At 37.1% G+C, this 57,671-nt stretch carries 52 protein-coding genes, 2 tRNA genes and 1 CRISPR repeat array (2 of these 55 running past the window's edge); of the genes, 23 read left to right on the forward strand and 31 right to left on the reverse strand.

Translation table 11 applies throughout. From position 1 onward, the window contains the following. Positions 1-847: the 5' portion of a methyl coenzyme M reductase system, component A2 gene (atwA, locus tag QEN48_RS02180; protein ID WP_280108777.1), read on the reverse strand. Its footprint begins 746 nt before the window's first position; only the first 847 of its 1,593 coding nucleotides appear in the window; its start codon is at positions 845-847; its stop codon lies off the left edge, out of view. A gap of 523 nt (positions 848-1,370) precedes the next feature. Here atwA and QEN48_RS02185 point away from each other — a divergent pair. The 3 genes from QEN48_RS02185 to thsA all read left to right on the forward strand — a co-directional run bounded on the left by QEN48_RS02185 (position 1,371) and on the right by thsA (position 5,320). Beyond that, positions 1,371-2,435 (forward strand): AMP-binding protein, encoded by a 1,065-nt coding sequence (locus QEN48_RS02185; protein WP_280108778.1) that lies wholly within the window; start codon positions 1,371-1,373, stop codon positions 2,433-2,435. A gap of 110 nt (positions 2,436-2,545) precedes the next feature. Next, positions 2,546-3,466, forward strand: a complete 921-nt coding sequence (locus tag QEN48_RS02190) for a transcriptional regulator (protein ID WP_280108779.1) — start codon at positions 2,546-2,548, stop codon at positions 3,464-3,466. A 189-nt stretch (positions 3,467-3,655) separates the two neighbouring features. After that, on the forward strand, positions 3,656-5,320 hold the full coding sequence (gene thsA / locus QEN48_RS02195; RefSeq protein WP_280108780.1) for a thermosome subunit alpha: 1,665 nt from the start codon (positions 3,656-3,658) through the stop codon (positions 5,318-5,320). Positions 5,321-5,721: 401 nt separating this feature from the next. Here the strand turns inward: thsA and mmp11 are convergent, their stop codons facing one another. The 8 genes from mmp11 to QEN48_RS02235 form a co-directional block, all read right to left on the reverse strand. Continuing rightward, on the reverse strand, positions 5,722-6,672 hold the full coding sequence (gene mmp11 / locus QEN48_RS02200; protein ID WP_280108781.1) for a methanogenesis marker protein 11: 951 nt from the start codon (positions 6,670-6,672) through the stop codon (positions 5,722-5,724). A 1-nt stretch (position 6,673) separates the two neighbouring features. Then, a complete protein-coding gene (locus tag QEN48_RS02205) occupies positions 6,674-7,729 on the reverse strand; it encodes a radical SAM protein (protein ID WP_280108782.1) in 1,056 nt (351 codons plus the stop codon). Positions 7,730-7,986: 257 nt separating this feature from the next. Further along, the gene (thiL, locus tag QEN48_RS02210; RefSeq protein WP_280108783.1) at positions 7,987-8,934 is read right to left on the reverse strand and encodes a thiamine-phosphate kinase; all 948 of its coding nucleotides are present in this window, start codon (positions 8,932-8,934) and stop codon (positions 7,987-7,989) included. 7 nt (positions 8,935-8,941) lie between these two features. Then, positions 8,942-10,249 carry an aspartate--tRNA(Asn) ligase gene (aspS, locus tag QEN48_RS02215; protein WP_280109090.1) on the reverse strand — a complete coding sequence of 436 codons (1,308 nt, stop codon included), beginning with the start codon at positions 10,247-10,249 and terminating at the stop codon, positions 8,942-8,944. An 11-nt stretch (positions 10,250-10,260) separates the two neighbouring features. Next, positions 10,261-11,544, reverse strand: coding sequence for a histidinol dehydrogenase (hisD, locus tag QEN48_RS02220; RefSeq protein WP_280108784.1), 1,284 nt, complete (start codon positions 11,542-11,544; stop codon positions 10,261-10,263). Then, positions 11,531-12,274: a phosphopantothenate/pantothenate synthetase gene (locus tag QEN48_RS02225; RefSeq protein WP_347985123.1), complete on the reverse strand. Its 744-nt coding sequence runs from the start codon at positions 12,272-12,274 to the stop codon at positions 11,531-11,533. Before QEN48_RS02225 ends, hisD begins: the two co-directional genes overlap by 14 nt. An 80-nt stretch (positions 12,275-12,354) precedes the next feature. Then, the gene (locus QEN48_RS02230; protein WP_280108786.1) at positions 12,355-13,119 is read right to left on the reverse strand and encodes an S-adenosyl-l-methionine hydroxide adenosyltransferase family protein; all 765 of its coding nucleotides are present in this window, start codon (positions 13,117-13,119) and stop codon (positions 12,355-12,357) included. 895 nt (positions 13,120-14,014) lie between these two features. Beyond that, positions 14,015-14,512: a hypothetical protein gene (locus QEN48_RS02235; protein ID WP_280108787.1), complete on the reverse strand. Its 498-nt coding sequence runs from the start codon at positions 14,510-14,512 to the stop codon at positions 14,015-14,017. 379 nt (positions 14,513-14,891) lie between these two features. Between QEN48_RS02235 and QEN48_RS02240 the strand changes: the two genes are divergently transcribed. The 4 genes from QEN48_RS02240 to QEN48_RS02255 all read left to right on the forward strand — a co-directional run bounded on the left by QEN48_RS02240 (position 14,892) and on the right by QEN48_RS02255 (position 16,697). Continuing rightward, a tRNA-Glu gene (locus QEN48_RS02240) sits at positions 14,892-14,966 on the forward strand. A gap of 309 nt (positions 14,967-15,275) precedes the next feature. Next, positions 15,276-15,617 carry a CrcB family protein gene (locus QEN48_RS02245; protein ID WP_280108788.1) on the forward strand — a complete coding sequence of 114 codons (342 nt, stop codon included), beginning with the start codon at positions 15,276-15,278 and terminating at the stop codon, positions 15,615-15,617. Continuing rightward, positions 15,617-15,964 carry a CrcB family protein gene (locus QEN48_RS02250; RefSeq protein ID WP_280108789.1) on the forward strand — a complete coding sequence of 116 codons (348 nt, stop codon included), beginning with the start codon at positions 15,617-15,619 and terminating at the stop codon, positions 15,962-15,964. Before QEN48_RS02245 ends, QEN48_RS02250 begins: the two co-directional genes overlap by 1 nt. Before the next feature lie 292 nt (positions 15,965-16,256). Beyond that, on the forward strand, positions 16,257-16,697 hold the full coding sequence (locus QEN48_RS02255; protein ID WP_280108790.1) for a hypothetical protein: 441 nt from the start codon (positions 16,257-16,259) through the stop codon (positions 16,695-16,697). Positions 16,698-16,728: 31 nt separating this feature from the next. Here QEN48_RS02255 and ala read toward each other — a convergent pair whose 3' ends face one another. Genes ala through QEN48_RS07960 form a run of 4 tightly spaced genes read right to left on the reverse strand, consistent with a single transcriptional unit; the run spans position 16,729 to position 20,192 of the window. Then, positions 16,729-17,715, reverse strand: a complete 987-nt coding sequence (gene ala / locus QEN48_RS02260) for an alanine dehydrogenase (protein ID WP_280108791.1) — start codon at positions 17,713-17,715, stop codon at positions 16,729-16,731. Positions 17,716-17,763: 48 nt separating this feature from the next. After that, positions 17,764-19,275 (reverse strand): cobyric acid synthase, encoded by a 1,512-nt coding sequence (locus QEN48_RS02265; RefSeq protein WP_280108792.1) that lies wholly within the window; start codon positions 19,273-19,275, stop codon positions 17,764-17,766. A gap of 45 nt (positions 19,276-19,320) precedes the next feature. Next, a complete protein-coding gene (locus QEN48_RS02270) occupies positions 19,321-20,049 on the reverse strand; it encodes a geranylgeranylglyceryl/heptaprenylglyceryl phosphate synthase (protein ID WP_280108793.1) in 729 nt (242 codons plus the stop codon). After that, positions 20,046-20,192 carry a 50S ribosomal protein L40e gene (locus QEN48_RS07960; RefSeq protein WP_347985119.1) on the reverse strand — a complete coding sequence of 49 codons (147 nt, stop codon included), beginning with the start codon at positions 20,190-20,192 and terminating at the stop codon, positions 20,046-20,048. Before QEN48_RS07960 ends, QEN48_RS02270 begins: the two co-directional genes overlap by 4 nt. A gap of 207 nt (positions 20,193-20,399) precedes the next feature. Here QEN48_RS07960 and QEN48_RS02275 point away from each other — a divergent pair, with 207 nt between their 5' ends. Then, complete coding sequence (locus QEN48_RS02275; RefSeq protein WP_280108794.1) at positions 20,400-21,353, forward strand: P1 family peptidase; 954 nt, start codon at positions 20,400-20,402, stop codon at positions 21,351-21,353. A 459-nt stretch (positions 21,354-21,812) separates the two neighbouring features. Here the strand turns inward: QEN48_RS02275 and QEN48_RS02280 are convergent, their stop codons facing one another. The 7 genes from QEN48_RS02280 to QEN48_RS02310 all read right to left on the reverse strand — a co-directional run bounded on the left by QEN48_RS02280 (position 21,813) and on the right by QEN48_RS02310 (position 28,284). After that, the gene (locus tag QEN48_RS02280; protein ID WP_280108795.1) at positions 21,813-22,625 is read right to left on the reverse strand and encodes an ABC transporter permease; all 813 of its coding nucleotides are present in this window, start codon (positions 22,623-22,625) and stop codon (positions 21,813-21,815) included. 130 nt (positions 22,626-22,755) lie between these two features. Beyond that, complete coding sequence (locus QEN48_RS02285; protein WP_280108796.1) at positions 22,756-23,688, reverse strand: ATP-binding cassette domain-containing protein; 933 nt, start codon at positions 23,686-23,688, stop codon at positions 22,756-22,758. A 54-nt stretch (positions 23,689-23,742) separates the two neighbouring features. Further along, positions 23,743-24,399, reverse strand: a complete 657-nt coding sequence (locus QEN48_RS02290) for an HAD family hydrolase (protein WP_280108797.1) — start codon at positions 24,397-24,399, stop codon at positions 23,743-23,745. Between the two features lie 127 nt (positions 24,400-24,526). Continuing rightward, positions 24,527-25,528, reverse strand: coding sequence for a polyprenyl synthetase family protein (locus tag QEN48_RS02295; RefSeq protein WP_280108798.1), 1,002 nt, complete (start codon positions 25,526-25,528; stop codon positions 24,527-24,529). 435 nt (positions 25,529-25,963) lie between these two features. Further along, complete coding sequence (locus QEN48_RS02300) at positions 25,964-26,476, reverse strand: Hsp20/alpha crystallin family protein (RefSeq protein WP_280108799.1); 513 nt, start codon at positions 26,474-26,476, stop codon at positions 25,964-25,966. A 120-nt stretch (positions 26,477-26,596) separates the two neighbouring features. Further along, positions 26,597-27,025, reverse strand: a complete 429-nt coding sequence (locus tag QEN48_RS02305) for an Hsp20/alpha crystallin family protein (RefSeq protein ID WP_280108800.1) — start codon at positions 27,023-27,025, stop codon at positions 26,597-26,599. Positions 27,026-27,321: 296 nt separating this feature from the next. Beyond that, the gene (locus QEN48_RS02310) at positions 27,322-28,284 is read right to left on the reverse strand and encodes a nucleoside recognition domain-containing protein (protein WP_280108801.1); all 963 of its coding nucleotides are present in this window, start codon (positions 28,282-28,284) and stop codon (positions 27,322-27,324) included. Positions 28,285-28,426: 142 nt separating this feature from the next. Between QEN48_RS02310 and QEN48_RS02315 the strand changes: the two genes are divergently transcribed. From QEN48_RS02315 to QEN48_RS02330, 4 genes are all read left to right on the forward strand, one after another. Next, positions 28,427-28,759 (forward strand): hypothetical protein, encoded by a 333-nt coding sequence (locus QEN48_RS02315; RefSeq protein ID WP_280108802.1) that lies wholly within the window; start codon positions 28,427-28,429, stop codon positions 28,757-28,759. A gap of 65 nt (positions 28,760-28,824) precedes the next feature. Next, positions 28,825-30,102 (forward strand): malic enzyme-like NAD(P)-binding protein, encoded by a 1,278-nt coding sequence (locus QEN48_RS02320; protein ID WP_280108803.1) that lies wholly within the window; start codon positions 28,825-28,827, stop codon positions 30,100-30,102. A 47-nt stretch (positions 30,103-30,149) separates the two neighbouring features. Further along, positions 30,150-31,382 (forward strand): phosphoglycerate kinase, encoded by a 1,233-nt coding sequence (gene pgk, locus QEN48_RS02325; RefSeq protein ID WP_280108804.1) that lies wholly within the window; start codon positions 30,150-30,152, stop codon positions 31,380-31,382. A 15-nt stretch (positions 31,383-31,397) separates the two neighbouring features. After that, positions 31,398-31,496, forward strand: a tRNA-Thr gene (locus QEN48_RS02330). Positions 31,497-31,555: 59 nt separating this feature from the next. Here QEN48_RS02330 and QEN48_RS02335 read toward each other — a convergent pair. Next, positions 31,556-31,852: a hypothetical protein gene (locus tag QEN48_RS02335; RefSeq protein ID WP_280108805.1), complete on the reverse strand. Its 297-nt coding sequence runs from the start codon at positions 31,850-31,852 to the stop codon at positions 31,556-31,558. Positions 31,853-32,114: 262 nt separating this feature from the next. Then, complete coding sequence (locus QEN48_RS02340) at positions 32,115-32,867, reverse strand: hypothetical protein (RefSeq protein WP_280108806.1); 753 nt, start codon at positions 32,865-32,867, stop codon at positions 32,115-32,117. Positions 32,868-33,037: 170 nt separating this feature from the next. On the opposite strand from QEN48_RS02340, the gene QEN48_RS02345 reads away from it, so the two are divergent. Beyond that, complete coding sequence (locus QEN48_RS02345; protein ID WP_280108072.1) at positions 33,038-33,169, forward strand: hypothetical protein; 132 nt, start codon at positions 33,038-33,040, stop codon at positions 33,167-33,169. A gap of 738 nt (positions 33,170-33,907) precedes the next feature. Then, positions 33,908-36,727 carry a PAS domain S-box protein gene (locus tag QEN48_RS02350; protein WP_280108807.1) on the forward strand — a complete coding sequence of 940 codons (2,820 nt, stop codon included), beginning with the start codon at positions 33,908-33,910 and terminating at the stop codon, positions 36,725-36,727. Positions 36,728-37,067: 340 nt separating this feature from the next. Here QEN48_RS02350 and QEN48_RS02355 read toward each other — a convergent pair whose 3' ends face one another. From QEN48_RS02355 to QEN48_RS02385, 7 genes are all read right to left on the reverse strand, one after another. After that, positions 37,068-38,228 carry an AAA family ATPase gene (locus tag QEN48_RS02355; RefSeq protein ID WP_280108808.1) on the reverse strand — a complete coding sequence of 387 codons (1,161 nt, stop codon included), beginning with the start codon at positions 38,226-38,228 and terminating at the stop codon, positions 37,068-37,070. Then, positions 38,212-38,967 (reverse strand): hypothetical protein, encoded by a 756-nt coding sequence (locus QEN48_RS02360; RefSeq protein ID WP_280108809.1) that lies wholly within the window; start codon positions 38,965-38,967, stop codon positions 38,212-38,214. Before QEN48_RS02360 ends, QEN48_RS02355 begins: the two co-directional genes overlap by 17 nt. A 127-nt stretch (positions 38,968-39,094) precedes the next feature. Continuing rightward, complete coding sequence (locus QEN48_RS02365; protein WP_280108810.1) at positions 39,095-39,352, reverse strand: hypothetical protein; 258 nt, start codon at positions 39,350-39,352, stop codon at positions 39,095-39,097. A 9-nt stretch (positions 39,353-39,361) separates the two neighbouring features. After that, on the reverse strand, positions 39,362-39,859 hold the full coding sequence (locus QEN48_RS02370) for a hypothetical protein (protein WP_280108811.1): 498 nt from the start codon (positions 39,857-39,859) through the stop codon (positions 39,362-39,364). Between the two features lie 45 nt (positions 39,860-39,904). Next, entirely contained in the window at positions 39,905-41,518 is a 1,614-nt protein-coding gene (locus QEN48_RS02375; RefSeq protein ID WP_280108812.1) for a hypothetical protein, read from the reverse strand. Between the two features lies 1 nt (position 41,519). After that, complete coding sequence (locus QEN48_RS02380) at positions 41,520-42,110, reverse strand: hypothetical protein (protein WP_280108813.1); 591 nt, start codon at positions 42,108-42,110, stop codon at positions 41,520-41,522. 4 nt (positions 42,111-42,114) lie between these two features. After that, entirely contained in the window at positions 42,115-42,483 is a 369-nt protein-coding gene (locus QEN48_RS02385) for a hypothetical protein (RefSeq protein ID WP_280108814.1), read from the reverse strand. A gap of 468 nt (positions 42,484-42,951) precedes the next feature. On the opposite strand from QEN48_RS02385, the gene cas6 reads away from it, so the two are divergent. The 8 genes from cas6 to cas2 are packed head-to-tail and all read left to right on the forward strand — an operon-like array spanning position 42,952 to position 52,089. Then, positions 42,952-43,800 carry a CRISPR system precrRNA processing endoribonuclease RAMP protein Cas6 gene (cas6, locus tag QEN48_RS02390; RefSeq protein WP_280108815.1) on the forward strand — a complete coding sequence of 283 codons (849 nt, stop codon included), beginning with the start codon at positions 42,952-42,954 and terminating at the stop codon, positions 43,798-43,800. 3 nt (positions 43,801-43,803) lie between these two features. Then, on the forward strand, positions 43,804-46,605 hold the full coding sequence (gene cas10d / locus QEN48_RS02395; RefSeq protein WP_280108816.1) for a type I-D CRISPR-associated protein Cas10d/Csc3: 2,802 nt from the start codon (positions 43,804-43,806) through the stop codon (positions 46,603-46,605). A gap of 21 nt (positions 46,606-46,626) precedes the next feature. Then, positions 46,627-47,547, forward strand: a complete 921-nt coding sequence (gene cas7d, locus QEN48_RS02400; RefSeq protein WP_280108817.1) for a type I-D CRISPR-associated protein Cas7/Csc2 — start codon at positions 46,627-46,629, stop codon at positions 47,545-47,547. Positions 47,548-47,549: 2 nt separating this feature from the next. After that, on the forward strand, positions 47,550-48,245 hold the full coding sequence (gene cas5d, locus QEN48_RS02405; protein ID WP_280108818.1) for a type I-D CRISPR-associated protein Cas5/Csc1: 696 nt from the start codon (positions 47,550-47,552) through the stop codon (positions 48,243-48,245). After that, positions 48,242-50,290 carry a type I-D CRISPR-associated helicase Cas3' gene (cas3, locus tag QEN48_RS02410; protein WP_280108819.1) on the forward strand — a complete coding sequence of 683 codons (2,049 nt, stop codon included), beginning with the start codon at positions 48,242-48,244 and terminating at the stop codon, positions 50,288-50,290. The genes cas5d and cas3 overlap by 4 nt, the downstream gene beginning before the upstream one ends. Continuing rightward, positions 50,262-50,822: a CRISPR-associated protein Cas4 gene (cas4, locus tag QEN48_RS02415; protein WP_280108820.1), complete on the forward strand. Its 561-nt coding sequence runs from the start codon at positions 50,262-50,264 to the stop codon at positions 50,820-50,822. Before cas3 ends, cas4 begins: the two co-directional genes overlap by 29 nt. Next, on the forward strand, positions 50,823-51,821 hold the full coding sequence (gene cas1, locus QEN48_RS02420; RefSeq protein ID WP_347985120.1) for a CRISPR-associated endonuclease Cas1: 999 nt from the start codon (positions 50,823-50,825) through the stop codon (positions 51,819-51,821). Between the two features lies 1 nt (position 51,822). After that, a complete protein-coding gene (gene cas2, locus QEN48_RS02425) occupies positions 51,823-52,089 on the forward strand; it encodes a CRISPR-associated endonuclease Cas2 (RefSeq protein WP_280108822.1) in 267 nt (88 codons plus the stop codon). 119 nt (positions 52,090-52,208) lie between these two features. Further along, positions 52,209-54,729: direct repeats of the CRISPR family, unit length 37 nt; unit sequence CTCTAAACACCTTAGAAAATCCAAAAGGAATTGAAAC. A 291-nt stretch (positions 54,730-55,020) separates the two neighbouring features. Here the strand turns inward: cas2 and QEN48_RS02430 are convergent. Then, on the reverse strand, positions 55,021-55,476 hold the full coding sequence (locus QEN48_RS02430; RefSeq protein ID WP_280108823.1) for a hypothetical protein: 456 nt from the start codon (positions 55,474-55,476) through the stop codon (positions 55,021-55,023). A 678-nt stretch (positions 55,477-56,154) separates the two neighbouring features. Next, entirely contained in the window at positions 56,155-56,709 is a 555-nt protein-coding gene (locus QEN48_RS02435) for a tyrosine-type recombinase/integrase (RefSeq protein WP_280108824.1), read from the reverse strand. Between the two features lie 602 nt (positions 56,710-57,311). Here QEN48_RS02435 and QEN48_RS02440 point away from each other — a divergent pair. Continuing rightward, positions 57,312-57,671, forward strand: the 5' portion of a protein-coding gene (locus QEN48_RS02440) for a PAS domain S-box protein (protein ID WP_280108825.1). The gene runs 2,142 nt beyond the window's last position; the window shows 360 of its 2,502 coding nt (coding positions 1-360); it begins with the start codon at positions 57,312-57,314; the stop codon falls past the right edge of the window.

Below are 57,671 nucleotides of genomic sequence, written 5' to 3' on the forward strand. Positions count from 1 at the left end.
CTATAGTGTCTTCGAAATCTACTTCTTTTGGAGCTGTAGGGCCTTGGATTTTAATGAACTCTTCTGTTATCTCTTCAGGAGAGCCTTCTTTAACTAATTCACCTGATTCGAGCCAGGCACCTCTGTCACTGATGTCTCGGATTACATCGGGCCAGTGAGATGCAGTTATAACTGTTAGACCTTCTCTATCTGCTTTATAACTAAGCATGTTGTGAACCGTGTCTGCACTTTTTGGGTCAAGTGTTCCTGTGGGCTCGTCGGCTAAAAGCAACATCGGTTTTTTAGCTAGTTGTCTAGCTAGAACAACACGTTGTTTTTCACCACCACTGAGATCTCTAGCGATATGGGTGGTTCGATGGGTCATATCGACTTTTTCAAGCAGATTCATAGCAAACTCAGCTTTCTCTGATTTTGTCATATATGGGTCGTTGATTGCTTCAAGCACGTTCTCAATCGTTGATTTGTCTCCGAAAAGTGAGAAACTCCGTTGTAGCATTATAGCGATTCGAGACCTAATCGCCCTAAATAGATCTCTGTTAGCGTTCCAGTAATCCACATCTTGCTGCTCCATTTCTTCTTGACATCTAGGACAGGTTGAGGACGACCCTGCAGGCTCGACCCACATACATTCAGGACAGACTAATAGATTAAAGATAATCTGCCCTTCCTGGGGTTTATATTCGGTACTACCTCTAATTGCATGCATCAATACTGATTTTCCAGCACCGCTTTTACCCATGAGGCCGTATATTTCACCCTTACCAATCGATAAGTTAACATTGTTTAATGCGGTAACATCGTCAAATCGCTTAGTGAGATTTTTGACCCTAATAAATTCGTCCGACATAAGTCTCAGAACCCTTTAATTAAAAACGCTTCAACTAAGTATTAAATCGTTTGTTTACTTATGACTTTTTGGTATAAAATAGATATTTCAAAACCCTATACCTCTATTAATGATTTACCTTAAATCAGTAGTACAGTATCTGTTTTAGACTATTTTAATCCGGTAGATATTTCTAACTGGATTAAGGGTAGTCACTATTTTCTCTATATTAATCTATGGTTAACTCTAGGACCTATGGCCGAATTTATTTTTGTTTTATTGATTGGTTTTTGTTTTGTTGTGAACTACTTTGGGGTTAAGCCCTGAGATAATCTCCCTCTACCGCCTGTAGATATCTATGTGTTTTTGAATTGAATTAGGGTTTTAGGTTTTTTTGTGTATGGTGGATAATATTTTTTTAGTGCAATATTTCTATACATTTAGGTGGGTAATTATATTGTGTGTTTGTTTTGGTTAAGGTAAGGTTGTTTTGTGGTTTGCGGTTTTTTTAAAGTTCTCTGGTGGTTTTGTTGAGGTTTTGTATATGGAATTGGAAAAATTTGTGAAAAATAATGTTTATAGGCGGAGTGAAGGTTTGGGGTTGAGAGGGTCGTCGGTTGGTCGGGGTGAGATAGATAGGTATAAGGAGTTTATGGTTTTTGAGAACTTGAAGTATGCTTTTGATAACTCTAGGTTTTATCGTGAGTTGTTTAATGAGGAGGGGGTTGTTCCTGGTGAGGTTGGTAGTTTGGTTGAGTTTAGGGAGAGGGTGCCGTTAACTTCTATTGATGATGTTATTGGAAGTCATTATCGTTTTATGGCGGTAACTCGGAATGATATATTTCGTGGGTTTACTGATGGTGGTAAGAGGGTTTTGTATACTAAGGAAGAGCTTAAACACTTGGTTATGTCTATATCGGCTGGTTTGGAGACTGTTGGTTTGAATAAGGATGATCGTTTATTGATTACTTTTCCGAAAGAGACTGAGTGGGGCTGTCCTTTTTTAGTTAAGATGGCTGCTGAGGAAAGTGATTGCACGGTAAAACATACTGATCATTTGACGGCTGAAAAACAGATTGAAGAGATGAATGAGTTTCAGCCTACGGCAGTTATAGGGTCTCATCCATATCTATATACTTTGGCTAAAACTATCGATCGAATGGATGGTCTTGATTTAGGTGAGGTGGATATTGAGAGGATGGTGATGTCAAGGGGGTGTGTTTACTATCCTTTTAATGAAGAGATACGTAGTGAGGTTGAGAGGATTTATGGCTGTGATGTGTATGACCATTATGGGACTACTGAAACGGGTTTTGCTGTTGCTATTGAGTGTCCTGAGAAAGATGGCCTTCATATAAATGAGGGTGATTTTTATGCAGAGGTAATAGATCCTGATACTTTGGAGCCATTGCCTTATGGAGAGGAGGGGGAGTTGGTTATAACTACGTTGAATAGGGAGGGAATGCCGATGATTAGGTATCGTACGGGGGATATTACTTCTATAGAAAAGAACCAGCATGGATGTGGTTCTATATTGATGAGGTTGGATGGTATAAATGGAGAGGTGGGAAGTAAGTATTCTTCGTCGCAGGGAATGCCGTTGTTCTAACTTAAAACCGGTTTGATAGAGATTTTTATTTTAAATCGATTTAGAATTTAATGTTTGGTTTTAGGGGTTTAAGAAGATTATTTACCTTTTGAGGTATTATATAGTATATAATGACTCAAGCTCTGAAGGATGAGGTTGTAGCCATCTTGAAAGAGGGTGGCTATAAGGTTTCTGATGAATGTAATGTGTATCCTAAGAGCTTTGATTTTGTTGCTAAGAATGGTGAACAGATATTTGTTTTAAAGTTGCTTGTTGACATCAATAGCCTTAGAGAGGATGTTGCGTTCAGGCTTGTTGAGATATCACGTCTTTTTATGGCCACCCCTATTGTTGTTGGCCTTAAAAATAGGGGAGACCCTATGAATCGTGGGGTTGTTTACAATAGGTATGGGGTTAAGGCTGTTTCTCCTGAAACTCTTTATGACTATGTTGTTGAGGATGTTCCCTTTGTAGTTTATTCTGCTCCTGGCGGTAATTATGCTAAGATAAATAGTGAGCGTTTGAGAAGAGCTAGGGTTGAGAAAGGAATTTCTCAGGGAGAGTTGGCTTCAAAACTCGGTGTTTCGAGAAGTGCTATCCGTAAGTATGAGGAGGGTGGTGATGTAAACCTCGATGTAGCTATGAGGATTGAGGAGGTATTTGATATTCCTTTGTTTGAAAAGGTTGATATCTCTCCAGATGAAGATGTTGAGATTGGTCTTGATAAGATAGAAAACCCTGTTTTAGGTTTGCTTTCTTCTCTCGGAATGATGGTGTTACCTACTGATCGAGCGCCGTTTAATGCTCTTTCAAGAACCGAACGGCAGGCTTATTTAACTGGTATAGAGTCTTATAATGAAAGGCTTAAGAAGAAGGCTAGTATCATTAGTAGTGTTTCTGGAACCATTGATTATGGTTGTTTTATGGTTGTGAAGGAGACTAAAAAGGATAGGTCGAATATTGAGGATGCTCCTATAGTTTTTGAGCAAGAGATAAGTGATTTCGAGTCTGTTGAGGACCTTCTTGGGTTGATTGATGATAGATGTCCTTAAGACGGTTTTTTAATCAATTTATTCTTGATTTAGGGGTTTTTAAACACTTTTTGTTTTTTTAGTTATAGGTGTGGATGAAACAAAAAATACCGAAACATTTTTATAGTACAACATTCCATTAAATGTTAGAATAAATTCAAGCCATCACAAAACTCTCTAAAGAGCACGTGAATGGAGGTAATTTAAAATATGTCTATGAGACAACCAGTTTTTATACTTAGTGAAGATACAAAGAGAACAAGAGGAAAAGACGCTCAAGAAAACAACATAAACGCAGCCAAAGCCGTAGCAAGCGCAGTCCGAACAACACTCGGACCAAAAGGCATGGACAAAATGCTCGTCGACACACTAGGAGACGTAATAATCACCAACGACGGAGTAACCATACTAAAAGAAATGGACATCGAACACCCAGCAGCCAAAATGGTCGTAGAAGTCGCAAAAACACAAGAAGACGAAGTAGGCGACGGAACAACAACAGCAGTCGTAATAGCAGGCGAACTACTAAAACAATCACAAGAACTACTAGAACAAGACGTACACCCAACAATAATAGCATCAGGACTAAGACAAGCATCAGCAAAATGCCAACAAATACTTGAAGAAGACATCGCAATCGACGTATCAGTAGACGACGAAGAAATACTAATGAAAGTCGGAGAAACAGCAATGACAGGCAAAGGAGCCGAAACCGCAAGAGACACCCTACGAGAACTAGTCGTAAAAGCAATAACATCAGTCGCAGATAAAACAGAAGACGGATACCAAGTCGACGTAGAAAACGTAAAAGTACAGAAAAAAGTTGGTGGACGTGCACAAGACACCCAACTTGTCGACGGCATGATAATAGATAAAGAAAAAGTCCATCCAGGAATGCCAGACTCAGTAGAAAACGCAAAAATCGCATTAATCAGCGCACCAATCGAACACAAAGAAACAGAAGTCGACGCAGAAATACAAATCACAAACCCAGACCAACTACAACAATTCCTCGACGAAGAAGAAAAAATGCTCAAAAAACTAGTCAACAAAATCAAAGAAAGCGGAGCAAACGTAGTATTCTGCCAAAAAGGAATAGACGACATGGCACAACACTACCTAGCAAAAGAAGGAATACTAGCCGTAAGAAGAGCCAAAAAATCAGACCTCAAAAAACTAGCCCGAGCAACAGGCGGAAACGTCGTATCCAACATCGACGAAATAGAACCATCCGACCTAGGACAAGCCGGAAACGTAAAAGAAAACAAAATATCAGGCGAAAGCATGCTCTTCGTAACAGAATGCAAAAACCCAAAAGCCGTCTCACTACTAGTAAGAGGAGGAACCGAACACGTAGTAGACGAAGTAGAAAGAGCACTAGAAGACGCATTAAAAGTAGTCGCAGTAGCTGTTGAAGATGGTAAGGTTGTTGCTGGTGGAGGTGCTCCTGAAGTTGAGTTGGCTCACAGGCTACGTGAGTATGCTGCATCTGTTGGAGGAAGAGAACAACTAGCAGTAGAAGCCTTCGCAAACGCACTGGAAATCGTACCAAGAACACTAGCAGAAAACGCAGGACTCGACCCAATCGACGCATTAGTCGACCTAAGAAGCAAACACGAAGCAGGAGAAAAAGCCGCAGGCCTCAACGTATTCGACGGCGAGGTAATTGATATGTGGGAAGCTGGAGTCGTAGAGCCATTGAGAGTTAAAACACAAGCAGTAGACTCCGCCTCAGAAGCAGCCGTAATGATCCTAAGAATCGACGACGTAATCTCCGGAGGAAGCGGAAGCTCCGGAGACGAACCCGACATGCCAGGCGGCGGCGGAATGCCCGGCGGCATGGGCGGAATGGGCGGAATGGGCGGAATGATGTAAAACCCAAAACCCAAAAAACAATAAATGAATAAGGTCCTTATCGGACCTATTAACTCCTTTTTTTCCTTCTCTTTTTTTCAAAAAAACCAAAAAAACAAAAAATAGATTTAAAGCAATTTAATTTTTCCCTAAACCCATAAATAACTAATAAACCCATAAATAACTAAATCCCTAATTCTAGATACTTAATTCCAAGAAATTAAAGAACTAAAAAAACTTAAAAACTTTGTTTTTAAGACGTAAAGAAAGCTAGGGGAAATTTGTGAAGTGCCTCGGGGTCAAGCCCTAAGGCACTCTGCTTGATTTCTCTGGTTTCTCTGTAGAGAAAAGAACCTAAGAATACTTCAAGAATTATCTTGATTCAGGGTTAAGGCCTCTCCCCTTTAGGGAGGGGGAGGATGTTATTTCCCTACTTTTGCTGCTTCGTCTGGGTCGTTTGAAAGCCCGATTGCTGCTAGTGCTCCGATTTTACCTTGTTCGCCTGTTACGGAGATTAGGTCTATGTCTGCTTTTTTGGCTATTTCTTCTGCTTCATCTATCTCTACCATCTGGTTTTTGGCTTTTTCTGTGTATTGTTTAACTATTTCTGGTATAGCTATTTTGTCGTGTACGGCTATTGCTGTGTCGTCAGAGGAGGTATGTTGTTTGAATTGGTTTATAACTTCTTCTATAAACTCTTCTTTCATTCCTGGTTCTACTGCAAAGGTTATTGAGATGCTTACTCCGTTTTGTGTTCTGTATGGGTTTTTAGTGTATAGTTGAACGATTGTGTGGTTTAAGTAGTGTGCCCATTCTAATTCGTCTAGTATGCAGCCGATTTCGTTTGAAAGTGCCCATGTTGCACCTGCTTCATCTGTATCGGTGTCATCGATGCCTATTGTTATTTTTTCGTATTTTGGTACAACTATTGAGGCTTTACCTAATTTGCCTCCACCTCCTTGTTGATGTACTTCAACTCTGTTTACGCCTTTTGCGAGCCCTCTGCACATTGCAACTGCTACTCCAGCTCCTGCAAGGCCTGCATACCCGACTTTGATTTCATCTCCCTCTATTTTTGCTGATTCTATTCCTGCTGCAGCTATTCCTGGGGTTAGGTCTAATTCACCTTCTCCTAAACCAACGGTGAAAACGTTTCTGGCTCCTTCTCTACGTGCTTCTTTAACTAATGTACCGGTTTGTTGGTAGTGTCTGACCTCCCAAGCTGCTCCTCCGTAACATGTGCCTCTTGCGTGGTCTTCAACAATCTCTACTAAACCGTTTTCTTCGTCTGCGCACATTATTATTCGTTTATAGGGCGAAACCCATGCCTCGTCCAATAGCTCTTTAATCTGTTCTGGTTTTAGAACTTCCATTTTAAATTCCCTCTAAATATTCATATAGGGCTGTACAGGATCCACATCTTACGCATCCTGCTTTGTTTTCACGGGGATTGATGTTGTTGTCTTTTAGGATTTCTGAAGCTTTTCTATAAAGTTTATCCATCCTTTCTGTTTCAGGTGGGTAGCGGTTTTCGAAATGGCTTCCGGGTAATGGATGTAGGGGTGTAAGGAAGGGAACACATCCTTTTTGAGATAGCTCTTTAACTCCGGTTAAAACCGATTCGTCTGTTTCTCCGATCCCAGCAATCATGAATGAACTTACTTGGTTTTCTCCAAATATCCGGACTGCGTGCTCGATATCTTCTATGAATTTTTCCCGCCCGATCTCTGCCTTGCCGGGACAAACCTCCTTCATCAGTTCTTTATCCCATGTTTCTAGATGTAGGCCGATAGTATCGATTCCCGCGGCCTTAAGTTTTTCTAGGTTTTCTTCACCGGGTGGAAGGAGTTGTACGTGTATCTGCATATTAACGTTGTTTTTCACTGTTTTAGCAAGCTCCACCAATCTTTCAACAATATAATCCTCTTTAGGTGGAACACCGGTTGTAACGGTCATGTGAGTTATATCCTCTTTTCTTGCTTCTCTCGCCACTTCTGTAAGTTCATCGATGTTTTTCTCTTTAATAGTGCTCCGATCTTTCAATGTTTCTTCGATAGCACAATACTTACATTGCTTGCCTTCATCAAAGAACCGACATTTCTGGTATATGGTTGTGCCAAGACAGTTCTTTCCATGCATCAAGGCGAGCTTCTTCATTGGCTGGCCCTTACTTGTGGTTTTGTTGTAGTATTCAGGGTTTTTCCGTATTTTAAGCTCCAGTTCTTCTCCATTAAACTCGATGTAATATTTATTGTCTTTTTTTTCCAGTTTGTTTGGCTTGTATCCCTCTGGCCAGTATGAAGGGGCGCAAGCTATATCCCCGTTAGGTAGAACTAAATACTGGCCCGTAGGACCAGCTCCACCTGTTCTACCCTTCTCCGGTAACTCAACCCCCCGTGTTATAAGCTCTGTCTTTAATTCTGCAATCATTTTTCATTAAAAACTACTATCTATATATAATTAAAGGTTCTTACAAATAAACATAAAACATTTTTTAAACGCCTAAATACATCATAAATCGATAATATAGTTTTTTTCAAAAATATAAAATAATGAATAACGATAAAAACAACTAAAACCTATTTAATATACTTAAAATCGGTAGTATATCAATTATACTTCGTTTTAACTAAAATAGTTATATAAAATTTGAATTAGAGTTATTTTTTGGGTTTGGGTAGAGGTGTTTAGGGTTGGAAGTGGTTATATCCGGTTGGTTTTATTGGTTTATCGCCGTATGTGACTTTTTTTTCTTTATTTGTTTTACCTATTATTGTAGCGTTTTTTGGTATTTTGTTTGGTTTTTTGGTTGTGAATAGTATTTCGTAGTCTCCACCGATGTCGATTAGTTCTTTTATTGTTATATCGTTTTTTAGTGCGGTTTTCTTTATTTTTTTGTTGATTGGGATTTTTTTGGGGTTTAGTGTTATTCCGATTTTGCTTGATTTTGCTAGTTGTATGGTTGATGTTAGTAGGCCGTCGCTGACGTCTATTGCTGCTGTTCCTCCGGATTGTGATATTTGTTTTCCTTCTTTGATTCTTGGTTTTGGTTTGAATAGTTTTTTTAGGGCTTTTTCTCTTGTTTTTTTGGGTATAGTTAGGTTTTTGGTTATTATTTTGGTGGCTAGTCCTGTTGTACCGATTTCACCTGTGACTCCAACGTATTCACCGGAACTTGCTCCATTTCTGTAGAGGGTGTTTTTTGGTGGTTTGCCTATTATTGAACAGTCTATGACGATTTCTTTGTGTTGGCATAGGTCGCCTCCGACTATGTAGGAGTTGTGTTGGGTGCTGCAGTTGTTCATTCCCTCTATGAGTTTTTTGAGTTTTTTTTCTGTTATGTCTGGTGTTGCTATAGAGCTTGTTAGGTATAATGGGTTTCCGCCCATTGCTGCGATGTCGGAGAGGTTTACTGCGACTGCGCTCCAACCTATGTTGTGGTAGGAGATTTCTTTGGGGAGGTGTCTTGTCCGTGTTAGCATGTCGCTGGCAAATAATAATCGGTCGTTGTCGTTGGTTTTTATTACTGCACAGTCGTCTTCTCCCGGCCCTGCTATGATTTTGGAGCTATCTTTATCGAGTATTTTGGTTATTTTTTCTATAGCTCCTCTTTCACCTATGTTGCTTAGCCTCATTATTTTTTTATGGTGTTAGTCTGTTTCTGTCTCTTGGGAAGAGTGTTACTTCTCTTATGTTCTTTTTGCCTGTAAGAGCCATTAACAGTCTTTCTGCCCCGACACCCCAGCCTGCGTGTGGTGGCATTCCATACCTGAATGCGTTTAGGTAGAATTCGAAGTCTTCTGGATCTAGGTCTTGGTTTAGCATTCTTTTTTCAAGCAATTTTATTTTATGAACTCGCTGTGCTCCTGAGGATAACTCGAATCTTGGATGCATTAGGTCGAATGCACGGCTTAACTCTTGGTTTTCTGGTTCTGGTAATGCGTAGAATGGTTTTATCTCGCTTGGCCAATCTACTATGTAATAGTATGTGCCTATTTCTTCACCAACAGCTTTCTCTCCAGCTGTAGGTATGTCGTCTCCCCAAACAACTTCGACTCCGTGGTCTCCGGCTATATCGATTGCTTCTTCATACTTAATTCTCTCGAACGGTGTTTCTGGAACTATTAGGTTGTGTTCAAGTGCTCTCAATTCAGATTGACACCGTTCTTCAACGTTTTTGGTGACGTGATGTATCATTTCTTCAAGTAACTTCATAACATCGTTGTGGTCTGAAAAAGCTGACTCGATATCGATCGATATTGATTCGTTTAGATGTCGGTTTGTGTCGTGTTCTTCTGCTCTGAATATAGGGCCTATTTCATATACTTTGTCGAGGCCGCTGGCCATCATTATTTGTTTGAATAGTTGTGGGCTTTGGTTTAGGAATGCTTCTTTCTCGAAGTAGGAGATTGGGAATAGGTCTGTTCCTCCTTCTGTTGCTGTGGCCACCATTTTTGGTGTTGTTATCTCGATGTATCCCTGGCTTTCAAGGTAGTTTCTGACCTCTGTAAGTGCGACGCTCCGGATTTTGAATATAGCGTTTATTTCTGGCTTACGTAGATCCATGTATCGAGAGTTTAGTCTTGTGTCAAGTTCTGCATTTACTTTACCAGATACATCCATTGGTAATGGTGTTTTTGATTCAGAAAGTATCTTCATGTCGTTTGGAATTAACTCGAAGTTTCCAGGCGCTCTCTCGTCTTTCTGGATGTTTCCACGAACCATTACGACACTTTCCCGTACGAGTGAGGTCATTTTTTCGGCAAGTTCTTCAGGAACTTTTTTCTTAGGTATAGTTATCTGGGCTTTACCTTCTCTATCTCGTAAAACAACGAAGGCTACTCCACCGAGGTCTCTAACCTCATGGATCCAGCCAGCGACAACTACTTCACTCCCCTCCATCTCGGGTGTTATCTCTCCACTGTAATGTGTTCTTCTCCAGTCTTTCATATCTTCCAAATCTAATCCTCCAGTCTTGTTTCTATTGAATAAGCGTGGGCTTCAAGGCCCTCTATCTCGGCCATCCTTTTAGCAATGTCTGCCACTTTATTCAATCCTTCCCTACCTACTATCTGTACAGAACTTGTCTTCATGAAATCTTTTGTTCCTAGGCCTGAGTGAACTTTTGCTTGACCACCTGTTGGGAGCACGTGGTTACATCCGGTTGCGTAGTCACCAACCGCTACAGGCGCATAACTACCTATAAATATAGCTCCTGCGTGTTTTATTTCTCTAAGCACTTTCAATGGGTTTTCTACAACTATCTCTAGGTGTTCTGGCCCTAATTCATTTGAAAAACTTGTTAGGTCGTTTAGATCTCCAACTACAATCATTGATTTCTTTAGTGATTTTTTGATTATTTCTTCACGATCCCTATCGCCAACCATTTTTCCTATCTCTTTATTTACTTTCTCTCCAAATTCATGGGAGTTTGTTGCCAATAAAGCGAGTGAGTTGGGGTCGTGTTCTGCTTGGGCAAGTAGGTCTATAGCTATCTGTTTTGGGTTGGCTGAATCATCGGCGATAATCAATACTTCAGAAGGGCCTGCAGGGAAATCAATTTCTGTTGTACCTCTAACAAGCATTTTAGCGGCAGTGACATAGGCATTACCAGGCCCAACTATCTTGTCAACTGGAACAACAGTTTCCGTTCCGAAAGCTAGTGACCCAATTGCTTGCACACCACCGATTCTATATACTACATCTGCACCAGCTATGTCACAAGCAACTAAGGTATATGGATTTATCTCCCCTTCCTGGCTGGGTGGTGTGCATACCGATATCCATTCAACTCCAGCTACTTTTGCTGGAACCACAGTCATTAAAGCGCTTGATGGATATGCAGCTTTACCTCCAGGTACGTAAGCTCCAACAGCCTCTAAGGGATCTGTTTTAACCCCTAACTGCATTCCATTAAAATCATTGAGCTTTAGGCTGTCTGGTTTTGTATAACTATGAAACCTCCTGATATTCTCACTAGCTCTCCTTATAGTTTTTATGTCTTTGTCTGGAACCAATTCATATGCCCGTTCCACAGCGTAATCATCGACTAATAAGTCATCTTGATCTAGATCGGCATTATCGAATCGGGATGTATATCTTAATACAGATAGGTCTCCATTGTCCTTAACGTCTTCAAGTATCTCAGATACAGGCTCTATTTTATCTAAAACCTCTTCCTCCTGTTTCCTAGCTATCTCCCTCACGTCATAAACATCGAGTTCACTATAATCAATTATCTCCAACAAATCCACCCCTCATAATTTCCTCCATTTTACGTAAATTCTCTTCATTATCAAAACTCTTGTATACATCGATTCCAAAAGAACCGTCCTCCTCAACCCTCATCCAATACTTATTAAAGTTCTTCAAAACACGAACAACATTATCAACAATACTTATATCAGCAGTTTTACTGGTCCTTGAAAGAGGATTAAGATCTATCGAGATAACAGTCTTCCCCATCTCCCTTAATGCCTGAACCCGATCCCCATCTTCAAGAGGAACAAGAACTGTATCAGCCGAATAAATACCTTCCTCAGAAACATAAGCCCTATCATGAGATAAGTCATTTATCAACATATCTGTATCCTCACCCAACACATCAATAACACCATGTTCCCTCAAAAAACTAATAATCTTTTTAACCCTCTCCTCACTCCTATGAAACAAATTAACTTCAACCTTAATCCCACGCCTAGATAACTCACCAACCAAATCAGGAACAACAGCAGCAACATTCCCATTCACAGACAAAACAGGGTTCTCAGAACGATACATACAATGCACAGCAGCTAAAGTAGCTCTATCCGCCCACTCAACAGTTTCTTCACCCAACAAATAATCAAAAGCCTCACCACGGCCATGAGCAATCAAACCAGCTTCAACAACCAAACCCATCTCAAAACCCCTAACCAAACGCTCCCTCAACAACAAAGACTCATACCTAGGATGATCCTCAGGAACAGACAAAATAAAAACCTCCACAAAACAACCTTAAATTCCATCCAACACAACAATAACCTTACGGAAAAACCCACATATAGAGATATAGTTTACAACTTTATTTCTAATTCATCTCCTCTCTCCACATCCAAATTTTTTCTAGCACTTCCTTGATTAACAGATACCTCAAGAAATCCATGACTACCAGTAGTCAACAAAACTGAACCAATATCAACCTCACCATAACAACGCTTATAAGGCATCTCGAAACCATCAATAATAACGGTGTCCCCAAAACCTAACCCATCCACTTCTTTAGAAGGAATATTAGTTATTACGTTTCCAAAACCATCTATATTAATAACACAACCCCTCAAAACATTATCTACCTGACTCCAATCCCCAAAACCAAGATCCACAAAATCATTCGTTTCAGACCCAATATCACATAAATCAACACCAGTTGTAAGCCAAGCCCCAACAGGAGAGAATACATCACGTCCATGAAATGTATTGGAAACAGACTCTAAAGTATAATTTTCGTTTTCAATAACATATACCTCGAACTCTCCTAAAAACCTAGCTGCAGGAATAAACAACCCATTATCAGGCCCAACAAAATATTGACCCCCTGCCTTAACAACAATACCTTCTCTATCGGTTCCTACACCAGGATCCACAACCCCAACATGAACGGTGCCAGATGGAAAATAATTAACTGCAGTCCGATATACATACGCCCCCTTCACTATATCTTGACGCGGAATTGTATGAGTAATATCAACCAACCTACAACCAGTTATCCCAGAAGCAACAGCCTTCATAACCCCAGGATATCCATCCACACTGCCAAAATCAGATAAAAAAGTCAACATACAAAACTAGGTATATACAAAACAACTTAACATTTACCAAACACCCAGAAAAAATAATGGCCTAAAAACTGGAAGTCAGTTAAAAAACTATAAAAACGACAATACCACAACTAATGCTATTATAGATAGAACTAGACCTATCCATAACCCAAGATAAGGTATCAATACCTTATGCAACGTCCATTTACTGCATTTGGAGCATTTTTCATATGTATGAGTGAATAACTGTAGCCGTGTCTTCAAGAACTTCGTCTCATATTCCGCTCCACAACTATTACACCTGACCTTCTTCAAACCACTAAATCTACAGAGATAGCAGGCAGAGTGCCACGGGGCTTGATCCCGTGGGTGAATGCCGTCACGATATGACAAAAGTTTAAGTTTCTGGAGACATAACGGACAGATAACAACTAGAAATCATCTCTCAAAGTATGGAATTGAAGACCTCAATTCCTTCGCTGGTCGTTCGACAGTTTGGAAATGCGACTCCTCTCAAAACCGTCCATTGGGCGTGAGACGGGTGTTGTCGTGTCGTGGTGGAGCGACAGACCCTCACGGACGCTGTGGTGCGTTCGGGTGTTAATTCCAGCCGACCCATCTGGGGAGGTCGAGGGGAATTAAATTCGCCTGCGATGGCTGTGCAAGCCTAGACGGCGAAGCCTCGGGGCTTGACCCCGAGGTACTTCACTCAAAAAACACCAATTAAATCCCTTTTTCACATCACTAGAAATAAAGGAGACATAAAGGAGACATAGAGGAAACATAAATCTGGCTTAAAATAAGGGTTGTTATACTCAACCTACATCTCAGTTTTCGATAACCATCCCTGAAACAATATTAATTTGGGTATTGAATAGAACCCATGCCCCATTATGAGTGGGGTTTCCTGGGGGTTTTATCTTACTTTTGAGCCATATACGTTTTTTAAGATAGTTTTTGCTTCATTTAGATCCATGGTTTCGTTTAATATCAATTTATATTTCTTTGAATCGGTTTTTATCATTATTTTTACTTTGGTTTCTGGAAATTCCTGTCTGTTGACTGTATATTTTTTTATTTTTATTTTTTGGACCGAGTTATTATCGATCGAGAAATTTTTTTCACTCTCGTTTAGAACTTCGTTTAGAGTCATATCTCTGTATTTTTTGTGATGGTTAAAGTGAGCATTCATCTGGTTTTTCACTTTATCCATACGGCCACCACCTTTTTCTTCAACATCTTGTCTCGCGTTTTTTGCATGTTGTTTTAATATCGTGGATGTTACACGAGCGAAAACTGTTTTATCTTGTGTTAAAACAAGTGTGTAAGGCTTACTAAAAATAAAGCCCTTCATATCTACGGGTATTGAGCCTAAATACCCTTCATTTGGTTTTGTTTCCATAGATTTTGCCATTTTAATTCAAAAATGCATAAAAGGCCATTAAAACATTTTAATGTCAAAAATGCATTCCTCAAGTAATAGGTTGGCAGCTAGACTATATAACACTTTTTAAACCAATTTTTATAAGATATAGAGTGATTTAAACCAATTTTTTAGTCTCATAACCTAGTTTGGAGTTCTATATCTCTATTTGTTAAGTTAGATTTAGGAAATTTATGGTTTTTTGGGCAAATAAATCTCTTCGAACGAAAGTAATATTAGGTTGTAGGTCTTTGGATATGAAGAGCCGGCTTTAGTTTAATGGTTGGTTGTTGGAGGGGAATATTTAAAGTATTATCAAGAAAATATGATTCTGCCTCCCGAGGTAGTTAGTTAGAGGCATCTTGTTGTTGCTCCGATAGTGTAGTCCGGCCAATCATCTTGGCCTTTCGAGCCGAGGACCGGGGTTCAAATCCCCGTCGGAGCATTATAAAATAAGGTATGGCTTTATTGAAGTGTTTTCGTTTGAATCTGGTTTTTTTATTTTTCTGTTTCTTTGGTTTTTTGAGGACTGGTTGTTGTTTTTAATTTGATGTTTTAATGTTTACAGTTTTGTATTGATGTTTGAGGATTTTAGTTAATTTATTTTGGCTTGTGTTTAATATTGCAATCGCTTTATTAGTTTTTGAATAGAATTGAGGTATAGGTTTTTGGTTTTCTGGGGGTTTATTTAGTTTTATGGTGGTAGGTGTGTATGGATATTGATAATGTTTTTTTTGAGGTCTGGCTTGTTTTTTTGGTTGGTTTTGGTGGTTTTTTTGGTGCATGTATCAGGTATCTATTTGATTTTTGGTTTGGTTGTTTATTGTCAACTTTGTTGGTTAATTCATTGGGCAGTTTTTTACTTGGCTTGGTGGTTTTTTACTCTATAGTCCAGAGGAATCTATCAGAGGGGTTTGTTGCATTGGTTGCTACAGGTGTTTTATCTTCTTTTACCACTTACAGTACATTTGCTTTACAGAGTTTTACCAGCAGTCCATTGATTATGTTTTTAAATATTATCGGGAATTATGGTTTTGGGTTGTTAGGGGCCTACCTTGGTAGTGTTTTTGTTAATCGTTTTGTTGGTGATGTTTAATGGAGTGGTTGTTTGTGGGTTTCGGTGGAGTTGTTGGGGCTGTAGCTAGATATTTAGTTTATCGTTTTTTTAAACAGGAGAAGAGTCCAAAAGGAACTTTGTTGGTTAATTCGTTGGGTAGTTTTTTTCTTGGTTTAGTTGTATTTATTGGTCTTTCTGGTGATATAGCTCTGTTTTTTGGTGTTGGAGTTGCGGGGTCTTTCACAACCTTCTCATCAATGTCTGTTGAGACTGTTAGGATAGGGGAGGAAGGTGGTTGGTGGCCTGCTTTTATTAATGGTTTTTTAAATTTATTTTTTAGTGGAATTGCGTTATTAACGGCCTATTTAATCGTTTTATATCTTTAAGTTGAGTTTAATAGTATAGGGAGGCTGTTTACTCAGGGTTTTTGGTTTGTGTGGTGGTGTTAGATTGGTTGGTGTGGGAGAGGTTAATTGGTTTCGGATTTGGTTGCTGGCTTTAATGTGGTTTTATTTAAGTTTTTCTATGGTTGGGGGTTGTGTTTGTTGGTTTATATGTTGTGTTTTTGGTTTGTTGGAGTGTGTTGGTTTGTTTTTGTGTTTTTTCCGTTTGTTTTTATATGGTTTGTTTGTTATAATGTTATGTTGAGGGTTTGTGTGGTTTGATGTGTTTTGAATTATGGAATTGAGAATGGTTATTATGAAGAAGAAGCTTGATTCTTGGACTTTGTCTGTTCGTGATCTTTATTATTTGAAGGATGATACGCCTCTTGATGTTGTCTCTGTTGCTAGGGATGGGGTTGTTGTTATTGGCCGTAATGCTGATATAGATTATATTGAGAGGAGTATTGTTCAGAGTAATGGGGATAGGTTGTATGGTGAGTGTGAGGGCTCTCCAGATTGGATGGATAGTTTGAGGAATGGTGAGGGGGTTATGGATTGGGAGCAGCGGACGAGTTATTCTGAGCGTCTTGGGGAGTATTATTCTGAGTCTTATAGTTTTAGTATGGTTGAGGTTGAGTCGTTGGTGAGTTTTTGTGAGGAGCATGAGTTGAGTTTTTGGATTAGGACTCTTGAGAAGAACCGTAATCGGATTTTGATTACCGTTAAAAAACCTTAATGAGAAATCCGATTGTCTTTGGGGGTTTGGTTTAGATTAGTTCGATTTTTTGTCCGATGTTTTTTTGTTTGGCTTTTTGGTAGATTTTCCATCCGGATGCTATGTCTTGGACTGCGAGTCCGGTTGAATCGAATATTGTGATTTCTTTTGGGTTTGTTCTTCCGGTTTTTGTTTGGTTTACTATTTTGCCTATGTCTGAATGTATGTCTTTTTTGTTGTATTCTTTGTTTGTTATTGGTACGTTTACTTCTCCTCCGTGTATTGCTGGTTTGTAGTCGTCTACAACTACTTTTGATTTTTTTAGCAATTTTGTTTCTAGTTCTTGTTTTCCTTCTGCGTCTGCGCCTATTGCGTTTATGTGTGTTCCGGGGGATATCCAACTTGCTTTTACAATTGGTTTTCTTACTGGTGTTGTTGTGATTACTATATCTGTGTCTTTTACGGCTTCTTTGGTTGTTTTGCAGACTTTTGTTTTATGGTTTAGGTCTTTTATTTGTTTTAATAGGTTTTCTGTTGCTTCGCTTGAGACGTCGTGTATTTTAACTTCTTTTATGTCTCTAACTGTGTTTACTGCTCTTAGTTGTGTTTCGGCTTGAACTCCAGCTCCAACAAGCCCTACTGTATCTGAATCTTTTCGTGATAGATATTTTGTAGCTACACCACCTGCTGCTCCTGTTCGGTATGCTGTTAACTCTGTTGCGTCCATTATGCAGTAGGGATATCCTGTTTCTGTATCAACCAAAATTAATACGGCCATTACTGTGGGATATTCCTTGTTTTCTGGGTGGGAGTTAACCAGTTTGCATCCGGCTATCTCTTCTTCTTCAAGGTATCCTGGCATTGTCCTGTAATCACCGTTATGTTTATTGAAATATAGGTATGCTTTAGGCGGCATCTGAATTTTTTCGTTTCCAAATTGCTTGAAGGCTGATTCAACTGCCTCTATGATATCTTCTATCTCTATTATCTCTTCAACATCTGATTTAGATAGTTTAAGGGTTGTAAGTTTGTTTTCCATTTAGATTCCCTACCTTTTTTTAATTATAGTTGGTTGAGTGTGGTTTATTCAGGTTTTTGTTGTTTTGTTTTTTGGTAATATTTTGTCTAGATTTATGTTTTGTTCGATTAGGTCAGCGGCTTTATCTATTGGTGAGTCTTTTTGTTGGTTTTGGGTTGGTTTTGTTTTACCACTAATGGTGTATAGTTGGTTTATAAGTGTGTTTTTAATTACTTGGTTTTCGAATAAACCATGTATGTATGTTCCGAGCACCATGTTTTGTTCTGCACTTCCTTTTTCTAGTGGTTGGTTTAGGTTGTTTAGGTGTTTTGTTCGACCCATATGTATTTCATATCCCCGTACCATGCCTTCTGAGCCTTTTAACAAGCCTTTATCTATTTTTATTTTGAAGTTGACTTCCTTGACTTTTTTGTCTAACCTGAATTCGGTTTCGGTTGGAAGTAGTTTCAGGCCCTCTATCTCTTTTTCTGAACCGGTTCCTTCTATATCTGCGTTTATTATTGTTTCTCCCAGCATTTGGTATCCACCACAGATTCCGATTATGGGTCCATTGAATTTTTTTATTTCTTTATCTAGACCGGTTTTTTTAAGGGCTTTCAGGTCGTTTACGGTGTTTTTTGTTCCAGGAAGTATTATTAGGTCTATATTGTTTGGTATTTTTTGGTTTAGAGGTAGGTATGTTGTTTTTATTCCAGGGGTTTGGGTTAGGGGTTGGAAATCGGTGAAGTTAGATATTCTTGGTAGCCTTACAACTCCGATATTTATTGTCTCGCTTGGTTTTGTATCGTCTTCTCCGAAAACAGTTTTCTCACCTATAGGTGGGAGGGATACGCTGTCCTCTTCAGGCAGTCCAGGATCTTCATAGGGTATCACTCCTAATACGGGGATGTCTGTTAGTTCTTCAAGTTCTTTTATACCTGGCTCAAGTATTTCTCTCTGTCCCCTGAACTTTGTTATTATAAACCCAATGACTTTCTGTCTTACGTCTTCCGGCATCAACTCTATTGTCCCATAGAGACTTGCGAACGCTCCACCACGCTCAATATCGCTTATTAAGAGTATGTCTGCGTCTGTAAATCTAGCGGTTTCTATATTTGCCAGGTCTCGGTGGTGTAGGTTGATCTCTCCAATGCTCCCTGCACCTTCACATATAATTACGTCGTGTTTGCTGGCTAGACGTTTATATGCTTTTTCAGCTGTTTTTCGAGCAGTATGCCAGTAATTATCGTAATATTTTGTCGCTTCGTAGTGGTCAACTGCTTCTCCATCTAAAATCAACTGGCTTTCACCATCTCCTCTTGGTTTTAACAAAACTGGATTCATATCTGTGTTTGGAGGGATTCCAGCCGCTCTTGCTTGAACATATTGAGAAATCCCAATCTCCCCCCAACCATTTGAATTAGGAGATGGAACCGCTCGAGCGTTATTAGACATATTCTGTGCTTTATAGGGCGCTACTGAAACTTTTCTTCGGTTTAAAACCCTACAGAGCCCTGCAACAACTGTGCTTTTACCAGCATGACTCGATGTTGCTACAACCAATACAGTTTGACTTGCCATAAAAAACCAACAAATTTTTTTATCTCACTTCAGGTGGAGGTCACTTCACCCATGGATTACGTTGGTAAGGTTTGAAACAGCACCTTTAACATCATCTATCTCTTCAACAAGAGTTCCGGTAACCACTATGTCAGCACCGGCTTCAACAACCGATTTAGCATGTTTGGGAGACCTTATCCCACCACCAACAATAACTTTAGAGTTCGTTTTTTGACTTACAGCCCCAACCATCTCCGGTGGTATATGTTCACTGGCCCCGGAACCTGCTTCAAGATATGTATAATCCATACCCATATACTCTCCAGCAAGTGAATAAGAAACAGCTATCTCTGGTTTCTCCCTAGGAACAGGCCTAGCATCACTTATATATCCAACCGTACCACCCGGCTCAACAACTATATAAGCCATAGATAATGGTTTAAGACCAAGTTTCTTAACGATAGGAGCTCCACGCATCTGCATACCAGTGATATACATTGGGTTGCGGGAGTTCAATAAACTCATAAAGAAAACGGCGTCAGCCCTACCTGTAAGACCCGAAGTATCCTGTGGGAACAATATAACCGGTAAATCAACATTCTTTTTGATATGTTTCACCGTCTGATCGACAACCGCTTGACCACTAACTGTGGAGCCACCAACCATAATACCATCGGTACCACCCGCACTGGCCTCACTAACTATCTCACCAGCCTCCACCGGGTCCTGTTCATCAGGATCTATCAGAGTTAAATGAATCCCTGACTCACCGCCAAAGATCCTGTCTCCAATCATCCTCTACCTTCTTTAGATTTAATTCTAAGGCCTTTGTAACCACATTTCCGACATTTAACCGATTTCTTAGGGTTCCTAGCATTACACTTCATACATATCTTAACGCCAAACAAACTATCTTCAGCTTCTGGAAATCTTGCCATAAATAACACCAAAGTTTCTATCTAAAATAATAAACTAACTGCCTAATATAATTAATCAGATTAATTTATAGATATATCCCCTAAAAACCAAAAAAATTGTTGTAAACCACCCTTTATAATACAAAAAACACACTACTTTAATATTTAGAGTTAGGATGGAAGTTAAGTCTACATACTTCCGTCTATAATTAGAGAGGGTCAAAGATTATGAATGAAATAAAACTAAAAGAGTTTGGTGATATCCGGGTAGGACATGCTGGCTCTAAAAAACATGCAACGGGATGTACAGTTTTTCTATTTCCAGAGGGCTGTAAAGCAGGTGTTTCTGTAAGAGGAGGATCCCCCGGCACAAAAGGCACATCCCTTTTAAAGCCAACTTCTGCAAACTATGACGTAAACGCCATAGTTATGACAGGCGGCAGTAGTTACGGCCTTGAATCTGTAACTGGTGTAATGAAAGTTCTCGAGAAACGTGAGATAGGTCTTAACGTCGGCAATGCACATGTCCCAATAGTACCCGCAGCAGTGATACTTGACCTCGGAATCGGTAGTTCCAATATAAGACCAGACCGAGAAATGGGTATCAAAGCCATCGATAATGCCAGCCAAGAAATAGAAAGCGGTTGTGTAGGAGTCGGAGAAGGAGCAACAGTCGGTAAGTTATTAGGTATGGAGCACGCGATGAAAGGAGGATTTGGATACCATTTGGTTGAAGAAAACGATGTAAAAGTCGGTGCATTCACAGCAGTAAACGCTGCAGGAAACATAATAAACCCAAAAACAGGAGAAAAGGTAGCCGGAGCCCAAATCGATGGAGAAATAATAGGACTAAACCAACTATCAGACAAAATAAATAATAAAAAACTGTTAGGGACAAACACAACAATAAGCACAGTGATAACAAACGCCAAACTCAATCGAAGAAAACTATGTCGACTAGCATCAACTTCACACGATGGATACGCAAGAACAATCCAACCAAGCCACATGCTCCCAGATGGAGACACAATATTCACAGTATCAACAGGAAACAAAAAAACAAAACTCGATTACGTAGGAATTTTAGCAACCCACTGCATAGAAAAATCAATAATAAACGCAGTTGAAAAAGCAGAAAAAACCGACGGAACACCATCAACAAATGAAATAAAAAACAAATAAACCCACAAACAAACCTCTAACCAAAAAACCCCAACAACACTCCCCAAAACAACTATAGATCATCCATCAAAAAACCCAAACCAACTCTAAATCCCACAAACCAAATAAAATAGTTATCTAAACCAGAACTTAAAAACCCCCTCTATCTTTAGGCAGGACCCCCACCTCACATCAACATTAACTTTTGTGAGAGTTTGAAAGAGCAGTAAGTCCTCTCATCTTTAAGGAGAGGATGATGTCAGAGAGACCACTCCCCAACATCTCTAAAACAGAGAAAGTGGTGGTTCTACCTATCTTCATTTAAACCGATTGGAAATCAATAGATAATCCATAAAGTTATTGGTGAACGTCAGGCTCCACTAAAACTATGAGATAAATTTAATTGATCGATGAACTGGATTAGATAATTATATTCTCTGGAAACACTTTTTTTTGAATTATCTCTATTCGTGATATATGTTAATTGATTGCTCTTTGTTTGAATCCCCATATTCCGATTGGTACAAATATAGCTATGCTTATTATTAATCCTATTATGCAGGCTATTAGGGGTAGGCCTGCTGTTTCTGGTGCTATGAAAACTCTGATTGATTCGCTGACGTATGTGAGTGGTATTCCGAATGTGAAGTAATATAATATTTCACTTATTTCTCTAACCATGTCTACGGGGTAGAAAGTTGCTCCGAGAAACATCATTGGCATTGTTATTAGAAACATTATTTCGAACATGATTTCGGGTGGTTCGAAATAACTGCCTATTCCAAGCCCCATTCCTCCGAAAATGATTCCGGTGGCCATAAATATGATTATTAGTACTATTAGTGAAGTGAGTGTTAGTGTGAAGGTTTCTGGAAACAGTATTATTGCGAGGATTAATACTGCTAGTCCGGAGAAGACTCCTTGGAACATTCCGTAAATGATTTTTTCTAGTGCGAGGCTCGCCATTGTTAGTGGTAGTAGTATGTGTGCTCTTATTTCTTGGTTGTGGTCAAAACTTATGCCTATCTCTCCGCCAACGCTTCGCATTGCCCCTAACATAGCGGTCATAGCTATTATACCTGGCACCAAGATCTCGATGTAATCAATCATGAATACATCTAGTTGGGGTAGTAATAAACCAAATACAATTAGAAAGAACATTGGTTGGCCTAAAATCCTCATTAGGTTGCCCCGGATGTCTTTCCGGAAGACCATTAGGTCTCGTATAAAAACTGCGTAAGCAGCTCTGAAACTCCATTTAAATTCGTTGAGGTCTATTTTTAATTCCTCCAAATCAATCGATTTAAACTCTAAGAATAGTGTTTAGTTTTTTTTGACTCGAATCTATTGTTTATTGGATTTATATTGGGTTTTATCTGTTGTATGGTGTTGTAGGTCTATTTCTGTTGGTTGTTTTTGTGGTTTACTCGAGTTTTTCGCCTGTTAGGCTGATGAAGACATCTTCTAGTGTTGGTTTCCGTATGTCTAGTGAACGTATGGATATGCCTGTTGTTTTTATTTTGTCCATGACGATTGGACTGAGTTCTTCACCTTTTTCTGCGTAGATATGTAGTTCCATTGTTCGGGCTCCTTCGATTGTTTTTATTTCTTTCACTCCCTTGATTTGTTTGAGTTTTTCGATTAGTTCTGGATATACGTCGTCTAAACCTACTTTAATAACGTTTTCTGCTGGCCCTTTTTTCTTTAGGTTTGTAGGGCTGTCTAGACCAACTATCTTTCCTTCGCTCATTATGGCTACTCTGTCGCATAAGGCATCAGCTTCTTCCATGTAGTGGGTGGTTAACAACATTGTTTTTCCTTGTTTATTCAATTCGATTATTTTCTGCCATATAGCTCGTCTTGCGTGGGGGTCAAGCCCCATTGTGGGTTCGTCAAGAAAGATTATGTCGGGTTCATGGATTAATGCACGTGCGATAAGCAATCTCTGCAACATACCTCCGGAATATTTCTTTATGTTGTCATCTGCCCTTTCATGTAACCCAACCATTCGGAGCACATCATCGATTTTCTCTCTTCTGTTTTGAACTCCATAGGCTCTGGCCATTATTGAGATGTTTTCTCTGCCAGAAAGTTTTTTATCGAGGCTTCGGTGTTGAGGCACGACCCCTATTTTCATTTTAACTCCCAGGGGGTTTTTAGTTACATCTAAACCGGATACTAATGCCTTACCTTCAGTTGGACGGATCTCGGTGGTAAGCATTCCAATTGTAGTTGTTTTACCGGCTCCATTAGGCCCCAACAAACCAAATATCTCTCCATCATCGACTTTAAACGAAATATCGTCTACAGCGTGGATATTTCCATACCGTTTACTTAAATTATTGACTTCAATCAAAAATACTCACCAAACATTTTTTTATAAAAATAATTAGTTATAACCGAATATTTTTTATTTAAAACTTATTTCAGGTATATTTTTCAATTCATTTAGGTTTTGGATAACATAATCCGGTTTTAATCCCTTATACCTATATTTTTCTCCATTAAAAGAGATTAATATAGATTTGATGCCGTAGTTGTTAGCTCCTGCTACATCATGCTTAAGTGAGTTACCGATGTATGCTTTTGGTTTACAATCTGATTTTTCAACAGCGTACTTAAATATCGTTGGATCTGGTTTAGCGACCCCAACCTCTCCTGAGGTTACTACACAACTGAAATAACTACTTAAACCCAAGCTCTCGACCTTCTCTCTCTGAACCTTTTTAGGGCCATTGGTAACAAGAACCTTTTCATCCTGTATTTTATCCAAAACCTCATCTACACCATTGAATAGATAAAGATTATCTAAAACCTCATAATGGTAGATACGGGATAGACGGCGAATCCGATCAACATCAAAAACCCCTTTTTCCTCAAAAACCTCCTTGAATATAGGGAAACGTGTTTTCAATTTATTATCGATAGTAACTCTGTCATGTGCCCTTAGATAGTCATCTCTATCGATTTCCGGAAGTCCACACCTCTCAAGACACTCAGCAAGTATCTCACTACGAGATTTGCTCACCCCGCATAGAGTCCCATCAAGATCAAACAAAACCGCCATAAAAACCAACAACTACCACTATACCTATAAAGTAATTAGTGTATACCAAAAAAACAAACCTTTTTTTAGATTTTTTTGAGTATAAACTCCTTTTCTAGAGGTCTATAGATGGGTTTTATCTCTGTTTTTAGAAATCTCTTTCAGAAATGAATTCCGCCATACCGATTAAGTATTCTTTGTTTTTAGATTCTGGTAGTGGCTTTAGGTGTCCGATTCCTTGTTTTATCATTTCATCAACTTTTTTTGAGGCATAATCTAGCGAGCCTTCATGCTCTAGAAGTTTTATCGCTGTTTCAACATCGCTTTCTGTTGTTTTTTGACGGGGTTTTTCAAGTATTTTGATAAATTTAGTTGGGTCGTTTGAGTTATTGATATAATGGATTGCCATAAGGCTTCTTTTTCCTTCACGGATGTCGTTTCCGACTTGGCCACCACGTCCCTTGCCTTCCTGGAAATCTAGTAAGTCATCAGCTATTTGGAAGGCGTAACCTATTTTTTCTCCATATTTCCGGACTTCCGTACTAACATCTTCGGAGGCTCCGGCTATTAAAGCACCGCCATAAACACTACCGCTTATCAATGCACCAGTCTTTTTAGATATCATCTTCATGTAATCTTCTTCAGTGATATCGAGTTTTTCACGTGAGTTTATATCCATTGCTTGGCCTTCGGTTAATTCTGTAACTACGTGGGAAAGTAACTTCATTAATTTGAAGTTTTTTTGGTCGGATAGCCCTACTTCTTCTCCTCTTGAAGCAGAGACAAATGCCTTTGCAAACATACCATCACCGACATTTATAGCGCGGGGTATACCTATACGTTTCCAGACTGTTGGGTGGTCCCGCCTATATTCATCTCGGTCTTGGATATCATCATGTATTAAAGAAAAATTATGAATAATCTCTATTGCAGCAGCATACGGTAATGCCTCTTTTTTAGTTCCCCCAAGCGCTTCACAGGTCAGTATACATAGACCTGGTCTCCAACGCTTTCCCCCAGTATTGAGGTGATAATGCACTTCATCATAGAGATGATTGATTTCGTGGTTTTTTGGAATAACTTTCCTTATCTCTTCATCGACAACTGGCTTCAATTCCTTTATCCGTTTCCAAACTCCTTCAGTATCCATAGTATCTCCAACAATCAATTATATCTTGCTTAATAAGGCAGCGATATCCAGCACCACCAAAAGAAAAACGGGCTCTAGAGAAGTTTTTGAGGGTCATCACAACTCTAACTCTATTTCTCGGGTGAAGTTGCCACAACACCACTACCCCCTAAATCCCTGAAATATTTTCAAAACACACCTACCGATTCTTTCATCCAAAGTTGTTTGTGGACATGTTTTGATGAATCAGACTTCTACTGCTATACCAAACTTACATTTATCGATTTTTATATCTTACTCCCAAGGCTGTACCACATCCCTATATGAAAGGGATTTTTAGCCTTGAGACAAGAATAAATTAGGTAGGACTGAGTCCTCCATGATTAAAGCCATAAGCTCCCTCCTCGCGATCTCGATAGAGTATAAGTTATTGCTTGGTTTTTTTTAATAAATGTTTTAAGATGGCTTGAATTTTAGGCTTAAAACCCCATTTTTGTACTCCATCTCCATTGATTCACTGTCAACAGGTCTAGGTAAGTTAACTTCCCTAGAATATCTATCTGAATCGCTTTCTGCTTCAATAAGAACCTTATCACCATGGACAGCAATAGAGATATCTTCTTCATTGACTCCAGGAATTTCTGCTGTAACAACTATATTGTCTTCTTTATCGAAAACATCGACCAATGGCTCCCTACCCTTATCACTAACTCGGTCACCAAAACTCCTTACTTCGGGTTCACCAGACTGATCCATACGAATCGAAAAACCAAACCTAAATGGACCCTCCCCGGAAGCACGACGTCGCTCATCAACTGCCTTCCTCAGTTTTTCTTCGTTAACTTCATCTAAATGGGGCCACATCTCCTCAAAAATGTCAACAAAACCCATCTCACCATGATCTCTATCGAAGAAATCTCTCAACATCTTCTCAAACAATTCATCAAAAGGATCTTTATCTCTAGTCATAAGCTTCAACAACAATATTTGCTCTACAAACAAATAAGATATTTCAAAAGAAACTTACGAAAAACCCAGAGATTTGATATGGGTTAGTTTACCTCAAGTCAGCACCCAAACCCCTCTTAGTTAGGGAGAGGAAGATGTCACCTCTATTGAACTACCTTTATCTTCAACCTTCTCCAACTTAACGGTTAATACACCGTTTTCAAGCTCTGCCCTACCCTCATCCTTAACTTTAGAAGGCAGGCGAATCTCTGTTTCAAACTCAAGAGCCCTTCCATCCATCAAGTAGTTAGCAAGTTCTTTATCCCGCCTACCACTTACAACCAACTTCTTACCACTACCTTTAACTCGGACTTCAAGCTCTTCTTTCGAAAAACCAGGAACATCCATAACCAGGATTAAAACCCCGTCCCGTTCATATATATCCGTGAAAGGCAACAAAGAAGATTCTAACTTCCTGTGAATCATACCCAATATCTCAAAATCCTTATCATCCCGTAAATCTTCAATAAAACGCTCTATCCTACCTATAATAAAATCAACTTTATTCAACCAAACCACCCTAACAATATAATATTACCGCCAAACCCATTAATACCTATTAACCATCTAAACTAAACACCTAAAACAGAATTACAAAAAACATTTCCATTTCTTAAATATTTAGTATAGAAACCCGATTCTAACCAAAAAAACTCAATAAATCTATCCAAACAAAAAAACCTCAGCCCGAAAGAAAACACTATATAAAATTAATTTTAACTATCGTGTCAAGAACTCTCATTTCTAACGAGTGCAACAAGTTAGTTAGGGGTTGTTCACATAAAAGAAGTTTATGGTTGATGTTTTTATATAAAGCTGAACAACACGTATATTGCTATAGCGGTAACCAGTATGTTTATGATGAATTTGTAGATTGCGACCTTTGTACCTAGTTTTGGTCCGAAATAAGCGATTTTGTTTGGTAAACTACTTTTGGCAAGGAAAACTGTCATGGAGAATAAACTGCCTACAAGAAGGCCGCCAACGGCGTATATGGGTGTGACGGAGCCATCTGCCAATAACTCTCCTGCAAGTGTTATTGAGCTTGTTACGTCAGCGATTCTTACAACAATAATGGTTGAAACTTCGGGTGGTAGGCCAAAAACCTTTGTAATGGGCTCGATGTAATGGGTGATTTGGTCGAAGAGGTTTAGGGAGATAAGTAGGTTTGCGATTGTGTAGACTATTATAACTCTGGATAGGATTTTTTTTAGTGTTGGTAATGATTCGGTCACGCCGCTCCATGCGACACTCCATTTATCGTTAATCTCATTAAAACTTGTTTCGATACCTAGATCTATTTTATCACCACCACCATCAAGGTATATTGCTCCTAAAATAATACCTATCAAGGTTATTAGGAATGCAATTCCGATTTGAAAGAAGATGTATAGGCCGCCTGCATATAAACCCAGTAGGGGGAGTACAACGGGTAGGTAGAAAGTGGGCATATGACTCAGGTAGCCGAAAAAAGTGCCCGCAATAACTGTGATTATAACTTCCTGTTCTTTAACAACACCATCTTCATAAAAACCAGCTAGCATTGCGTATCCAGCAGGACCGCTTCCAAGCAATGTAGTAATTGTAGCTCCACCCGCTTTAGAGAGGTTGCCCCACCTAATAAAGGGTTTTGAAAGGAAAGCCAGTTTATCGAGTAAACCAAACTTAACCAATATATTAGCTCCAACAATACCTAAGACGATAAAAGGAACAAGCCTTGTAAAGAGAACAACCATCCTCTCAATAAACGGTCCTAAAACCCAATCCATTTGAACACTACAGAATATCTAGAGCCAATACAAAATGATTCTTATTCAAAAAACCAGGATAACGGAGTTAAGGCAATTGATTTATAATTTTGAGTCTATTTTATTCATATTAAGGATGTTTCTTTAATGAGAGGAAAAAAATATGGTAGATATTGAACTCAAAGCCCCAATCTGTGACCATGTTCACAAAATAACCGCCGAAAATGAAGGCGACAACATAGTTATAACAATCGAATCAACATGCAACCAGATAGGAAAACTTGTTGGAGAAAAAATGGTTTTAACCAAGAAAGAAGCAATGGGAATAACAAACAACTCACCATTAAACCAACTAAGAAAAGACTCAGAATCCCAGTGTTTTGTACCCCCCGCAATCGCAACAGCCTGCGGAATTGCAAGCGGAAGAATATCTAAAAGACTCGCACAAAACGTAGAAAACACCAAGATGGAAATAAAAAAAGAAAAAGAGGAATAAAAAAAACAACCACAAAAAACCACCAACCAACCACAACACCCCACCTATAGTTAGTTGTGTTATATATGGAATTTAACGAAAAAGCATTGAAGTATAACAAAGGCGGAAAAATCCAGATCAACGGCAAAGTCACTGTAAAAAACCAAGAAGACCTAAGCCTCGCATACACACCAGGCGTCGCCGAACCATCAAAAGAGATAGCCAGAGATAAAAACAAGGTATACGACTACACCAACAAATCAAACACCGTAGCCGTAATAAGCGATGGCTCAGCCGTCCTAGGATTAGGCGATATAGGGCCAGAAGCATCTATGCCCGTAATGGAAGGAAAATCCCTTCTATTCAAACTATTCGCAGGCATAGACGCATACCCCCTATGCATAAACCAAAAAGACCCAGAAAAAATAACCGAACTCATAAAAGCAACAGAACCAACATACGGAGGAATAAACCTCGAAGACATAACAGCACCAAAATGCTTCGAAATAGAAAAAAAACTCAAGAAAACAATGAACATACCCGTGTTCCACGACGACCAACACGGAACAGCAATAATAGTTTTAGGCGCAGTATACAACGCCCTAGAAATAACCGAAAAAAACCTCAAAGACATAAAAATAGTAGTAAATGGAGCCGGAGCATCAGGAATCGCAATAACAAAAATATTATTAGACGCCGGAGCCCAAAACATCATCCAATGCGACAGCAAAGGAACAATCTACAAAGGCCGAGAAACAAACATGAACAAATACAAAAAACAAATAGCCAACAAAACAAACCCAGAAAACATAAAAGGAAACCTAAAAAAATCAATGAAAAACGCAGACCTATTCATAGGCCTATCAGTCCCAAACGTAGTTAACAAAAAAATGATCCGTAATATGGCCGAAAACCCAATAGTCTTCCCAATGGCCAACCCAGAACCAGAAATATACCCAGAAAAAGCAAAAGAAGCCGGAGCCAAAATAGTAGGATCAGGCCGCAGCGACTACCCCAACCAAATAAACAACGTCCTAGGATTCCCAGGAATATTCAGAGGCGCACTAGACATAAGAGCCCAAGACATAAACGAAGAAATGAAGATCGCCGCAGCAAAAGCACTAGCCGACCTAGCAAAACAACCAATACTAAAAAAACTAAAAAAACAATACCCAGATGAAGACCTAAAAGGATTCAACGAAAACTACATAATACCAAAACCACTCGACCCAAGAGTCGTACCAAAAGTCGCAGAAGCAGTCGCACAAGCCGGAATAAAAACAGGCGTAGCAAGAAAAAAACCAAAACCAGGCCAAATAGAACAAAAAACCAAAAAACTCACCCAAAAAAACAGATTAATATAAAAAAATAACACACAAAACCCTCTAACAAAAAAAGTTGGGAGAAAAAATTGCAAGACAAGGAATACCTAAACATCGAAGATGTAAACACAGTAGGAAAAACAGTACTAGTACGAATAGACGTAAACTCACCAATAGACCCAGCATCCAAAAGAATACTAGACGACAATAGATTCAGATCCCACAAACAAACATTCAACAAACTTAGAAACTCAAAAGTAGTAGTCATAGCACACCAAAGCAGGCCAGGAAGAAACGACTTCACAACCACAGAACAACACGCCAACAAACTAAGCGAAATACTACAAAGACCCGTAGAATACATCGACGACATATTTGGAACCAGAGCAAGACAAAAAATACAAAAAATGGAAACCGGCGACATAATATTCCTAGAAAACGTCAGATTCTACTCCGAAGAAGTATTACAACGAGACCCCCAAACACAAGGAGAAACAATAATAGTAAACAAACTCACACCCTACTTCGACTACTTCATAATGGACGCCTTCGCAGCAGCACACCGATCACAACCCTCAATCGTAGGATTCCCCCAAAAAATACCCTCAATATCAGGCTGCCTAATGGAAAAAGAAATCAAAACACTCCAAAAAATCAAAAAAGAATTCAAAAACACATACTTCGTATTAGGCGGAGTAAAAATAAAAGACAGCATCGACGTAATAAACCACCTACTAGAAAACAAAACAGCAGAAAAAATATTCGTAACAGGAGTAGTAGCAAACACCTTCCTAAAAGCAAAAGGCCACAAAATAGGAAAACCAAACACAGACCTAATAAAAGAAATCTCAGACACAAAACAAATACAACAAGCCAAAAAAATACTCAAAAAACACAAAAACAAAATAGAAACACCAAAAGACGTAGCAATAGAACAAAACGGACAAAGAAAAGACATACCAATAAACAAAATCCCACAAAACAAAATGATCCAAGACATAGGAATAGAAACAATAGCAGACTTCACAGACAAATTCAAAAACTGCCAAGCAATCGTAATGAACGGACCCGCAGGAGTATTCGAAAAACAAAAATTCGCCATCGGAACAAACGAACTAGTCCGAACAGCAGCCGAACTAAACGCATACACAATAATAGGAGGCGGCCACATATGCACCGCAGCCGAAGACGCCTGCACCAAAAAACAATACGACCACATAAGCACCGGCGGCGGAGCACTAATGCAATTCTTCACAAACAAAAAACTCCCAGCCCTACAAGCACTCAAAAACTCAAAACAAAAATTCAAAACCAAATACTAAAACAAAAAAAATAACGCCTCGGTAGCTCAGCTGGCCAGAGCGATGGCTTCGTATCAACCTCCCTACCAAAAGAGAAAAAGCCATATGCCGCGGGTTCAAATCCCGCCCGAGGCTTAAAAGCTCAGGCTTCAAAGCCCCCACTATTTTTATAAAAAAATTATAGAGATTAAGAGTTATACTTGGGGCAGAACTAAACAACCATCCTTCTCATAACCTCCTTTCTCACTAATCCAATCTCTGAACTCTTGGCAAGCCTTTCTACCCAACTCCAAACCATCAAAATATAGATCAAGAATCTCCAAATCAACCCTAAAACCATAACTATCAGTAAGATCCCTAACTATATCATCAAAAAAACCATCAAGACAATAACCCTCAAAAATCAAGTCAACAGCCCGCTCCTCATAAAAAACTCCAAAATTAGACTCATTCTTCCACAACTCACGAACCTCTTCCTTAGACACAGACAAAATATGCTTCTCACCACAACATCTACACTTATATACCGACTTCATACCAAATACTCTCAAAACCAACAATAATAAATATTACGCTAATAATAACGCAAAAACACCACAAAAACAACAATAAAACCAAAATTAAAAAAAATAATGACCAAAAACCCAACCAAAAAATACAACCCTAAAAAAGAGCCCAACACAAAATTATAATTAATTTCAATTAATCTGTAGTGCCTAAAAACCAAAAAAAATAAAAAATAAAATAGCTGGGTTATCTCTCTAGCCGTAGTTTATCAAACTCCATCAACAACCTATCCTTGTTCTCATCAACATACCTATGAGCTTTTTCTGGACTATCAAACTTCTTAATTGTCTTGTATCGCCATTCATCCTTAGTTTTTGCTTGCAATTCTACAGGTTCGCCTAATACCTCCTTCAAACTAAGAGGAGCACCAATCTCCCTAGCCCTCCTTTTAAACCTACGGCCATGCCCACTAACCTCCAGATGTAATGCCTCATGCCTCAACACCAAATCCTGCTGCTCCCCAGACAAACCACCCCAAACCTCCGGATTAATCTCAAGCCAGGTCATACCACCTGCAGATTTAAAGGTAGCGATCTCCGAACCACCCAAAAACTCCTTTTTAACTCCAGTAGCCCTATGAATCTCCTCCACCTCATTCGTATCAAAAACACCCCTGAAATCGGTTGGCTTACCATAAATAAACTCATCAAAAACCCCAAACAACCTCTCCTCAACCCCAACCACATCCAACCCACATAGACCATGAATTTTCTCCGCACCTTCCTCTGTTTTAGAAGTTCTGTTTTTTATGTGTTCGGTTTCAGATAGATCGCCTGACTCATACATCTCAACAATCTCCCTCCGCTCCCTTTCATTATAGAGGTCAGCCCGCCCCAAATACTTTAAATGAACCTGCCTAACAGATCCACCCTCCCTCACAGACTTAACCAAATAAGCATAATCAATACCATGAATCGTTTTAGTTCTAACAAACACCATACACTAGGCACTACACAACAAAAACCAATAAAAAACAAACAAAATTATGCAAAAACAATCCAACAAACAGAACCATAAAAAACCTACAAAAAACAAAAAAATTAACATAATCGCTAAAATAAGCAAGCAAAGACTTAATAGATATAACTAAAGATAAAGAACTAATCAACATGAAAAACAAAACACCTAAAAACTTAAAGATAGGTAAAGACGAACCAGAAACCAAAGAATACCTCCAAATACTCCAAAAAATAAAAGAAAAAACCAACCAAACCACAATAATGAACTGTTTTAACAATTAACCACCAAACAACCAAAAACCAAAAAACCCTCCACAAACAAGTAGTGACTAAACCCCAACCAAAAAACAAAAACAAAAATAAACCACCTAAAAACCACTTGTAATCTACATCACCTTAGTCCGAACAAACACCATACATTAGGCACTACACAACAAAACAAACAAAAAACCCACCAAAAATTACATAAAAAATAGAGACTGGGTGGTGTAGTGCCTAAAAAATACCCTTTAATAAATATAGATAGATTTTTTGGTAAGGCTAAAGAAGGGAGAGAATAATGCAACAGGAATTAAAACGCTTCTGAATATCCAACCAAAAAACCTCTCCCCCCCTAAATAACCTAACGATAAACACCTATAACCCAATATAATAAAAACATTTCCATAAAAAATAACATACTATCCTTCACATACATCCAAAAACATACAATTAACCACCACAAACCAACCAAAAACCAAAAAACCCAAGCACAACCCAACGACACCATCAGCAATAAAAAAAAATACAACCAACTTCTACATAGCCACATAAGCTCTCTACCAGAAGAACCTCCTAACATTTATATTCCATCGAGCTCTAAGTCAACGCCTAAATCAAACTCCCCAATCCTTAAAAAGAACCCTTTTTTTCAAACCCAAACTCAACAAAACCAGAAAATAAGGTTGTAGCTGCCTCTTCAAATCCAACATGAAGATTAAAAACCTTTATCTATTATCGATAAATATTTTTCAGTTGGTTATGAGTTCTAAAGTTCTTTTAGTTGATGACGAGCCTGATTTTCTAGACTTAGCAAAAATCTATTTGGAACAAGAAGACATAGACTTGGAAGTAGAAACAACCAGTTCTATAGAAGAAGCATTAAAATTAATTAAAAATAACAATTTTGATTGTATTGTCTCCGATTACCAAATGCCAGATATAGACGGCCTAGAGTTTCTGGAACTGATTAGAGAGGATAGAGAATCCGATATTCCTTTTATATTGTTTACCGGTAAGGGCAGGGAAGAAGTTGCAATGAAAGCTTTGAACCTAGGAGCTGATCGTTATCTGCAGAAAGGTGGTGATCCGAGGTCGCAGTTCGGTGTTTTGGCTCAAGCGATTATTCAAGAAGTTGAAGATTGGAAGCGGCAGAAGGAAACAAAACAAATCGAATGGCTAATCAAAAAAGAAGTTGATAAGGTAACGTACGAACCACCATATGGTGATCTTTCAAATTTGAACGATGATGGAACAATAAAAAGTAATGTTTCAAAAAAATCTCTTGAAGATATAACTAATAATTTTATGAGTTTACTCGATTCTTCCTGTGCTATTTACGAAAAAAATGGTGATTATGCCTTAGGAATTTTCTCCTCTGGTTGGTGCCAATATCTTGATAAAAAATCCCGTGAATTGTGCAATACTGAAGATAATGAAGAAGCATTAAGAAGTGGAGATTGGCTCTGCCATGAATCCTGCTGGAAAACCTCTAAAGAATGCATGGAAAAGAATGAACCTGTTGATAGGGAATGCGAGGGAGGAATCAACATATACGCCGTTCCAATAATAGTAGATGATGAAGTGGTCGGTGCTATCGACTTTGGATATGGAGACCCACCAGATGATGACCAAGAGTTGAAAAAGATCACTCAAAAATATGACGCCAACTTCAATAAACTGAAAAACCTTTCAAAAAAATATGACCACAGACCTGAATTCATAATCGAAGTTTCCAAAGAACGAATCAGAAGATCTGCAAGGCTATTGGGTGAAATGATCAAAAACCGTAAGATGAAAAAAAGGCAACAATTAATCAACTTCTCCCTCAAACACGCCACCCCAGAAGTCTTCTGGATAAACCCAGAAGGCAAATTCCTATATACCAACAAAACAGCTAGAGAAAACCTAGGGTATTCTAAAAACGAAATGAAAGAACTACATGTCTGGGAAATTGATCCGAACCACGGAAAAGATAAAAGAAAAGATATGTGGCAGAAACTGAAAAGAGAAAAAACACTAAATTTTGAATCCAAACACAAGACCAAAGATGGAGAAACCTATCCAGTCGAAATACACAACCACTATCTAAAGTTTCAAGGAAAAGAATATGAATTCGCCTTCGCCACCGACATAACAGAGCGTAAAGAAACAGAAAAGGCTCTGCAAGAGGCGAAACAGAGTTATGAAGAGTTGTTTGAAAAATCCGGAGACGCCATCATCATCCATCACCCCGATACAGGAGAAATCCAAGATGTCAACAACAAAATGTGCGAAATATACGGATATTCCCAGGAAGAAGCTCTAGAACAAACAATTATGGATTTGAGTTCTGGAGAACCTCCCTACACACAAGAAAGAGCAAAAAAACTAATTCAAAAAGCCAAAGAGAAAGGCCCCATAACCTTCGAATGGCAGTCCCAGAAAAAGGATGGAACACCTTTCTGGGAAGAAGTAACCCTAAAACAAGCAGAAATCAGCGGAGAGCCAAAGATCCTCGCAAACATAAGAGACATCACCGAGCGGAAAAAATCAGAGGAAGAACTGAAAGAAAAGACCGAAATGCTTGAAGGCATGCTCGACGGAATACAAGACATAATCGGATTTCAAAAACCAGACCACACAATAATACGCTATAACCAAACCGGATACGACCTACTAAACATGACCCCCAAAGAAGTGAAAGGCAAAAAATGCTACGAACTCATCGGAAGAGAAAAAGAATGCAAAAAATGTCCTACAAAAAAAGCCCTAAAAACAAAAAAAACCGAAACAATAGAAAAATACCAACCAGAAATAGACGAATACCTAAAAGCCACAGCCACACCAGTACTAAACGAAGAAGGAGAAGTATCCTTCATCATAGAACAACTACAAAAAATCACCGAACAAAAGGAAATAGAAGAAAGAGAAAAGTTTCTACAATCAATACTGAGACACGACGTTAAAAACAAAGCAAACATAACTCAAGGCTATTTAAACCTACTAGAAGAAACAAATCTATCCGAAGAACAACAGGAATTTGTAAAGAAAGCTAAAAAAGGTTCAGAAGAGAGTATAGATATCATCGAAAAGGTAAAGATACTTCAAGAAGCTGGTAGTGAGAAAGAACTAAAAACAGTTAATCTAAATCAAACCTTAAGAGAAGTTATAAACACAAACCAAGAACAGGCTAAAGAAAAAAATATTGAAATCAAATCAAATATAGACTCAACCTGTAAAGTACAAGCCGACCCCCTAATAAATGAAATGTTCTCCAACCTAATAGAAAACGCAATAAAACACTCCAAATGTAAAAAAATAATAATATCCACCAAACAAGATGAAGACAAATGCATAACCACCATAGAAGATGACGGCAAAGGAATCCCAGACAAACAAAAAACCAAGATATTCGAAAAAGGATACAAAAAAGGAGAAACAGGAGGAACCGGACTCGGACTATACATAGTTAAAAAAATAACAGAAAGCTACGGCGGTAACATAAAACTAAAAGACTCAGAACTTGGAGGAGCCAAATTCAAAGTAAAATTGAAAAAGGCCAAAAACTCCTCCACCAAAACAACTACAACAACAAATTAAAATCACACAACAACACAAAAAAATATACTAAAAATAACATACGACCCATAACAACTAAAAAATAAACACCTAAACAAAACAACCAAAAAAAAAGAGAAATAACAATCCAAATTTCCAAAAACCTCAGATCCCCTTTAACACAAACACCAAATACCTTATAATCAGGTTGTTAAAAAATTGTTTTATTAGATTTCAACCAAAGCATATCATAACAAATATACTAAAAACCACATACAAAAAACAATAACCTATCAATAACAATCTACAAATCACATATATCTCAAAACTTCGTTCACCCCAAATATACACATAAAAACCATATATTTTAAACTAAATTTCTTTAGCTGTTAACTCCGTAGATGTCTCTTAAGTCTTCTTGGACAAATTTATAGACTTTTTTGTTGATTTTGTAGTCTTTTATTATTTTGTTTTTTCTGAAGCTTTTGATAGTTCCTTCTTCCATGCCTGGGTGGTAGTTCTTTTTATATCTGTTTACGTATTCATCAATTCCTTTTTCCTGGATTTGTTGTACTACTTCTTTGGCTCTCTTGATTTCCGGCATGAACTCTGGCTCCAATCTTTCATTAATCTCTGGATTTCTCCATTTCCATTTTGTGTTTTCATAGGTGTTGAATGTGTAGTTTGTTTTGGGGATTCCCTGTAATTTGAATCGTTGTCCCTGTCCTTTTGCGTCAGTTACTGATCTGTAGAAGATTGCTTCCTTTCGCCCTACCTTCAAAATATAATCATTCAGTAAACGCCGGATATCTGGGTGTACGTCTTTGCCTGTGTGGCCTATTATTATGAGGGATGCTCGGTATTTCCTGAATTTTTTTAGTAGGGTTGAGAACTGTCTTTCCACTTTTGTGCTATCTTTTGAATATCCACTGGCATGGCTACTTGCTTCGTCGAAGATGAATAGTTTATTGCTTTGTTTTTGTCCTTCTTGTTTGTCTGATTTTAGCCATTTCTCCAGTTCCTGTATCCCACTACAATACCTATCTTTTTCTTTGAATGATTTGATGTTGCTGGCTACTTTTCCGTTTAGCCATGTGTGGTATAGTTCGGCCAATAGGATGGCGAAATCTGTTTTTCCACTCCCCATATTCCCTGCAATATAACAAATATAAATTTCCTGCCGCAACCTATTTTCAAGTAGTTGTAGGGTTCGTAATCCGCTGAGGTCATTACCTTCTGGAGGTTTACCGGCGATGCGTTTTATTACTGGGATGTTGTGGGTTTGTAATGCCTGGCCTACATACCTGCTGGATCGGTTTTTTAGTATTTCTCGGTAGATCCGTAGGTCTTGGTATTGGTGGTTGGTTAGGTTTGGTGTTTCTTTTTGTATGTTGGTATAGTTGTTGGATATGTATTCGAGTAGTTTGTTGTATCGGTCTTTTGGGTTGAGTAGACCGGTGTGGTTATGTAAGGTTTCTGTGTCCTCATTGATTTTAGTTTGAAGCTCCAGGCTGCTCCAAGCTAAATTATCCTTGCCCGACATTTCCCAGCTCCTTATTTCCTTTTTTGCCCTCTAATGACCTTTCTTCTTTTTTTTCTGGTTTTATTTCCTCTCTGTCTTGTTTTGTTTTGGTTTTGTAGTTTTGTTTTGTTTCTTGGAAGACTTCGTTGATTGTTTTTTCGATTTGTTCTCCTTTGAAGATGGTTTCTTGTTCTATGTCTTGGATGATTTGTCCTAGAATTTTGTTTAGGGATTTTTGGATGATTGATCGGATTCGGACTCTTTGTGTTAATCCTTTTTGTGCTTCTTCTGTTAATGTTGTTCTTAGTTCTGTGATTGCTTCTTTTGATCTCATTAGTTCGAGGTCATCTAGATAGCCCATCCAAACACCAACTGCCCGATTAGACTCAGGGTTATACTTTCTTGCGAGATAGAGATCTCCGGTTCCACATCGATAATTTGTTAGTTCACCCTCAACCTCGATACTCTGGAATTTTTCTCGAGATAATTCATAAACTGCAATACCTGAGGCCTCAGCCTCCAGCACCAACAACGGAACCCTCTCAGAACTATATAAATAATCAACAGCCTCCCGAATCGGAAGATAACCAACAACCAACCCCACAAGAAAAACAAAATACGCTATCTGGTACTCAACCCCAAACCACTCAAAACCAAAAAACAAGAAACCTAACACTAAAACAAAAACCAAAACCAAACCAAAAAAACCATCCCTAACAAATTGCTTTACTCCAAGGTTGAATCCAGTTAATCTAGACAACTAAATCGCCCTCCTCTAAATCTATAATTAAATCCTGCATACAATCACTGCAAAAGTAAAAGGAATGTGGGAAGGAATTACGAACTCTAATTCCACAGACTAAACAAATAAACTCAATCAACTAAAATCACCAGGGAGTTAAAGATTCCCAAAACCCAGTCACAAAACCAACAGACAAATCAACAGCGATGTTGATCCAGTAATCCATTGGTTGGAAAACCAGAACATCCAACAACCCCAACTCAAACGATATAACCGTAGCTCCTGCTAAAAAAGGAACCAACCAATAAACCAAAAACAACAAACCCAAATGCCTTGGATCCCGTAGATACCCACTTACCAAGACCAGGCCAGCCATGATTACTGGCATTATCGGTGGCGCCAAAACAACACCTCAATACCTCTGAAACACTTCTTCATCTTCCTCCCCCTTCTTTCTGTAAGCTAACACTCCTAACAAAACAAGAGTGGATAAAAAACCACTTACCCCAGCAACCTGCACATAACTCCAATCAGCATCTCCATCAAACAACAAAAAACCTGAGTCACCACTAACAACCACCAACGCCCTAGAAGTGGATAGAGAAACAGCAAAATCACCCCTGAACTCCACAACCTCAACCTCAATAACGTTAACGCCACGCTCTAACAAAAAACTCTGCACCGGAACCTGAGTAACACCCCCACCACCAACACCCAACATACTATCAACAACCTTAACACTCTGAGACAAATCACTCTCCAACTCAATAGAAAGCACACCATCACTATACTCATAACCAAGAATCCTAGTTACCTCATCAACCTCAACCACAGACCCCTCCGACGCCTCCAACTCCTCTGCTGACACTAATGGAAGGAAGGAAAGGAATAGTAGGGAGATTAAAAACAAAACCCCCACCCAACACCCAACACTCTTATTCAAAGGAGGCATGTTTTATTCCTTCCTGACTATTATGTCGTTGTCTCCAGAACCACCCCGTCGAATGAAAACGAAAGCTCCGATACCTAAGATTATTAACCAATACGGAACCCCACCTAAATCCCTGTTAAGCCAATCACCTAGATCTCCGACCGTTATGCCGTCAACCTGACCATCACCACTATCAGCACTCCAATCGCTAACCAGATCATAGATTTCTGCTATCTGTTTAAGCTCATCCTCAAACTGGCTAGCGTTAATTGTGTGGTAGATTGGTTTGTATAACTCGACCTCCTCTAACCTTTCTCCATCAAAACTTATGATTTCGAGAATTTCGAAACTGGTTTCATAAAGCCAGAACAGGCCCTCATCAGTTGCTAGATAAAATGGAGCAGAATAGTTCTCGGTATTGTAGGCCCTATCTGTTTCAAGTGTGTTGTTTTCAAGGCATGCATTTGTAAATAACATACCTTCCCAGGTACTGTTATCTTGCAGAACATTGCTTTCGTGTATTTCGATGATGAATCGGTCGTTTATGGTTGTGTTTATTCCGAGTAAGGCTAGTTCTGCTCCAGCATACCCATAATACCCAGTCTGATTATGCAATGTATTCAAATGCTGCGCCAAAACATATGGATCCACAACCCCAGTTAGATCAAGTCCGTCGCTATATTCTTGGTAGACTTCATGTACGTAGACTTCCATGTTGTCTTTCATCATTTCATGAGTGGAATATAGATCTTTCCATACGTCTTCCCAGATATCAAGGTCCATTACCTCTCCATCACTACCGACTGGATTGCTCACCAATATTTTCGAATCTCTTGAACTGGCTGCTCCACCACATACAACACCATGCTCGTTGTCTGGGTATGGGAAAACATAGAAAACTTTAGACCCATGGTTGTTGGGAACACTTGAAACATCCTTCTGTTCATAATCAAGAACTGAAACACTAGACCCATTCAACAAAACAACATCCCTATCATAAAACTTAGTCAAATTCAAATCCATATACCTTGTATCTGTTTGAGTAGAACCATCCTGCCAACTACTATAATCATAATACCACTCAGCCTCAAACGGATACTGGAATATAGTTTCAATCTCTGCATTAACCTCCATCAAATGCTCTATAGACATAACTTGGCTGTTGACCTGTTGAAGAAAGTTATATTCTATATTGCTGTAGTATTCATCTATAACTCTTTGAGTTTTAACCTGCGCTTCCTCCAAACTACTACCATTATTAAGTTCTTTAAGCAACTCAGATTTAGCTAAACTCCAAACAAACGTCTCCGTATTCCCTACCTCATTACCAAAAGCACTAATGATAAAACTATCATCCTTAGACAACTGCATCCCATAATCATAAATCATGACACTGTTCAACTCACCATCACCACAATCATCATCACTGCTGAAAAAATCCATTATCCAGGTATATCCAGCACCCAAATAAGTCGTCTCATACCTCTCATGAACCGTCGTCCCCGTAATCAACCGAAAAAAATCACTCAAAAAACCGGTTTCATCCCCCCGATCACCATCAACTGCAGTAACCGACCCACCCACACCCAGAATAAATAGAAAGATTAGGAGGAGGGATAGAAAAAAGGATTTCCGCAACTTAACCATCCCTATTTAAATACATATACCCCTCAACAGCCAACACAACCAAAACAACCCAAACAGGAACACCAGAACCACCAACATCACCAGAAAGCCAACCAAAAAAACCAGAACCACCCATAACCACTACCTCCCTAGATTCACCATCAAACTCAATAGACAAAACTAAATGCGTGTTATTCTCCAACTCCTCCACATAGTAAGCAGTGTCATTGCCTTCTAAAACCACCTCAAGCATATCAAACTCCATCTCAAGGTCACCAGAAACAACAACATCACCAACACTCACATTACCAAGAACACCACTATCAATGTAAACCGAGACAACATCAACCAACTCAGAACTGCTGAGCTCTAGAGAAACAGAGTTATTATCCAGGTCGACTGAGCTGTTTAGAACTGTGATTGTGGTTAGATCGGTAATGACCTCACCATCCCCCGTAACCGTGATAAACTCACCAACAGCCAAAACATCATCACAAACAACCTCCTGATGCGTTTGGCTTCCTGTTTCAGCATACACCGACCCCGAACCCGCAAAAATCAACCCGCAGAGTAGGAGGGAGAAGAAAAATAATTTATTTTTCATGTTTTTATCCCTTCCAACTCAAAACCGCATAGGCAATGATAACTATTGCTAGGCCGACTGTCCCCCATAACTCACTGCCATAAAACGTATTACCAACCTCCGTAATGTATTCCAGGCCGATTAGCAGTAAGCCGGCGACTATGAACAGGCCTTTCTCCCAATCCTCAAAGTGATGCCAACCCCTTTTCTTATTCAACGCATATCCAGCAATCATCAAGGCTATAACAATCCATCCAGCATAAACACCGGATAATGAATAGCCATAGATTTCGAAGTGGCCTAAACCGAAGGCCACCAGTCCACTCACCAAGACAACAGCCAATAAAACTGCTTCCTGCAGACCAATCTTCCTAAACATAGACTCCCCATTCAAAACACCCATAACAACACCAAAATAAACTCTATAAAGAAAAATACACGAGATAAAGATAAATAAAGCTACAAAATTTATGCAAAAAAAAAATAGAAAAAAACAGAGGCCAAAAAAAAGGGATGTATAGAGCTAAAGGAAAAAAGCAAATATGAATTCTAAATTTGATGTATCCCTAAATTACAGGGCTAAGTAGATATCCGTTTTTTTTGGATATCCGATAAGATGCTTTAAATTCCTCTATCTCTAGTTGTCTCGTATGTAAGGATTGGATTTATACTTTACTATCTTCTCAACTTGATTGTAAACTCCTTACAACTAAGAGAAGTTTAAAGTTTTTGTTTATCAAATTTTATCATTCATAAATGATTTTATATCTTTTTAAAAAGTTTAGAAACGATGGTTTTAAGTATTATGTTTTATATACCACTTAGCTAACGCTTATTGTTTCAATTTGCTGGGTTTTGTGTAATGAAAAAGATTGAAATTTCTTGTAGTCCTCTTGATAAATTAGAAGTTCCAAACAGTGATGGTTATTTACTCTATTCAACTCTGCTTTCTAAAATCAGTGAAAAATCAAGTGAGGTTAGTACCCGAATTCATGATTCTAACTTTTCCTCAATCTCTGTTTCAAGTTTAAATGGTATATTTCATCAATCTAGTAGACGATATCATAAGGTTTTGAAGCCTTCTGAGGACTACACTTTTAAGGTAGGTGTGACAGACCCTAAAGAAGAAGAGATATTTAAGGCTTTAATTGAACCTTTGATCTTTGGAGATGGCTTAATTGAGTTTGATAATGGAAGTTTAGAGGTGAAAGAGATTAGTAGTAATGAAACAAGTTTTGAAGATTTATTTACTAAGGCTGTTGGTTTTGAAAAGCCTGAATTTAGTTTTGAATTTACTTCACCCACTTGCATTAAATTTAAAAATTCATCAATAACTGAAATGTTTCCTCAAAGAGTTAGCGTATTTAATTCTATAAAATGTAAATGGAATAAGGTTGCTCCTGACAAATACGCTTTAGGTTTATCTAGAGAGGATATTGGTTCGAATTTAATAGAGAAACCTCAACCAAAATCATATAGAACTCATAGTGTTGTTGTGAATAGGGTTTTTGATGAGAATAAAAAACATAAACGCCCTATAATCAGGCAAGGTTTCACTGGCAAATGTACTTATTCAATCTTTAAAGAAGCTTCTAAAGACATTAAAAATGCCTTAACTTTGTTAGCAATGTTTTCAGAATACTCAGGTGTGGGTAGTGCAGTTTCAAGAGGATGTGGTAGTGTTATAACTGAAATACAGGAGGTTAATTGAAATATGGTTAATCCACTTAGAGAAGGTGTATTAGAGGGTGAAAAGGAGATTGAGCAGATATCAGATGAAAAATCAGTTCTTTTAGAGTTTTATAATGATATTGATCCCTTGTTAAGAGAGGAAGATTGGGGGTACTTATCAGCTAAATCTGTTGAATTTGGGAAGATCGATCAATCTTTATTGAACCATATTAGGAATGGAGTTTCTTTTTTATCCCAATTTAAAAATGTTCTCAATAAAATTGGAATTAGTTTTGATCATATAGACCTTAGAAGAACTGTCTCTTTATTTATAATACATGATTTACATAAGCTAGAGAAAAAAGGCTGGGAAAACGAATTTGATATTGATAAAAAAACGGTTGAAAGATTCGTTAAAGATTTAAAATTGGATGATTTCTCAGATTTGAGTTTTGAAGATTATTATTCATGCGTAAAAGCCTCGCATCGCTCAAGTAATTCTAAATCGGGGAGGTTGACACCTGAATATTCTAGGTTAGCTCCTTTAGTTCGTTTGGCAGATGCTATTGCTTCAAGCCCCTCTCCAGAAGAAGCTGTTAGTGAGAGAAACCAAAATGTATTAAAAGAAAAATTTGACAATTTGAAACTTAGTTTTCATAAATTAGAGGAAGTAAAAGGAATTTCAACTAATATCTTAAATCGTGGTATTGCCGATTATTTGATGGATAGAGAATATTATATTTTAACAATTTACGATAATGGATGCCTTTATATTAAAGAAAAAAATACTGAAGGTATTGATTTTGATGAAGAGGTTTTTAATGGGATTTACGATAATTTCGTTGAATCTCTGAGAGACTCGCATGAAAACCTAAAAGACCCCAGTAAATTATCAGAATCTATAAGTGGTGGCCGTCTCGGGCATTATAACGCTAGTTCTGAATATTATTTTTATTCTGGAATAGAAAACATAATCAAAGGTTTTTGTTTTAAAGGGTTTAGCGATGCGAATAGTGATAATGATTTGACTGATTCAATGATTTCTGATATAGAATTGGCTGAAAAGATTACTGGAATAGATATTGATAAAAGTGATAGAACTATCATCGGTTTTGCAAGAATTGTGGCTTCTATTTATAAACAGATTCTATCATTAGAAAATGACCTTGAGATGGGTTTAAAGATATTAGGTGAAATATTTAACGCAGAGAAATCTACTAAAAAATTAATAAAGGCTAATGAAAACCAGAAAAAAAAATTAGCAAAAGGTGGAAAGTGGATTTATTCTATACCTATAGCTCAAGAGTTTCTTGAATCAAAAATAAATGGAAAAAAAGCAAGTAATGTAGAGTCAGGACCAGTATCAGAATATATAGCAAGAGAAGTTCTTAGTAAAATCGATAAAGAAAAAGTTGAAGCAAAATTAATAGGTGACTTTGAAAAAGAAATAAAATCTTTTATCTCCGACGTAGTTATTTTAGATAACACTAAATTTGATTTTGAAACCCCAGATATTTTTGATGAGTATGTCTCAAAGAGAACTAGTAAATTATGTTCTATCTGTAATCGTTCAACCTTTGGAAATAAAGGGGATATGGAATCAAAGAAGTATGAACATGGCTTAAAAGCAGGTTTTAGTAATTACGTCGATTTAGGAGCATCAAAACCAGAAAACCTGCTTTTATGTAAACCATGCCAAGTTGAATTCGGATTAAGAAACATTGAAACTAACAATCAACAAGAGTATCGTATATTCTATCATTTTATCCCTGATTACTTTTATACCCCTGCAACATGGAGTATTGCCGAAAATATTGTTCAATTGGTGGGGAACGGTAGGTTACAGGTTTTAAGTATTGCAAATACAGTTATTTCAGAAGAATTTAATAAAGATATAGAAGAGGATTTTGAAAACCTGGCTGGAGATGAATCTGGCTTAAATATTCTTGAATCTACTATTGGAGAGTTTAAAAACAACTATGGAACTCAAATATTAGAATATCATAGAAATAGTTCTCAACGGAACCCATTAAATGATACTTCAGTTCACTTTTTAGGGATTTTTACTGGGTTAGTTGCAGCTCAACTTTCAGGTTCAAGAGTTGTTGTGACAGAGAAACCTATTAACCCTTATCCCTCAACTTCTTTTAAAGAATTTGCTAAGATTGATTGTGGGAAAAACCAGGTTTTAAAGATAACTGGAACTACGGTTCCACTTTCAGAGATGGAAGATAGGTTAAAAACCCTTTCTTCAATAATTAGAATCGGTTATTCTATCGAGATGAAGGATTCCTTATTTGCTCAACATCTCCGTACTTGTAGAAATAGTGATCTACCGGGTTCATACCTACTAAAGAAGATCCTAAGGAACACCGATGATGGATCCTCAATTATTGGAAACTATTTAAATGATGCAAATATTATTGATTTAAATTTCGGTGATAGTATGACTAAAAATAAACTGGATAAACTATCTGAACTGGGTTTTAGAATTGCAATACCTAAAACCTATAAACCATATGCAGTAGAGAGGCCCTTCCGAGAATCTGTTAAAGCTATTACTAAAGTAGGGGTTGACGATCTGGGTGAACAAGATTACAAAAATTTAGTAGCAGGAAAACTCCGTAAAGGGTTGGAAAGAGGTTCTCAGACCTTTTCTAAACCTAAAGAAGAACTTGAAACCGAAAAAGGATGGGGTGAAAGGATAGATGAATTTGCTGAATATTTCGTTGAAGAAATATTCTATGGTATTTGCGACGGCAATCCAGGGAAACTGAAGAGAAAATCCAATAATCTAGCAGATGCCTACTATTCAGGTGTATTAAAAAGAAAAAATCAGATTTAAAAAAGTTTAATGGTGTATATAATGTCTTTAGAAGAACTTAAAAATAGAACAGTAGAAGAACTGACCAATAAGCCAGAAAACAACTATGTCTCAATTTTAGTGCTGAGAGAGCTTGAAAGTAATGCTGTGTTCACTACAAACGGAGTAGATGCTGATATTGGAACAATCTCTATTGAAGAAGAAGAGTACAACCCAGTTCTGATGTTTATGCGTAAACAAAGCGGCAGTGACAGAAGATATGGAAAATCTATGCAAAGAGAACTGCTAAATGATGTTGAATGCACAATGAACGTTAATGAAATGTGTCAAAAATGTCCAGAATGCGTTTTATTCGGTTCCGCCGCCTCAGAAGGAGATTACGACATATCTATAACATCTAGAGTGCTTTATGACACCGCATACAGCCTTAGAGATTCAAATGTGGTTGTTGAAGAAAAATTCCAAAATGCACCAGGAGATAGCTATTCTAAAGAAGCAACTTCAGGTATTAGAGAACCAGATTTCGTTCTTCCTGGAACAATGTTCCCCTCTGTTATAACACTTAAAGACGCTACTCCAGAAGAAGTAGCATTCGTTCTCTCAATTACGCTAAAGAATAAAAGATACGGGGCAACTTCAAGCAGACAAGGAAGAACTAAAAACCATATCTTAGGGATATATCAAGGTAATGAAGAACCAGCATCCAATCTCGCCTTAACTAAAAGAACTATCAATAAACTAGGAAACATCGATGAGATCGTCAAAGAAGATACAATTCCAGTGGATAAAGCTAAAAAAGCCGTTAAAAAATCTTTTGATGAAATATTAGAAGAAGAAAACATAGATATGGAAGAATTGGAAAATAAAAAAGAGATACTAAAAGATGTAAGAGAAAACATCGAAGAGTACTTAAAAAACCAACAAAAAGCCTCTAAAACCTTTATTGAAAATCAGGTGAGTTAAATTTGAAGGCTTATAGACTGGAGATAGAAACTGAAGGATTTATAAGATTTGCCTCTAGGGAGGTCGGCAGATTAGTCGATACTGGAGATTTCATCTCTAATACCTCCCTATATTATGCATTAGGACTGGTCAATTCACCATATATAGATACATTGAAAAAACCAACCTACATAAAAGACACAAATGATATCCATAGAAAGATCTATGTTGCACCAGCTGTCCCTATAAATGACTTAAAACACACTAATCTCTTGACAACCGTCTCAGGTAACAACTATATCACCCTCAATCTACCTGCGAGCGATTCAAGAAATGTAATAAACAAGAAAAACTATCCGAAATTAGGTAGTGAAAGAGTTTTAACTCCTCAAAATCGGTTTGAAACTTTTTTAATTGTTAGAGAACCAGATTACTCTTTTGATTTACCTAGATACTTCCGGCTAGGTAAAAAAAGAGGCAAAGCAAAGGTTCATTTGGAGGAGATAGATGTTATCGAGAAAACCGGTGTTTTTAATTTAAACCATCCTATTGGTGTCTATGATACTGATATGGTTCCCTCAGCCAACTTGATTACCAAAAAAATCAGGCCCGTACCACTAATGTTGCAGGCCAGGTACGAAGGAAAGTATCTTGAATTAAATACAGATAAAGTTAAGAAGATACCAGGTGATATAGGATTTCTAAAACAAAAAAGGTGAAAATAAAACCTTTATACCTCAAGGTAGAGAACAAAGATTATTTAGATGAGTTAAAACCATACACCCATCAATTAAAAGTTGAAAAACTAATCAAAAATAACAATAAGAGTTTTGGATTCAATTTTTCCCCTACTGGTAGCGGTAAAACTTTTTCTTGGTTGAAACCTGCAATTGAAGAAGGATATGGTGTTGTTGCGGTCTATCCCACGAATTCTTTGATAGAAGACCAATTTGAGACAGCGAAGAATTTTTGTAAAAGATACTATCCAGAAAAAGATGTTAAAATAACAGTTTTAACTAGAGAATCAGTGATTCAAATAAAGAAAAAATTAAAAACAAAAAGTAACGGTAAAGCGGTTGAAAAAATATTAAATAATCTAAACGAACATAACCTGAAAAAAGGCCCATCAATTTTATTGACTAATCCAGATATCTTGTTACTTATTTTGAAAGGTATGTATTCCTCTGGACAGTTTATGCGAGGCAATCTTTTTTCTAATAATCTTCTAGTAGTTGATGAATTTCATTTAGCAGATGTAAAACAGAGAAATGACCTTATTTTCATGGCATCCTATCTAATGGAAGAACCATATTCCAAAATAGAAAATACTTTATTTCTATCCGCTACTCCTAATAAAGAAATAATAAACAAATTAAGAAATACAATCTCCGGAGATATTGAAGTATTTGAATCTAAAACCTTTTCTTCGAAATTTAAAGAATCCAATTGTATAATGCCAGAAGCAGAATTAAATCTTTTCGTATCTGAGTTATTTAAAACAAGTAATCACATAACAGAAAACTACCTCGAAACTGTGCTTGAAGTCTGTAAGGATGGAAGAACTGTAATTATGCTTGATGGATTGAAAGAAGTGGATAAAATATACAACTTACTTAAATCCGAATTACCAGGAAAGAAAGTAAAAAGGATCGATGGTTTCCATAGAGATAAAATTGAGAAAAAACTATCCGAATTTGAAGTATTAGTTAGTAATTCTGCAGTTGAAGTTGGAATTGATTTCGAAGTTAAAAATATTATTTTCTCAGGATACTCTGATGCTAGATTCATGCAGAGAATCGGTAGATTAAGAAAAACTAGTTCTGATGCAGAAAACCACATCATAGCTTTAACAGATAAAAACTTAATTAATTCAATTAAAACAGAAAAACCTATAGAAAGAAAAAATCTTGAAGCCTTAGTGAGAGCTAAATTAGGTTCCAATAACCGACCTGAATCTTTCACACATACGTACTCAGTGATGGAATGGATACATTTCTATAACAAATTAAGAAATGAGTTAACTAGCTCTGAATTTAAAGAAACTGAAGAATTGATTACTAAATTAATTAAAAACTTGTTCTCAACTGATAGGAAAAAGATTACAGATAGATACTTAAAAAAACAAGCTAAAAAGGTTGTTAAAATAGAGGGGAAGGCAGGGCCTTCAAGTTATTTACGGGATCTTGAAACTTATAGAGGCGATAACTTTCAAGCTCTAGTTTATGACAAAACTGAAAATCAGATTAAGACCTATAATTTAAACCACCTCCTTAGATGGGGTGAAGTTGAGTTTCTCAAAAAAGAAAAGCTCCGAGATTTAATTCCTGACTCTAAAAAAGACAGATTTGACAATCTATCGAGATACATGAATGGTTACTGTTTATATGAAGGATCACTAGAAGAAAACTATAGAAACCTTTGGATTTCTCCATATAGCTCCAATTTTTTCATGTCCTATTTAAAAAAATCTAATGAAAACCCCATAATCGAGCCTCAAAATATTTCTGGAATAAGTTTCAGGACCAAACCTGAAATAAGTTCTATTGATAATCTGAATAAATATACTAAAAACAAAAAAATGGTTGTCAAGGCTTTAAGCGGATCTAAAAATGACATAAGAAATATTTATGGTGTTTCTGATTACATGATGCTCTATTCTATAAAAACAATGAATACATTACCAAAAATGGTCGCTGCTTTTGGTTTAGATTCTTTTTATTTACACCGGAGAGTGGTTGATAATCAAATACAAAGAACTAATTAACGTTTCAAATTTGAATCAGTTTATTTATTGTCCACGTAGATATTGGTATATCAAATTCTATAATACGATTGGTAACAATTTCTACAAAAAAGATGGTGAACTCAAACACAAGAATAAGTCAAAAAAAGGTGGCTGGGTTCATGAAGTTTATCTAGATTCCGAAGAGCTGGGGCTTAAAGGGAAAATAGATATTTTAGAACGAAACGACAAATTAATACCTATAGAGCGAAAACGAGCGGAAGACTATTTTTATAGTGATAAAATACAGGTTACAGGATACTGTATGTTACTGGAAGATAATATTGATAGAAAAATCAATAAGGGGGTTATCTATCTGTATGGTTCAGACAAAAGAGAGGAAATTGAAATAAATGAAGAATTGAGAAATAAAGTTACTCAAACTATTAATCAAATGAGAAACCTTGATAGTAATAATCCTCCAAAATTCGTTGACAACCCTAATAAATGTAAGAAATGTTCTACTTTAGGATATTGCATGCCAAAAGAATCTAAAATGCTAGGTGAATCCTAAATGGGGTTGAAATCCGCTGAACAAATATTAAATGAGTCATCGATTTACATAACGAAACAAGGTAGCCAGATTAGAATAAAAGGAGGTAGAATTAAGGTTTTCGATATCGAAAATGAAGAAGAAATAGGGTCATATCCAATCAAAAAGATAGACACTATCAATGTATTTGGAAACATCAATTTCACCACACCTTTCATAACAAAAGCAAGCAGTAATGGTATAACACTAAATTACTTCACCCAACACGGTAAGTATAAAGGATCATTTATCCCTAAAAAGAACACTATAGCAAGAATAAGGAGAGAACAATATAATCTATCAGATAAACAAAAACTAAAAATCTCAAAATCCATTATAGAAGGGAAAATAAGAAACTCCATCACGTTATTAAAAAGGAAGAAAATAACCCCACCAAACAAACTAGAAGAAATTATTGACTCAATAAAAAAAATAAGCGAAATAAACTTACTTCGATCTTATGAAGGACAAGCTGCTGACTTATATTTTAATAAATTAGATGAAGCCTTAATAGATAGATGGGAATTCAAAAAAAGAAGTAAAAACCCTCCAAAAAATCATATAAACTCCTTATTTTCTTTGACATATACTATGATAAAAAACGAAGTAATAACATCTTTACGTCAATACAACCTAGATCCGTTTTTAGGAATTATGCATGTCGATAGATATGGAAGACCTGCTCTCGCATTAGACATGATGGAAGAATTAAGACCAATTTTCTCCGACGCATTTTCAATCAGGCTAATCAATAGACAAACCCTAACCCATGACTCTTTTAAACAAAATAACCACCTTAAAGAACGAGAATTTAAAAAATACCTAAAAAAATTCGAAAAATACATGAAAGAAAAAATAACACACCCACATTTCGGATACAAAGTAACAAGGCGAAAATCAACTAGAATGCAAGCAATATTACTAAGAAAAACCATTACTGGAGAAATGAATAAATACCATCCACTAATATTCAAAAAATAAAATGAGATTAGTAGTAACCTACGACATAAGAAGCGATACCAGAAGAAGAAAAGTCTACAAAATACTAGAAAGCTACGGAGCATGGAAACAATACAGCGTTTTCGAACTAGAAATAACAAAAAAAGAAAAAATAGAATTAATAGACAGACTATCCCAAAAAATAACCAAAGAAGACAACATCCGAATATACACATTATGCAAAAAATGTGCAAAAGAAATAGAAGAACTAGGCAAAAAAACAAAAGAAAACAAAGACTTCGTAATATAAAAAACACACAAAAAACAAACATATATAAAAACATTGGACAACCCCCATCCAAGAAAAAACACACAAAAAACACAAGAAATAAGGCTTTTTAATACAAAAAGAAAACATCTAACCCCCGCCTCTAAACACCTTAGAAAATCCAAAAGGAATTGAAACTTATAGGAAGGGACTCTGGTTTCCAACCTATATGGACTCTCTAAACACCTTAGAAAATCCAAAAGGAATTGAAACCATAATATTGAGCGGGTTGGTGAGGATGAACGTGACCTCTCTAAACACCTTAGAAAATCCAAAAGGAATTGAAACTCGGTATCTCCCGGTCAGGTGTCTTAATAGTCATTTTTCTCTAAACACCTTAGAAAATCCAAAAGGAATTGAAACATTCCTCAAACCTTAATCCATACCAACCAAAAGAATCTATCTCTAAACACCTTAGAAAATCCAAAAGGAATTGAAACTTTGTTGATGGTGATTACCTCTATACAGCTAGTTTTGCTCTAAACACCTTAGAAAATCCAAAAGGAATTGAAACCTTTGGATGGGGAGTTTGAGTTGTCTGGGTCTCCGTATGCTCTAAACACCTTAGAAAATCCAAAAGGAATTGAAACGATAGTTATAAGGAGTGGGTGCGTGAGCCTCTTTATCTCTAAACACCTTAGAAAATCCAAAAGGAATTGAAACTTTCAGTTTATTGCTATGATGACTTTGAATTAGAATACTCTAAACACCTTAGAAAATCCAAAAGGAATTGAAACTTTCAACATTTATGGTTTGTTGCCAACTATCTATGGTTTCTCTAAACACCTTAGAAAATCCAAAAGGAATTGAAACACCTATTTATAAGTAACACAGAAACCCAATGAAACAACTCTAAACACCTTAGAAAATCCAAAAGGAATTGAAACTTTATGTTGGGTGATATGGTGGATGGTGAGGCGATTTACTCTAAACACCTTAGAAAATCCAAAAGGAATTGAAACAGGAATAATGGCCACCCTTCCACAAACCCACAAAGAACTCTAAACACCTTAGAAAATCCAAAAGGAATTGAAACAGATTGATGGGGAAGACATTGTACTATCAGGCTCTCTGGATCTCTAAACACCTTAGAAAATCCAAAAGGAATTGAAACCCATTGGGTCTTTTCTGTCACTGCCTTTACCTACTTCTGCCTCTAAACACCTTAGAAAATCCAAAAGGAATTGAAACCCATTGGGTCTTTTCTGTCACTGCCTTTACCTACTTCTGCCTCTAAACACCTTAGAAAATCCAAAAGGAATTGAAACGGTCTAGCTCCATTGTAGGGAGCTATCGGCACTATCTCCCTCTAAACACCTTAGAAAATCCAAAAGGAATTGAAACTTGCTCCCCATTCTTGGAGGAATTCAGAATCGATTAGGCTCTAAACACCTTAGAAAATCCAAAAGGAATTGAAACTCTAAAGAGGATGTTGGCCGAGTTATTGATTTATTAGCTCTAAACACCTTAGAAAATCCAAAAGGAATTGAAACGAAAGTCAAGGATTCCTTAAGGATGGTGGAGAAAATGACTCTAAACACCTTAGAAAATCCAAAAGGAATTGAAACTAAATATGTCTGATGTTCATATATTGGAGATGGTTATCCTCTAAACACCTTAGAAAATCCAAAAGGAATTGAAACGGGCGGAAGGAATAATCGAAGCAACAATCGAAGCCCCCCTCTAAACACCTTAGAAAATCCAAAAGGAATTGAAACCACATCACCGATTCACGGGGTGCCCAAATCTAGAAACCTCTAAACACCTTAGAAAATCCAAAAGGAATTGAAACAATGGTTTTATACTTCTATGTAAAAAAACCTCTTAAACTCTAAACACCTTAGAAAATCCAAAAGGAATTGAAACAGCTCAGGTTTGTTGTCTTCGGTCTTCTGGTACCAAAGCTCTAAACACCTTAGAAAATCCAAAAGGAATTGAAACAAAGGATTTAACGAAATTGAAACAAACGAAGATAACGAGACTCTAAACACCTTAGAAAATCCAAAAGGAATTGAAACATACAAAAATGTATCGAGAGAGCAAGAAAATACGAGCACTCTAAACACCTTAGAAAATCCAAAAGGAATTGAAACACAGGTAATTTAACGGTTGAGTTGTCTTTTGAAAGTGTCCTCTAAACACCTTAGAAAATCCAAAAGGAATTGAAACTGTATGCAAACTTTGGTGTATAACCATGTTTTCTCAAGCTCTAAACACCTTAGAAAATCCAAAAGGAATTGAAACTTATATGTTTTAGCGAGGTATCTCTAAATGAATTTGTTTCTCTAAACACCTTAGAAAATCCAAAAGGAATTGAAACGGTTGAAAACTCCGTTTGTTGTGTCCATGCTGCCAGAGCTCTCTAAACACCTTAGAAAATCCAAAAGGAATTGAAACGCTAAGAGGATTGCCCATGCGTAGGCTGATCCACGTTCTCTAAACACCTTAGAAAATCCAAAAGGAATTGAAACGTTAAAAATCTCATATATGCACTAAAAAGGTTGTTAAACTCTAAACACCTTAGAAAATCCAAAAGGAATTGAAACGATGAGAGTCCTGAGACTATTGAGGATTGGTGTGTTAGTCTCTAAACACCTTAGAAAATCCAAAAGGAATTGAAACGTAGCGGAAGAAACAAACACAACAGAAATTGAATTGGACCTCTAAAGCAATAGAAATAAAAATAGAGATAAACCGAGAAAAATACCCACCAGAAGAATCAAAAGAAAAATGGTGAAATAAACTAATTTAAAATTATTCATCTCAATGCTAATAGCGCTAAATTAATTACAACTTTGTTTAAGAAAGCTCCCTTTTTTAACCAACCATAGGTATATACAGAAAAATAAGGTATCCACCTTTACCTTTTATAAACGATAAAAATTGCATATTCTAATTCAGATTATCAAGTGTTCAAATTAATGTTTTTGTTATACCATATGTGAAGGAGGTTATCCATCCTCCTAATAAAATTAAGCTTATTGCATCACCTGTGTTTATAAATTCTATAAAGATCATAATTAAGGCGAATAGTGATATAAGGAGTGTAATACCACTTACAATTAATATCCAGTTATTCAATTCTTTACGAAGATATTTGACTATATCTTCTTTATTAGGATTATTAAACCGCTTTAATCTTTTTTTAATCTTTTTAACCAAATTATCAATTAAAACCCAAAATATTGTTACTACAATTAAAGATGGAATTAGTAGAAAAACAATTAAAGATTCACTAAAAACCTCTGATTCTACATAAAGGTAGAAAAATGTTAGGATAGGGAGTACTGCTAGAAACCGAGCAAATTTCTTATCCTTGTAAAGCTCATAACCCAATAAAAAAACCGTGCCGCCAGTTATATCAACCATTAATATATCTTTTTAAAATATTGTTTATAAAAATAACTTTGCATTAAATTTCAAAGCATATTTTTTTAAAAACTATTTTTCTAGTTAATTTATATATTAGTAAAAATAAAAAAGATTTTCAGAATAAAAATATCATGTCATTTAAGCTAAAACCAGAGGCTTTAATTACCTTAATTGCTGTTTGGACTGCTTTTATAGTTAACTATTTTTTGGAATTAATTATAGAACCAACTGGTTTTCACTTACTAAAAGTAATGTTTATTTCAATACTTTTATTCGTAATGGTTATTAAAAGCCTACTAATAATTCCGTTCATTCAAATACAACAGTTCTTTAGAACATTTAATCTCGATATTATGGAAAAAAGATCTCCGGTCTCTGAGTATAAGCTTAATTTAGTGGTTGCTTCAATCATTTCCTTATTAGTTATAGATTACATATATCTATATTTAATAGAAGTTTTTGAAGTAGAATATGTCTCATTTTTGCTAACAATAATATTCATAACACCTGTTTTTTTAATTTCAAAGTATTTATCAGAAAATATTTATTTTTGATTGCGTTTTTAGTTTAATATTTTCGTAAAGATGTTGGAAAACACTTTTAAAATAAATTATGAACTTTATATTCGATGTTTTTTATTTCTTTAATTTCACATTTTTTTGATATTTTTTACTTTTATCCCCATATCTTGCTATATTCTTTCTGTATATCTTCAGCTACTACATCTAGATATATCTGTGTCGTTGAAAGCGAAGAATGACCCAAAATTTTCTGAAGTGTCCTTAAGTCCATCCCACTTTTTAGGCAGTGGATTGCGAAGCTGTGTCGCCATTTATGGGGCTTAGATATAAAATCACATTTTTCAGCGTATTTATAAACTATATTCCTCAAAGTTCTTGAGGATATATCAAATACATATTGGTTTTTGTTTAGGTTGTTTGTCCACATTTTCAACAAGTTCTTAATTTCCTGGGGTACTGGTACGACCCTATCTTTCCCACCCTTACCATTTCTGATTATTATTCTTTTTTCGTTGAATTCGAGGTCTTTTTTCTTTAGTGTTGTTAGTTCGCTGCCTCTTAGGCCTGTGGTCCATAGTATTTTGAGTATTAGGTAGTCTCTTTGGTTTTCTTGGTCGGCTTTTTCTAGCATTTCTTTGATTTCCGTTTTTCTGTGGTATTTCGGTAATTTTTGGTGTTGGTTTTGTGTTTTATAGCCTGTTTTGGTCATTTTATTCCTCTTTTTCTTCCGTTTTTCTATGAAAACGGAAACAATAGAACCATATAATCTAATGACATTTATAGTTATCAATATGAAATTCTATCCAAAAGATATCTCTAACTTAATTTCCACTAAATCGTGAAAGATACGAACAAAAGATTGTTTAAAGAACTCTTTTTATTTGGACAGAATTAAGTATATAGAAAAACTGGTTTTTCAATTTAAGCTTTTATATGTGGAAGATATTAATTATTTTAATTTATAAAAAGAGATTCCAAAAAAAATCCATAAAAACTAAAATAAAAAATGGCGAGGCATAGAGCTCTATAAAGCTCTAAGCACTATTCAGTGATGTTATCTGTAATTAAATACGGACGGTCAACTTCTTCATAATTACATAAAGTTTCTACTTGAAGAGCATCATATCATTTATAATTTTTTCGACCTCTAGATCAACGACTAAATTAAATTCTCCAATTGTTATGGGGGTAGCACCTTTTTTTAAAATCAAACTCGGCAAGTCCAGAAAGAATGGTTTTAAATGTTTCTTCAAATGTATCAGGGTATTGTGAAACCTTTATCTATTATTGATAACTATTTTTCAGTTGGTTATGGCTTTCAATATTCTTTTGGTTGATGATGAGCCTGGTTTGTTAGATTTAGCAGAAATCTATTTGGTGAAGGAAAGTGAAGATTTGGAAGTCGAGACAACCAGTTCTGCAGAAAAAGCGTTAGAGTTAATTAAGGAAAATGGTTTTGATTGTGTTGTTTCCGATTACCAGATGCCCTCCATGGATGGCCTTGAGTTCTTGGAGAAATTAAGAAATGAATTTGGTATGGATATTCCTTTTATATTGTTTACCGGTAGGGGTCGAGAAGAAGTTGCAATGAAAGCCCTAAACTTTGGAGCGGATAGGTACATTCAGAAAGGAGGGGATCCAAAAAGCCAGTTCGGTGTTTTAGCAGATGCT

Source organism: Methanonatronarchaeum sp. AMET-Sl, assembly GCF_029854155.1.
Lineage (GTDB): Archaea > Halobacteriota > Methanonatronarchaeia > Methanonatronarchaeales > Methanonatronarchaeaceae > Methanonatronarchaeum.

Excerpts from the sequence above, each read along its gene's own strand:
- QEN48_RS02185 (WP_280108778.1), top strand. The coding sequence starts at position 1,371 with ATGGAATTGGAAAAATTTGTGAAAAATAATGTTTATAGGCGGAGTGAA.
- QEN48_RS02190 (WP_280108779.1), top strand. The coding sequence starts at position 2,546 with ATGACTCAAGCTCTGAAGGATGAGGTTGTAGCCATCTTGAAAGAGGGT.
- thsA (WP_280108780.1), top strand. The coding sequence starts at position 3,656 with ATGTCTATGAGACAACCAGTTTTTATACTTAGTGAAGATACAAAGAGA.
- mmp11 (WP_280108781.1), bottom strand. The coding sequence starts at position 6,672 with ATGGAAGTTCTAAAACCAGAACAGATTAAAGAGCTATTGGACGAGGCA.
- QEN48_RS02205 (WP_280108782.1), bottom strand. The coding sequence starts at position 7,729 with ATGATTGCAGAATTAAAGACAGAGCTTATAACACGGGGGGTTGAGTTA.
- thiL (WP_280108783.1), bottom strand. The coding sequence starts at position 8,934 with ATGAGGCTAAGCAACATAGGTGAAAGAGGAGCTATAGAAAAAATAACC.
- aspS (WP_280109090.1), bottom strand. The coding sequence starts at position 10,249 with ATGAAAGACTGGAGAAGAACACATTACAGTGGAGAGATAACACCCGAG.
- QEN48_RS02230 (WP_280108786.1), bottom strand. The coding sequence starts at position 13,119 with ATGTTGACTTTTTTATCTGATTTTGGCAGTGTGGATGGATATCCTGGG.
- QEN48_RS02235 (WP_280108787.1), bottom strand. The coding sequence starts at position 14,512 with ATGGCAAAATCTATGGAAACAAAACCAAATGAAGGGTATTTAGGCTCA.
- QEN48_RS02250 (WP_280108789.1), top strand. The coding sequence starts at position 15,617 with ATGGAGTGGTTGTTTGTGGGTTTCGGTGGAGTTGTTGGGGCTGTAGCT.
- QEN48_RS02255 (WP_280108790.1), top strand. The coding sequence starts at position 16,257 with ATGGAATTGAGAATGGTTATTATGAAGAAGAAGCTTGATTCTTGGACT.
- ala (WP_280108791.1), bottom strand. The coding sequence starts at position 17,715 with ATGGAAAACAAACTTACAACCCTTAAACTATCTAAATCAGATGTTGAA.
- QEN48_RS02265 (WP_280108792.1), bottom strand. The coding sequence starts at position 19,275 with ATGGCAAGTCAAACTGTATTGGTTGTAGCAACATCGAGTCATGCTGGT.
- QEN48_RS02270 (WP_280108793.1), bottom strand. The coding sequence starts at position 20,049 with ATGATTGGAGACAGGATCTTTGGCGGTGAGTCAGGGATTCATTTAACT.
- QEN48_RS07960 (WP_347985119.1), bottom strand. The coding sequence starts at position 20,192 with ATGGCAAGATTTCCAGAAGCTGAAGATAGTTTGTTTGGCGTTAAGATA.
- QEN48_RS02275 (WP_280108794.1), top strand. The coding sequence starts at position 20,400 with ATGAATGAAATAAAACTAAAAGAGTTTGGTGATATCCGGGTAGGACAT.
- QEN48_RS02290 (WP_280108797.1), bottom strand. The coding sequence starts at position 24,399 with ATGGCGGTTTTGTTTGATCTTGATGGGACTCTATGCGGGGTGAGCAAA.
- QEN48_RS02295 (WP_280108798.1), bottom strand. The coding sequence starts at position 25,528 with ATGGATACTGAAGGAGTTTGGAAACGGATAAAGGAATTGAAGCCAGTT.
- QEN48_RS02300 (WP_280108799.1), bottom strand. The coding sequence starts at position 26,476 with ATGACTAGAGATAAAGATCCTTTTGATGAATTGTTTGAGAAGATGTTG.
- QEN48_RS02310 (WP_280108801.1), bottom strand. The coding sequence starts at position 28,284 with ATGGATTGGGTTTTAGGACCGTTTATTGAGAGGATGGTTGTTCTCTTT.
- QEN48_RS02315 (WP_280108802.1), top strand. The coding sequence starts at position 28,427 with ATGGTAGATATTGAACTCAAAGCCCCAATCTGTGACCATGTTCACAAA.
- QEN48_RS02320 (WP_280108803.1), top strand. The coding sequence starts at position 28,825 with ATGGAATTTAACGAAAAAGCATTGAAGTATAACAAAGGCGGAAAAATC.
- QEN48_RS02340 (WP_280108806.1), bottom strand. The coding sequence starts at position 32,867 with ATGGTGTTTGTTAGAACTAAAACGATTCATGGTATTGATTATGCTTAT.
- QEN48_RS02345 (WP_280108072.1), top strand. The coding sequence starts at position 33,038 with ATGAAAAACAAAACACCTAAAAACTTAAAGATAGGTAAAGACGAACCA.
- QEN48_RS02350 (WP_280108807.1), top strand. The coding sequence starts at position 33,908 with ATGAGTTCTAAAGTTCTTTTAGTTGATGACGAGCCTGATTTTCTAGAC.
- QEN48_RS02355 (WP_280108808.1), bottom strand. The coding sequence starts at position 38,228 with ATGTCGGGCAAGGATAATTTAGCTTGGAGCAGCCTGGAGCTTCAAACT.
- QEN48_RS02380 (WP_280108813.1), bottom strand. The coding sequence starts at position 42,110 with ATGAAAAATAAATTATTTTTCTTCTCCCTCCTACTCTGCGGGTTGATT.
- cas6 (WP_280108815.1), top strand. The coding sequence starts at position 42,952 with ATGAAAAAGATTGAAATTTCTTGTAGTCCTCTTGATAAATTAGAAGTT.
- cas10d (WP_280108816.1), top strand. The coding sequence starts at position 43,804 with ATGGTTAATCCACTTAGAGAAGGTGTATTAGAGGGTGAAAAGGAGATT.
- cas7d (WP_280108817.1), top strand. The coding sequence starts at position 46,627 with ATGTCTTTAGAAGAACTTAAAAATAGAACAGTAGAAGAACTGACCAAT.
- cas1 (WP_347985120.1), top strand. The coding sequence starts at position 50,823 with ATGGGGTTGAAATCCGCTGAACAAATATTAAATGAGTCATCGATTTAC.
- cas2 (WP_280108822.1), top strand. The coding sequence starts at position 51,823 with ATGAGATTAGTAGTAACCTACGACATAAGAAGCGATACCAGAAGAAGA.
- QEN48_RS02430 (WP_280108823.1), bottom strand. The coding sequence starts at position 55,476 with ATGGTTGATATAACTGGCGGCACGGTTTTTTTATTGGGTTATGAGCTT.
- QEN48_RS02435 (WP_280108824.1), bottom strand. The coding sequence starts at position 56,709 with ATGACCAAAACAGGCTATAAAACACAAAACCAACACCAAAAATTACCG.